The 46,291-nt window shown below is 44.5% G+C and carries 53 protein-coding genes and 1 other annotated feature; of the genes, 37 read left to right on the forward strand and 16 right to left on the reverse strand.

Annotated features, from left to right (window positions below; genetic code table 11):
- The first annotated feature begins 237 nt into the window (after window positions 1-237).
- From V8G47_RS17970 to V8G47_RS17995, 6 genes are all read left to right on the forward strand, one after another.
- Window positions 238-948 carry a DUF2953 domain-containing protein gene (locus V8G47_RS17970; protein WP_336201286.1) on the forward strand — a complete coding sequence of 237 codons (711 nt, stop codon included), beginning with the start codon at window positions 238-240 and terminating at the stop codon, window positions 946-948.
- A 15-nt stretch (window positions 949-963) separates the two neighbouring features.
- A complete protein-coding gene (ytfJ, locus tag V8G47_RS17975) occupies window positions 964-1,440 on the forward strand; it encodes a GerW family sporulation protein (protein ID WP_336201287.1) in 477 nt (158 codons plus the stop codon).
- Between the two features lie 128 nt (window positions 1,441-1,568).
- Window positions 1,569-2,069, forward strand: coding sequence for a thiol peroxidase (gene tpx / locus V8G47_RS17980; protein WP_258265333.1), 501 nt, complete (start codon window positions 1,569-1,571; stop codon window positions 2,067-2,069).
- A gap of 135 nt (window positions 2,070-2,204) precedes the next feature.
- Complete coding sequence (locus V8G47_RS17985; RefSeq protein ID WP_336201333.1) at window positions 2,205-3,188, forward strand: class I SAM-dependent methyltransferase; 984 nt, start codon at window positions 2,205-2,207, stop codon at window positions 3,186-3,188.
- 338 nt (window positions 3,189-3,526) lie between these two features.
- Window positions 3,527-4,720 (forward strand): acetate kinase, encoded by a 1,194-nt coding sequence (locus V8G47_RS17990; protein WP_336201288.1) that lies wholly within the window; start codon window positions 3,527-3,529, stop codon window positions 4,718-4,720.
- A gap of 326 nt (window positions 4,721-5,046) precedes the next feature.
- Window positions 5,047-5,886 (forward strand): EcsC family protein, encoded by an 840-nt coding sequence (locus tag V8G47_RS17995; RefSeq protein WP_336201289.1) that lies wholly within the window; start codon window positions 5,047-5,049, stop codon window positions 5,884-5,886.
- A gap of 27 nt (window positions 5,887-5,913) precedes the next feature.
- On the opposite strand, the gene V8G47_RS18000 is transcribed toward V8G47_RS17995, so the two are convergent.
- On the reverse strand, window positions 5,914-6,225 hold the full coding sequence (locus tag V8G47_RS18000) for a hypothetical protein (protein ID WP_336201290.1): 312 nt from the start codon (window positions 6,223-6,225) through the stop codon (window positions 5,914-5,916).
- A gap of 211 nt (window positions 6,226-6,436) precedes the next feature.
- Here V8G47_RS18000 and V8G47_RS18005 point away from each other — a divergent pair, with 211 nt between their 5' ends.
- Both V8G47_RS18005 and argH read left to right on the forward strand, forming a co-directional pair.
- Window positions 6,437-7,648, forward strand: a complete 1,212-nt coding sequence (locus V8G47_RS18005) for an argininosuccinate synthase (RefSeq protein WP_261749932.1) — start codon at window positions 6,437-6,439, stop codon at window positions 7,646-7,648.
- Entirely contained in the window at window positions 7,645-9,039 is a 1,395-nt protein-coding gene (gene argH, locus V8G47_RS18010) for an argininosuccinate lyase (protein ID WP_336201291.1), read from the forward strand. The genes V8G47_RS18005 and argH overlap by 4 nt, the downstream gene beginning before the upstream one ends.
- A gap of 76 nt (window positions 9,040-9,115) precedes the next feature.
- Here the strand turns inward: argH and V8G47_RS18015 are convergent, their stop codons facing one another.
- Window positions 9,116-9,568: a universal stress protein gene (locus tag V8G47_RS18015; protein WP_336201292.1), complete on the reverse strand. Its 453-nt coding sequence runs from the start codon at window positions 9,566-9,568 to the stop codon at window positions 9,116-9,118.
- A gap of 108 nt (window positions 9,569-9,676) precedes the next feature.
- Between V8G47_RS18015 and V8G47_RS18020 the strand changes: the two genes are divergently transcribed.
- Both V8G47_RS18020 and V8G47_RS18025 read left to right on the forward strand, forming a co-directional pair.
- Window positions 9,677-9,829, forward strand: coding sequence for a hypothetical protein (locus V8G47_RS18020; RefSeq protein WP_179886503.1), 153 nt, complete (start codon window positions 9,677-9,679; stop codon window positions 9,827-9,829).
- 133 nt (window positions 9,830-9,962) lie between these two features.
- Window positions 9,963-11,060 carry a flavin monoamine oxidase family protein gene (locus tag V8G47_RS18025; RefSeq protein ID WP_336201293.1) on the forward strand — a complete coding sequence of 366 codons (1,098 nt, stop codon included), beginning with the start codon at window positions 9,963-9,965 and terminating at the stop codon, window positions 11,058-11,060.
- 42 nt (window positions 11,061-11,102) lie between these two features.
- Here V8G47_RS18025 and V8G47_RS18030 read toward each other — a convergent pair whose 3' ends face one another.
- Window positions 11,103-11,756: an SDR family NAD(P)-dependent oxidoreductase gene (locus tag V8G47_RS18030; RefSeq protein ID WP_336201294.1), complete on the reverse strand. Its 654-nt coding sequence runs from the start codon at window positions 11,754-11,756 to the stop codon at window positions 11,103-11,105.
- A 68-nt stretch (window positions 11,757-11,824) separates the two neighbouring features.
- Window positions 11,825-12,259, reverse strand: coding sequence for a MarR family winged helix-turn-helix transcriptional regulator (locus tag V8G47_RS18035; protein ID WP_336201295.1), 435 nt, complete (start codon window positions 12,257-12,259; stop codon window positions 11,825-11,827).
- Between the two features lie 159 nt (window positions 12,260-12,418).
- On the opposite strand from V8G47_RS18035, the gene V8G47_RS18040 reads away from it, so the two are divergent.
- The 11 genes from V8G47_RS18040 to V8G47_RS18090 all read left to right on the forward strand — a co-directional run bounded on the left by V8G47_RS18040 (window position 12,419) and on the right by V8G47_RS18090 (window position 19,706).
- Window positions 12,419-13,390 (forward strand): quinone oxidoreductase family protein, encoded by a 972-nt coding sequence (locus V8G47_RS18040; RefSeq protein ID WP_336201296.1) that lies wholly within the window; start codon window positions 12,419-12,421, stop codon window positions 13,388-13,390.
- A gap of 473 nt (window positions 13,391-13,863) precedes the next feature.
- Entirely contained in the window at window positions 13,864-14,331 is a 468-nt protein-coding gene (locus V8G47_RS18045) for an NUDIX hydrolase (protein ID WP_336201297.1), read from the forward strand.
- Window positions 14,332-14,516: 185 nt separating this feature from the next.
- Window positions 14,517-15,182 (forward strand): Type 1 glutamine amidotransferase-like domain-containing protein, encoded by a 666-nt coding sequence (locus V8G47_RS18050; RefSeq protein ID WP_336201298.1) that lies wholly within the window; start codon window positions 14,517-14,519, stop codon window positions 15,180-15,182.
- A 43-nt stretch (window positions 15,183-15,225) separates the two neighbouring features.
- On the forward strand, window positions 15,226-15,732 hold the full coding sequence (locus V8G47_RS18055) for a hypothetical protein (RefSeq protein WP_336201299.1): 507 nt from the start codon (window positions 15,226-15,228) through the stop codon (window positions 15,730-15,732).
- A 158-nt stretch (window positions 15,733-15,890) separates the two neighbouring features.
- Window positions 15,891-16,229 (forward strand): PadR family transcriptional regulator, encoded by a 339-nt coding sequence (locus V8G47_RS18060; RefSeq protein ID WP_336201300.1) that lies wholly within the window; start codon window positions 15,891-15,893, stop codon window positions 16,227-16,229.
- Between the two features lies 1 nt (window position 16,230).
- Window positions 16,231-16,575, forward strand: coding sequence for a DUF1048 domain-containing protein (locus V8G47_RS18065; RefSeq protein WP_336201301.1), 345 nt, complete (start codon window positions 16,231-16,233; stop codon window positions 16,573-16,575).
- Window positions 16,576-16,897: 322 nt separating this feature from the next.
- Complete coding sequence (locus tag V8G47_RS18070; RefSeq protein WP_336201302.1) at window positions 16,898-17,359, forward strand: DUF3291 domain-containing protein; 462 nt, start codon at window positions 16,898-16,900, stop codon at window positions 17,357-17,359.
- Between the two features lie 32 nt (window positions 17,360-17,391).
- On the forward strand, window positions 17,392-17,739 hold the full coding sequence (locus tag V8G47_RS18075; RefSeq protein WP_336201303.1) for a YciI family protein: 348 nt from the start codon (window positions 17,392-17,394) through the stop codon (window positions 17,737-17,739).
- A gap of 49 nt (window positions 17,740-17,788) precedes the next feature.
- Complete coding sequence (locus V8G47_RS18080) at window positions 17,789-18,220, forward strand: hypothetical protein (protein ID WP_336201304.1); 432 nt, start codon at window positions 17,789-17,791, stop codon at window positions 18,218-18,220.
- A 25-nt stretch (window positions 18,221-18,245) separates the two neighbouring features.
- Window positions 18,246-18,593: a VOC family protein gene (locus V8G47_RS18085; protein WP_336201305.1), complete on the forward strand. Its 348-nt coding sequence runs from the start codon at window positions 18,246-18,248 to the stop codon at window positions 18,591-18,593.
- 36 nt (window positions 18,594-18,629) lie between these two features.
- A complete protein-coding gene (locus tag V8G47_RS18090; RefSeq protein ID WP_336201306.1) occupies window positions 18,630-19,706 on the forward strand; it encodes a DUF3626 domain-containing protein in 1,077 nt (358 codons plus the stop codon).
- A gap of 226 nt (window positions 19,707-19,932) precedes the next feature.
- Here the strand turns inward: V8G47_RS18090 and V8G47_RS18095 are convergent, their stop codons facing one another.
- From V8G47_RS18095 to V8G47_RS18110, 4 genes are all read right to left on the reverse strand, one after another.
- Window positions 19,933-20,391, reverse strand: coding sequence for a DMT family transporter (locus V8G47_RS18095; RefSeq protein WP_336201307.1), 459 nt, complete (start codon window positions 20,389-20,391; stop codon window positions 19,933-19,935).
- Window positions 20,392-20,404: 13 nt separating this feature from the next.
- A complete protein-coding gene (locus tag V8G47_RS18100; RefSeq protein WP_336201308.1) occupies window positions 20,405-20,836 on the reverse strand; it encodes a DMT family transporter in 432 nt (143 codons plus the stop codon).
- Window positions 20,837-20,954: 118 nt separating this feature from the next.
- Entirely contained in the window at window positions 20,955-21,269 is a 315-nt protein-coding gene (locus V8G47_RS18105; RefSeq protein ID WP_336201309.1) for an ArsR/SmtB family transcription factor, read from the reverse strand.
- Window positions 21,270-21,438: 169 nt separating this feature from the next.
- A complete protein-coding gene (locus V8G47_RS18110; protein ID WP_336201310.1) occupies window positions 21,439-21,591 on the reverse strand; it encodes a hypothetical protein in 153 nt (50 codons plus the stop codon).
- A gap of 318 nt (window positions 21,592-21,909) precedes the next feature.
- Between V8G47_RS18110 and V8G47_RS18115 the strand changes: the two genes are divergently transcribed.
- From V8G47_RS18115 to V8G47_RS18130, 4 genes are all read left to right on the forward strand, one after another.
- On the forward strand, window positions 21,910-21,999 hold the full coding sequence (locus V8G47_RS18115) for a putative holin-like toxin (protein WP_336201311.1): 90 nt from the start codon (window positions 21,910-21,912) through the stop codon (window positions 21,997-21,999).
- Between the two features lie 272 nt (window positions 22,000-22,271).
- Window positions 22,272-22,528 (forward strand) — a binding site (T-box leader).
- A 49-nt stretch (window positions 22,529-22,577) separates the two neighbouring features.
- Window positions 22,578-25,670, forward strand: a complete 3,093-nt coding sequence (ileS, locus tag V8G47_RS18120) for an isoleucine--tRNA ligase (protein ID WP_336201312.1) — start codon at window positions 22,578-22,580, stop codon at window positions 25,668-25,670.
- Between the two features lie 104 nt (window positions 25,671-25,774).
- Entirely contained in the window at window positions 25,775-26,458 is a 684-nt protein-coding gene (locus V8G47_RS18125; protein WP_336201313.1) for an HAD family hydrolase, read from the forward strand.
- A gap of 15 nt (window positions 26,459-26,473) precedes the next feature.
- Window positions 26,474-26,914, forward strand: coding sequence for a GNAT family N-acetyltransferase (locus V8G47_RS18130; RefSeq protein WP_336201314.1), 441 nt, complete (start codon window positions 26,474-26,476; stop codon window positions 26,912-26,914).
- A gap of 76 nt (window positions 26,915-26,990) precedes the next feature.
- Here V8G47_RS18130 and V8G47_RS18135 read toward each other — a convergent pair whose 3' ends face one another.
- Together V8G47_RS18135 and V8G47_RS18140 are read right to left on the reverse strand one after the other, a co-directional pair.
- Window positions 26,991-27,350, reverse strand: coding sequence for a GIY-YIG nuclease family protein (locus V8G47_RS18135; protein WP_336201315.1), 360 nt, complete (start codon window positions 27,348-27,350; stop codon window positions 26,991-26,993).
- 16 nt (window positions 27,351-27,366) lie between these two features.
- Complete coding sequence (locus V8G47_RS18140) at window positions 27,367-28,113, reverse strand: DUF2087 domain-containing protein (RefSeq protein ID WP_336201316.1); 747 nt, start codon at window positions 28,111-28,113, stop codon at window positions 27,367-27,369.
- 187 nt (window positions 28,114-28,300) lie between these two features.
- Between V8G47_RS18140 and V8G47_RS18145 the strand changes: the two genes are divergently transcribed.
- On the forward strand, window positions 28,301-29,128 hold the full coding sequence (locus V8G47_RS18145) for a nucleotidyltransferase domain-containing protein (RefSeq protein WP_336201317.1): 828 nt from the start codon (window positions 28,301-28,303) through the stop codon (window positions 29,126-29,128).
- A 228-nt stretch (window positions 29,129-29,356) separates the two neighbouring features.
- Here the strand turns inward: V8G47_RS18145 and V8G47_RS18150 are convergent, their stop codons facing one another.
- The 4 genes from V8G47_RS18150 to V8G47_RS18165 form a co-directional block, all read right to left on the reverse strand.
- A complete protein-coding gene (locus V8G47_RS18150; RefSeq protein ID WP_336201318.1) occupies window positions 29,357-29,530 on the reverse strand; it encodes a hypothetical protein in 174 nt (57 codons plus the stop codon).
- A gap of 141 nt (window positions 29,531-29,671) precedes the next feature.
- Window positions 29,672-29,860 (reverse strand): capping complex subunit for YIEGIA, encoded by a 189-nt coding sequence (locus V8G47_RS18155; RefSeq protein WP_159362560.1) that lies wholly within the window; start codon window positions 29,858-29,860, stop codon window positions 29,672-29,674.
- 24 nt (window positions 29,861-29,884) lie between these two features.
- On the reverse strand, window positions 29,885-30,802 hold the full coding sequence (locus V8G47_RS18160; RefSeq protein ID WP_336201319.1) for a YIEGIA family protein: 918 nt from the start codon (window positions 30,800-30,802) through the stop codon (window positions 29,885-29,887).
- Between the two features lie 100 nt (window positions 30,803-30,902).
- On the reverse strand, window positions 30,903-31,757 hold the full coding sequence (locus V8G47_RS18165; RefSeq protein WP_336201320.1) for a COX15/CtaA family protein: 855 nt from the start codon (window positions 31,755-31,757) through the stop codon (window positions 30,903-30,905).
- A 272-nt stretch (window positions 31,758-32,029) separates the two neighbouring features.
- On the opposite strand from V8G47_RS18165, the gene V8G47_RS18170 reads away from it, so the two are divergent.
- The 6 genes from V8G47_RS18170 (at window position 32,030) to nhaC (ending at window position 38,744) form a co-directional block, all read left to right on the forward strand.
- Complete coding sequence (locus V8G47_RS18170; protein ID WP_051758163.1) at window positions 32,030-32,389, forward strand: ArsR/SmtB family transcription factor; 360 nt, start codon at window positions 32,030-32,032, stop codon at window positions 32,387-32,389.
- 21 nt (window positions 32,390-32,410) lie between these two features.
- Window positions 32,411-34,510 (forward strand): heavy metal translocating P-type ATPase, encoded by a 2,100-nt coding sequence (locus V8G47_RS18175; protein WP_336201321.1) that lies wholly within the window; start codon window positions 32,411-32,413, stop codon window positions 34,508-34,510.
- 123 nt (window positions 34,511-34,633) lie between these two features.
- A complete protein-coding gene (locus V8G47_RS18180) occupies window positions 34,634-35,446 on the forward strand; it encodes a sugar nucleotide-binding protein (RefSeq protein ID WP_336201322.1) in 813 nt (270 codons plus the stop codon).
- A gap of 29 nt (window positions 35,447-35,475) precedes the next feature.
- On the forward strand, window positions 35,476-36,003 hold the full coding sequence (locus V8G47_RS18185; protein ID WP_336201323.1) for an AAA family ATPase: 528 nt from the start codon (window positions 35,476-35,478) through the stop codon (window positions 36,001-36,003).
- A 98-nt stretch (window positions 36,004-36,101) separates the two neighbouring features.
- The gene (locus V8G47_RS18190) at window positions 36,102-37,202 is read left to right on the forward strand and encodes an amidohydrolase (protein WP_336201324.1); all 1,101 of its coding nucleotides are present in this window, start codon (window positions 36,102-36,104) and stop codon (window positions 37,200-37,202) included.
- Window positions 37,203-37,325: 123 nt separating this feature from the next.
- The gene (gene nhaC, locus V8G47_RS18195) at window positions 37,326-38,744 is read left to right on the forward strand and encodes a Na+/H+ antiporter NhaC (RefSeq protein WP_336201325.1); all 1,419 of its coding nucleotides are present in this window, start codon (window positions 37,326-37,328) and stop codon (window positions 38,742-38,744) included.
- 5 nt (window positions 38,745-38,749) lie between these two features.
- On the opposite strand, the gene V8G47_RS18200 is transcribed toward nhaC, so the two are convergent.
- On the reverse strand, window positions 38,750-40,000 hold the full coding sequence (locus V8G47_RS18200; protein ID WP_336201326.1) for a transcriptional regulator: 1,251 nt from the start codon (window positions 39,998-40,000) through the stop codon (window positions 38,750-38,752).
- A gap of 86 nt (window positions 40,001-40,086) precedes the next feature.
- On the opposite strand from V8G47_RS18200, the gene V8G47_RS18205 reads away from it, so the two are divergent.
- Window positions 40,087-41,196: a mandelate racemase/muconate lactonizing enzyme family protein gene (locus tag V8G47_RS18205; protein ID WP_336201327.1), complete on the forward strand. Its 1,110-nt coding sequence runs from the start codon at window positions 40,087-40,089 to the stop codon at window positions 41,194-41,196.
- A 13-nt stretch (window positions 41,197-41,209) separates the two neighbouring features.
- Window positions 41,210-41,908: a GNAT family N-acetyltransferase gene (locus V8G47_RS18210; protein ID WP_336201328.1), complete on the forward strand. Its 699-nt coding sequence runs from the start codon at window positions 41,210-41,212 to the stop codon at window positions 41,906-41,908.
- Between the two features lie 331 nt (window positions 41,909-42,239).
- Here V8G47_RS18210 and V8G47_RS18215 read toward each other — a convergent pair whose 3' ends face one another.
- Window positions 42,240-43,166, reverse strand: coding sequence for a DMT family transporter (locus V8G47_RS18215; protein WP_336201329.1), 927 nt, complete (start codon window positions 43,164-43,166; stop codon window positions 42,240-42,242).
- Between the two features lie 212 nt (window positions 43,167-43,378).
- On the opposite strand from V8G47_RS18215, the gene V8G47_RS18220 reads away from it, so the two are divergent.
- From V8G47_RS18220 to V8G47_RS18230, 3 genes are all read left to right on the forward strand, one after another.
- The gene (locus tag V8G47_RS18220) at window positions 43,379-43,858 is read left to right on the forward strand and encodes an Lrp/AsnC family transcriptional regulator (RefSeq protein WP_336201330.1); all 480 of its coding nucleotides are present in this window, start codon (window positions 43,379-43,381) and stop codon (window positions 43,856-43,858) included.
- A gap of 628 nt (window positions 43,859-44,486) precedes the next feature.
- Complete coding sequence (locus tag V8G47_RS18225; RefSeq protein WP_336201331.1) at window positions 44,487-45,011, forward strand: RNA polymerase sigma factor; 525 nt, start codon at window positions 44,487-44,489, stop codon at window positions 45,009-45,011.
- On the forward strand, window positions 44,989-46,035 hold the full coding sequence (locus V8G47_RS18230) for a DUF4030 domain-containing protein (protein WP_336201332.1): 1,047 nt from the start codon (window positions 44,989-44,991) through the stop codon (window positions 46,033-46,035). The genes V8G47_RS18225 and V8G47_RS18230 overlap by 23 nt, the downstream gene beginning before the upstream one ends.
- Window positions 46,036-46,291 lie beyond the last annotated feature (256 nt).

The raw sequence follows: 46,291 nt of genomic DNA on the forward strand, positions 1-46,291 counted from the left end.
TAAAGGTTTTTCCTTCTTCATAAAAGCGAAGAAGGAAAAACAAAATGAAAAACTAAGAACAAGTAAGCCCCTTGGAGAAAACGTCAGTAATTAGGGGGTCAAACCGATCACCACCCAAAACGACGGAATCACCCTTCAGGACCCTTCCCCAAGAGCCGATCTCCCCTACATTTTCCACCCACCGGAGTTTATTTTCCCCAACAAAGGCCATAATAAGAGGTTGAAGGGTGTGAATTTATGAGCTGGTGGATCTGGACGTTAATCATTATCGCGGCACTTATTATTTTTCTATTATTCATTCTTATTATCACGAAGCTGACAATCACAATCTCCTTGTACCATGGAAATGACAATGATCATTTCAAGGTGAAGCTGAGGGCGTGGTTCGGTTTGATCAAATATACAATTGACATTCCGCTCGTGAAGCTTGATGACGACGGTCCGAATGTTGTTGTCGAACAGGAAACGAAGAAAGGGAAGGAGAGCGACCCTTCCAAGAAAAAGGCTTCCAAAAAGAAAATCACACCTCACGATTTCATTGCGAGTTTACATGATACGAAGGAAGTCGTCGTCCACGTCCAGTCCATGCACCGGATCATCCGTGGGTTTCTTAAAAAAGTCAAACTGGATCAGGTCGAGTGGAAAACTTTATTCGGAACCGGGGATGCGGCATCGACGGGGACGTTGACTGGGACGATCTGGGGAATGAAAGGGAGCATCATCGGCATCCTAAGCGGGTATATGCGCCTTCAATCCATGCCTGTCATCGAGGTGACCCCGACTTTTCAGCATGCGGTGATTCAAACGCAATTTTCATGTATTATCCAGTTTCGCATAGGGAATGCTATCCTAGTAGGTTTCAAGATACTTCGGTACTGGAGAGGCGGTATGGCTAAGTTCAAGACAAAGCCCCTTTCCACCATTTCTGGAGAAAAACATTCAGTCTAATTAGGAGGTCTTCACATGTCAGAACATCCGATTGAAGGTCTGATGACCACGGCAATGGAAAATTTAAAAGAAATGATCGATGTGAATACGATCATCGGTGATCCCGTTGAAACACCCGATGGAAGTGTCATCCTCACCGTTTCAAAGGTAGGCTTTGGGTTTGCTGCTGGTGGAAGTGAGTTCATCATCGACAGTAAAGGCAAGGACGAAAGCGGCAAAGGTGGAGAAGGCGGCGGTGACAAGTCAACCCCTAAGCAGCAGCCGTTTGGCGGAGGTAGCGGGGGCGGTGTCTCGATTACGCCGATCGCGTTCCTGATCGTCAGCTCAAAGGGTATCAAGATGCTACATTTAGATGAAAGCACTCATCTGATCGATCGCCTGCTGGACCTTGCTCCTGGTGCCATCGAAAAGATTCAGGGCATGATGAAAAAGGACGGCAATAAAGAGGATAACAACGGGCAGCACAATCAAAATCATAAGATGGAACTGTAAATGAATGTGAGCTTACTCGAATGAGTGAGCTCATCTTTTTTTTGAAAAGGACCCCTATGATTTGCTTTCCCCCTTCCTTTTTCTGTACTATGAAAGGGTACATACTATTTATAGAGGAGGAACAAATAATGGCAAATATCACGTTTAAGAACAACCCTGTCACTCTATTAGGTAATGAGGTAAAAGTAGGCGACAAAGCTCCCAACTTCACAGTGTTAGCTAATGATCTATCGGAAGTCACACTGAATGATTCCAAGGGCAAGGTACGTCTGATCAGTGTCGTTCCTTCCATCGATACAGGTGTTTGTGACGCGCAGACACGCAAGTTCAATGAAGAAGCAACGAAATTTGATAACGTTGAAGTATTGACGGTTTCAGTGGACCTTCCTTTCGCACAAAAACGCTGGTGCGGAGCGAACGGAATCGAAAATGTCCAAACGTTATCCGATCACCGCGACCTTTCATTCGGTGAAGCATTCGGTGTTCACATCCAGGAACTTCGTCTTCTGGCACGTGCTGTATTCGTTGTAAACAGCAATGATGAAGTAACGTATGTGGAATATGTAAGCGAAGCGACTGATCACCCGGATTATGACGCTGCGGTTGAAGCAGTGAAAAACGCGAAGTAATCCTGTCCCAACCAGAATATTTCTTAAGACATGCTGACCTGATTCTCGGATGGTCAGCATTGTTTTTTTTTACAAACGTCCCCGACAAAGGTAAAATAGATGAATGAAATTGAGATAAAGGAATGAATGCCGATGATTAATTCGCCAGTCGAATCATTATTTGGAATAATCGACGAAACGGCTACCTTGCTGAAGGATGAACTTGCCTGCAGTTATTTAGAAGCCGTTGCGGAAACGGGGGAGAACCTTTTTCAAGGGGATGTCCTTCAGGAAGAAGTCAGTGAACTGACGAAGAAGCGCCTGAATAAAAAGTACGATGAAGTGAACTTTTCTCAACTTGAGAATGAAAATATCCGTAAAGCGTTTCAATTCGCGATTTTAAAAGGGATGAAAGAAAACGTCCAGCCGAATCACCAAATGACGCCGGACTCACTCGGGCTGTTCATCAGCTATTTGGTGAATAAATTCACGGCGGGCACGAATAAGCTGACCGTCCTTGACCCTGCGATCGGAACGGGGAATCTCTTGACGACGGTGTTGAACCAGATGCCGGGTAAAGAAACCCAGTCCATCGGTGTCGAAATCGATGAAGTGCTCATCAAACTTGCCTACGTGGGAGCTGATCTTCAGAAGCATCCACTGCAGCTCTTTAACCAGGACTCACTGGAGCCGTTGTTCATCGATCCCGTCGATCTAGTCCTTTGCGACCTGCCGATCGGGTATTACCCGAACGACCTGCGCGCCCAGGATTATGAGCTGAAAGCGGATGAGGGCCACTCGTATGCCCACCATCTGTTCATCGAACAAAGCCTGAAGCATACGAAAGACGGCGGATACCTGTTCTTCATCGTGCCGAACGGACTTTTCGAATCGCCGCACAGCGCACAGCTTCAAGGGTATCTGAAAGAGAAAGCTGACATCCAGGGATTCCTGCAGCTGCCGCTTTCCCTGTTTAAAAATAAAAACTCGGCGAAGAGCATCCTGATCCTTCAGAAGAAAAAGACAGGAATCAAGCCTCCTAAAGAGGTATTGCTTGCTCAACTGCCAAGCCTTTCGAATCAGAGAGCCCTTCAGGATATCCTGTCGAAGATCGATCAGTGGCTTGGGCAGAATAAATAAACGTATGAATCGAGACTGCCTTCTGGCGGTCTTTTTTTATTGGTGTTTTATTGGATAGGTGGTGGGGGTATGCAGAGAATGAAGAGTTTTTCGACCGTCATTTAAATTTATCGAACACTCAACATAGAACGACAAATTTTGCATGCATCCAAATACGGCGCGCTGTTTTCAAACTTTTGTGAAAACATTTAATTTAACATGAAAACGATGTCATTTCAAGCTTTTTCTTGAAATAGGGTGGAGTCAGTGATTTAATGGGGAATTGAGAGATAAAAAACGATTCAATGAACAGAATAATGGTAGAGTCGATAGATCGAAAACAAAAGGAGCGATACAACGTGGCAAAAAAAGTGATTGCAATTAATGCTGGAAGCTCTTCGTTAAAGTTTCAGCTTTTTGATATGCCTGAAGAAACAGTCATTACCAAAGGTCTAATTGAACGTATCGGTTTGAACGATGCGGTTTTCAATATAACAGTGAACGATGAGAAACGTGAAGAAGTGACGGATATCCCGAACCATGAAGTAGCGGTTAAAATGTTGCTTGAAAAGCTGACAGGCTTTGGCATCATCAATTCACTTGATGAGATTGATGGAATCGGTCACCGAGTCGTGCACGGCGGAGAGGTATTCAATGATTCCGTTCTGATTACTGATGAAGTGACAAACAAAATCGAAGAACTTTCTGATCTGGCACCACTTCATAACCCTGCAAACTTAACTGGAATCAAGGCATTCCAAAGCGTGCTGCCGAATGTTCCTGCGGTTGCTGTGTTTGATACAGCGTTCCACCAAACGATGCCTGAAAGCTCATTCTTGTACAGCCTTCCATATGAGTACTATGAAGACTTCGGAATCCGTAAATATGGTTTCCACGGAACTTCCCACAAGTATGTATCACAGCGTGCAGCTGAAATGCTCGGCCGTCCGGAAGAGCAAGTGCGCCTGATTTCTTGTCACCTAGGTAATGGTGCAAGTATCGCAGCCATCGAAGGCGGTAAATCCATCGATACGTCCATGGGCTTCACACCACTTGCAGGTGTTGCCATGGGAACTCGTTCTGGTAATATCGACCCGGCCCTTATCCCGTTCATCATGGAGAAAACAGGATCAACGGCTGATGAAGTATTAAATATCCTGAACAAGAAGTCCGGTATGCTTGGTGTATCAGGATTCTCAAGTGACCTTCGTGATATCGAGCTGCAGGCTTCAGAAGGAAACGAGCGTGCGGAACTAGCTCTAGAAGTGTTCGCTAACCGTATCCACAAATACATTGGTTCATATGCATCACGCATGTACGGTGTAGACGCAATTGTCTTCACGGCAGGTATCGGTGAAAACAGTACACTGATCCGTGAAAAAGTCCTTCAAGGCTTGGAATTCATGGGCGTATACTGGGATCCGGCACGCAATCAGGTCCGTGGTAAAGAAGCATTCGTCAACTACCCGCATTCACCTGTTAAAGTCATGATCATTCCGACGAATGAAGAAGTCATGATCGCTCGTGATGTTGTAGAAAAAGGGAATATCTAATATAAATGAAACAGGATCGCTGGCTATGGCGGTCCTGTTTTTTTGTTCAGAAAAAGAGGGACGGACCTCCAAAAATCCCTCGCTGAGGAATCATGCGGAAAGTGACCTGTATCATGCCGGATTTACGATAATCATGCGGGTATTTAAACTTTCATGCGAGATCCACATTTATCATGCGACATTCCAATGAATCATGCCGGGGTGTCGAATTTTCTTTATGAGTAGAATTTACTGACTATTCCCACCATTCTCCCCGTCACAAAGGAATTGTCTATTCCATATATGGTATACTATACGTAATTTAAGGAATGTAAGGAGTGGGAGAAGTGAACTGGTCAGAACGAGATAATCAGGTATGGCAGTCGATCAAGGCTTGGAGAGAAGAGTTGTATGAATATGAAGCGAATGATTTGGAGCATACATATGTGAAGTGGCTGGATTACGCGTTTGAATCGATTCCTGAAGATGTTCAGGATCAGTTTTTTCAAAGGCTGGATGGCTGGTTGTTTCATATGCATTCCCTGATTCAAGGTTCACAGATGCAAAATGACGCTCGGGAGCGGATCCTTGTGACGGCGAGGGCCTTCAATCAGGACATTCAGACGGTCGAGGATCTTCATTATTTAACGGTTGACCAGCTTCATTACATAGCGGAACAGCATGCGGGGCGTCATCGCATCTACTCCCTGTTGCAAGGAGGGGTGACGGGTACCGGGGGACTTGTGGCTCTTGGATCGGATCTGCCTGCCATGCTCGTCATCAATCTACGTTCGGTGCAGCTCATCGCCATCACCTACGGATTCGATGTTCAGACGCCGTTTGAAATGATGACGTCGCTGAAGGTGTTCCATGCGGCGACCCTGCCGGCAAGGCTCCGGGCCCTTGCGTGGGAGGATCTGATGGAGGACTTGAACAAGAAGGATTCCAATTACTTCTATGACGGGTCGGAGCAGCTGACGGATTATACGTGGCTGGAAGGGTCCATGAAGCAGGCACTGAAAGCGATGGCCATCACCATGTTCAAAGGGAAGAAGTGGTCGGGTCTGCCTCTTGTCAGCATTGCCATCGGAGCGGGATCCAATTATCAGCTTTCGAGGAAAATCACTGATTTTGCCGAAAAATATTATCAATACCGCTATTTGCGCGATAAGAAAAATGAACAATAACAGAAAGGGAATGATGTGCTCACCGCATCATTCCCTTTCTGTTTTTTCCGGATTGGTCCGGTACCAGAGCCATAGATCATTGATCTCAGAAGCACGTTCAGAGATTTCATTGTTGATCATGCAGGACCGTTCAAAATCATCTTCCCCAGCCAGTTCATCCTGAAGGCGCTCGATCTCCACATCAATTTCCCCGATCCGGTCTGGAATCGTTCCACGGACACGCTCCCACTCAAGGAGAATCACTTCCTGTTCCTCTGGCGAATACAGCGGCCATTCCTTCAACTGCAATGGAATATGGATTCCCAGTCTTGAATCATATGAAAAAAATTCGTTCCTCATCTATCTGCATGCTCCTTACGTTTCATTCTTCTTTCATCCTACAATAAATTCTGCGTGAAGCCCAGTGCGAAGGGGATGTCACGAATTGTCCATAAAATAATTATACAAATTCATGAATAAGTATTGATGTATTTCTCGTAAACTGCTAATATAAATTCATCTTAAAGAATAAATATTCATTTATATAGAAAATCAACAGGAGGAGATACGGATGAATAAAAAAGTGGTATTAGCCTACTCAGGTGGTTTGGATACATCGGTTGCAGTTCAATGGTTAAAGGAAAAAGGATACGAAGTCATTGCATGCTGCCTGGATGTCGGGGAAGGAAAGGATCTTGATTTTGTACAGGAAAAAGCACTGACGGTTGGAGCGTCGAAAAGCTATGTTATCGATGCAAAAGAAGAGTTTGCAAATGAATACGCGCTTCTTGCCCTTCAAAGTCATGCGCTGTACGAAGGAAAATACCCACTGGTGTCCGCTCTCTCAAGACCGTTGATCGCTAAAAAGCTTGTAGAGATCGCAGAACAGGAAGATGCAACGGCTGTTGCACATGGCTGTACGGGAAAAGGAAATGACCAGGTGAGATTCGAAGTGTCAATCGCCGCATTGAACCCTTCTTTAGAAGTAATCGCGCCGGTTCGTGAATGGAAATGGTCACGTGAAGAAGAAATTGAATATGCGAAGGATAAGGGGATTCCGATTCCCATCAATCTTGATTCACCATACAGCATCGACCAGAATCTATGGGGTAGAAGCAATGAGTGCGGAGTGCTCGAAAATCCTTGGACGGCACCACCGGAAGATGCATATGATCTGACAGCTAGCATCGAAGAATCGCCAAATGAAGCGGATGTGGTTGAAATCACGTTCTCCAAAGGGGTTCCTGTGGAGCTGAATCACGTGGCTTATCCTCTTGATGAAATCATTGCGAAGCTGAATGTGTTGGCCGGAAAGCACGGAGTCGGACGCATCGATCATGTGGAAAACCGTCTTGTCGGGATCAAGTCACGTGAAGTCTACGAATGTCCGGCCGCCATGACCCTTTTAAAAGCACATAAAGAACTGGAAGACCTCACACTGGTGAAAGAAATGGCCCATTTCAAACCGGTGATCGAGAAAAAAATGACGGAACTAATTTATGAGGGACTTTGGTTCTCTCCATTAAATAAAGCGTTAAAGGCTTTCCTTGATCAAACACAGTTGTATGTGAACGGTGTCGTACGCGTGAAATTATTCAAAGGCCATGCCATCGTAGAAGGTAGAAAATCACCGAACTCACTGTATGATGAAAACCTTGCAACGTACACAAAAGCGGATGAATTCGATCATGATGCAGCCATTGGATTCATTCAACTATGGGGTCTGCCAACGAAGGTGTCTTCCATGGTCAACGCTGAGAAGAAAGAGAAAGTCACTCTATGAGTAAGCTGTGGGGAGGACGTTTCACCAAGAAGCCGGAAGAATGGGTGGATGAATTCAATGCATCCATCTCATTCGACCAGGAGCTTGTACTGGAAGACATTGAAGGCAGCATCGCCCATGTGAAAATGTTGAAAAAGTGCGGGATCCTGACAAACAGTGAATCCGATCAGATCCTCGATGGCCTCCACGTGTTGTATGGGAAGGCTGAAAAGAATGAGCTTCAGTTTTCCGTTGAGTATGAGGATATTCATTTGAATCTGGAGAAGCATCTGATCGATTTGATCGGAGAGGTCGGCGGCAAGCTCCATACGGGCAGAAGCCGTAACGACCAGGTGGCGACAGACATGCATCTATTTTTAAAAAGACGCGTGAAGGAAATCGTCAAGCTCGTTGAGGACCTTCAGGAAGCGATCATCGTCCAGGCGGAAGCGAACGTAGAAACAATCATTCCGGGATACACTCATCTTCAGCGTGCACAGCCGATCTCGTTCGCTCATCATCTGATGTGTTATTTCTGGATGCTGAACCGTGATAAGGAGCGACTTGTGGATTCCTTGAAAAGAATCGATATCTCCCCATTGGGAGCAGGTGCACTGGCAGGGACCACATTCCCCATCGACAGGGAATATTCAGCTGAGCTCCTTGGTTTTGATGCTTGCTATGAGAATAGTCTCGATGCCGTGAGCGACCGTGATTTCATCCTGGAATTCCTGAGCAACAGCTCGATCATGATGACCCATCTTTCCCGCCTTGCGGAAGAGATGATCCTGTGGTCCACGGAAGAGTTCCGATTCATCGAGCTCGATGACAGTTTCACTACTGGAAGCAGTATCATGCCTCAAAAGAAGAACCCGGATATGGCGGAGCTTGTCAGAGGGAAGACGGGCAGGGTGAACGGGAATCTCATTTCTCTTCTCACTGTGTTAAAAGGTCTGCCACTTGCCTACAATAAAGACATGCAGGAAGACAAGGAAGGGATGTTCGATACGGTGAAGACCGTTGTGGGATCGCTTAAGATCTTTACGGGCATGATCTCGACGATGAAGGTGAATAGTGAACAGATGAAGGAAGCGGTCGGGAATGATTTTTCCAATGCGACAGAGCTTGCGGATTACCTGGCGACAAAGGGGATTCCGTTCAGACAGGCCCATGAAATCGTCGGGAAGCTTGTGCTGTATTGCATTGAGAAGGGCTGCTATCTGAAGGATGTATCGCTTGAGGAGTATGGTGAGTTTTCTTCGTTGATCGAGGAGGATATTTATTCGGTTTTGAATCCTTATTCGGCTGTTGAGAGACGTAAGTCGTATGGTGGTACTGGATTTGAGCAGGTGAAGGTGCAGATTGGGAAGGGGAAGGCTGAGTTAGGGGCTTTTGTTGAACAATCTGTGTAGAAGAAAAAGAAGCGATTGGGGTGAACGACTCTCCCTCAACCGCTTCTTTCTTTTTTGATGGATTAAAGATAATAAATCAATCTTCCACTTCTTCCGTTCTGACAACCAGTACGTCGCAGTGGGCAGCCCGGGTGATGTGTTCGGAGACGCTGCCGATGAGGAAGCGTTCGACGGCGTTGAGGCCGGTGGCTCCGCATATGATGAGGTCTGCTTTGACGTTTTTGTTTGCTTCTCTTGGGATGATCACTTTCGGGGAGCCGTATTCGACATAGGTTTTGACTTTGGTCAATCCGGCTTTGCCCGCTTCGTCTTTGTACTCGTTTAATAATTCTTCAGCATACTTGATGGCTCTTTCTCCTACTGTGCGGTCGTAGGATTCGATGGCCGCGAAAGAGCGGGTGTCGATGACGTGGATCAGGGAAAGAACGGCGTCGTTCCGTTTGGCGATGGCAATCGCTTTTTTGAAGGCCCATTCTGCTTCCCTTGATCCATCTACAGCTACTAATATGTTGTGATATTTTAAACTCATTGTGATCCCCTCCTTACATTCATCATACTATATTTTCCCACTTATATCTGTAGCCAATTTTCGAACAATAAAGGAGAATCGACTACTTATTTTTAAGGGGGAATCACCATGAAGAAGAAGGATCCGAAAGAGCAGTTCACATATGATGAAAATGCGAACCAACAGGTAAGCCAGCAGATCATGGATTCGTATACGAGCGGTGTCATCGATACGGAGAATGGTCAGTATGGTACGTATGAAAACGAGCAATATGAAGAGTAGGTAAAGGAAAAGCTTGTAGAGACAGTTAATGTTTCTACAAGCTCTTTTTTTATGGCTTAAGCTCCCCTGAATGAAAAGGTCCGTCCCTTCTGCTACAATACTCTATATTATAAAGAGAATAGGAGGTCACGGCATGAAGAAACCTGTGATCATTGTCGGTGCTGGCCTGAGCGGTCTCAGAGCCGCTTCCCTCCTCCACTCGAAAGGCGTTGAGTGTGTGGTCCTTGAAGCCCGGGGAAGAATCGGAGGAAGAGTCATAAGCGAGACCATCGGAGGGACGGACCTTGCGAAAGTGGACCTCGGACCGACGTGGTTCTGGCCTGACTATGAGCCTCTCATCACACGTCTTGTAAAGGAGCTCGGTTTACAGACGTTCCTGCAGCATACGGAAGGAGCCCTTCTCTATGAGAAGTCAGAAAATGTTGTCCCGCAACAGCATGTGTTACCGGAAGGAGCTGTGCAAAGATCTTTCAGGCTGCACGGCGGTGTGAAGTCACTCATTGATGCCGTCTATGATACTCTTCCGCCCGGTACTGTTCAGTTGAATACAACCGTAAAAACAATCCGGATGGATAACGGTGGGGGCATCACGGTCGAAGCTGATGAGCTAGGCGGGAAGAAGGAATGGAAGGCAGAAGCTGTGATCCTTGCCATGCCACCACGACTTGTGGCACGACATCTTTCATTCTCACCTTCTCTTCCGGAAGCCCTTATCCAAAGCATGCTTGAAATGCCGACTTGGATGGCGGGACAGGCAAAGGCAATAGCCATTTATGAACGGCCTTTCTGGCGGAAGGATGGTCTTTCGGGTCAGGTAACGAGCTGGGCAGGTCCTCTTCAGGAAATACATGACGCTTCACCAGATAAAGGGGCAGGTGCTTTGTTTGGATTCTTCGGGATGCCGGCTGCAACGCGCAGGGAGCTGGGTGAGGATAAAATAGTGGAGCTTGTCTTGGAACAGCTGAAACGCTTATTCGGTGAGCAGGCGGGTTCGCCAATCTCCCTTCTGTACAAGGACTGGTCAGATGACCCATATACTGCCGTAAAAGAAGATGCTGAACCGCTGATGAATTTTCCTGAATATGGTTCACTTGGGCATGCAGGTGTGTGGGAAAGGAAAATCCTATTTGCCGGAACCGAAACAGCAGCCGAAAGTGGCGGTCATCTCGAAGGTGCTCTCCGGTCGGCTGAACGTGCGGTTTCCAGATTACTGGAGAACCCATATAAATAAAGAGAGAGCCATCACATCAACCCTGTGATGGCTCTTGATCTGTCACGCCTCTTCGTACACAACCTCAACGTCTCCTTTATTCTCATGCATCTTGAATAAAGCTCCGGCAATCTTATCCCCCGAGAAATAAGTGTCTTCCTGAACGAATCCGTTAATGGTCAGAGTCCCTACAAAGATTCCTTTCGGCGTCAGTTCCTGATTCAAGCTGTAAGCGAGGTTTCTTAAGCCCGCTTTTCCAACGGATAATGAAGCAACGTCTGCACTTGGATAGAGCGCAAGACCTCCACCTGTCAAAAGAATGGATCCGGAGTCTCTTTTCATGAAAGGAAGGATTTCCTGAACGGCGACCAGTGCACCTGCCACGTTCACTTTAAAGTCATAAATGAAATCTTCCACATTGATCGCAGTCGGTTGTCCAGGTCGGATGGACGCTGCATTATACAACAAGACCTCGATTTCATCACCAAATGCAGCTCTTACTTCAGAAAGAGCCTTTTTCATGGACGATCCGGATGAAACATCACCTTGAAATCCTTTTGCCGTGATACCGTGCGCCGCTAAATCACTTTCAAGCTCCTGAAGTGAAGAGAGTGTACGAGAAATGAGTGCCACCTTGTAACCTTTCAATCCAAAAATCTTCGCCGTCTCATAGCTGATCCCTTTACCAGCTCCAATAATGACAATCGTTTTATTCATAATGTATTCCTCCGATTTTTATATTTGTATATGCAAATGATAAGGTGAAAAAAAGAGCGCAACAATTCTCACTCTTTTTCAAGCTTTAGACTTGCTTCATGTAGCATCTTACTTAAATCCAGGCTGAAATCCTTCCCGAGTGTCTCGGAATAATCCTGGAACATTTCTTTGATTGACACGCGGAATTCACGGTACAATTCTTCGCCTTCATCCGTTAATGAAATGAAGGTTTGCTTACCGGACATTTTGCGAACGACGATGTTTCGCTTTTCCAGTTTATCAATGAAACGTGTACTGGTGGAAGGAGCAATGGCCAGCTTCTGGCACAGCTCTTTCTGTGTGATTCCAGGCTTAAAGTGGATGACCATGATCATATAAAAGTAAGATGGAGCAAGTCCTCCGGCATCCAGGTGTTTTTCAGCAAGCTTGGTGATGCTTCTGGAAAAACGGCTTGCCGTGAAGTATAAGCAGTGAATCAGAACGTCGTCTTGTTCTTCGTTCATTAGATCAACACCCTTTCATTTGCACATACAAATTAACACAAGCGATAATGCTATGTCAACATAAGCTCAGATTATGACTGTTCTTTCAGTTTTTCTATTATCCCACGCTTACTCTGTTACAGTAAAATGAAAAGGAGATGTTGGAAAAGGGGTGTTGTGATGAAAGCGGTGATTCAAAACGAATTTGGAGATTCCAGTGTGCTTCAATTAGCAGATGTAGAGACTCCGAAAATAAGTAAAGAAGAAGTGTTGATCAAAACGGCTTTTACCAGTGTGAACTATGCCGATATCAAATCTCGGAAAGGCAGCAAAGGAAAGGGGAGTTTCCCCCTTACTCTTGGGCTCGATGCAGCGGGGACCGTTGTGGAAGCAGGGGAATCCTCCGGTTATGCAGCCGGGGACCGCGTCATCGCTTTTCCTATAGGCGGGTCTTACGCAGAATATGTGAAAGCCCATAAACAACTGACGTTCAAGATTCCTGACAGTCTTTCCTTTGAGCAGGCGGCAGCCATGCCTACTGTGTCGATCTTGTCTTATATCCTGCTACACCAAATAGGGCAGGTGAAGAAAAGCGATACGATCGTTGTCCATAGCGGGGCCGGGGGAGTCGGTTCCATGCTCGTTCAATTAGCGAAGGTTGCTGGGGTGAAGACAGTCATTGCAACGGTCGGCAACTTGAGCAAAGAGAATTATGTAAAGAGGTTGGGAGCAGATATTGTTTGTACATACGACACGTTTTCGGAAGAAGTGCTTCAATTGACGAATGGAAGAGGGGCGCAAGTCATTTTCGATTCCGTGGCTGGAGAAGTCACGACGGCAAGTCTGGCCTGCCTGGGTCTATACGGAACCCTCGTTCAATTCGGCAACAGCAGCGGCAGTGCCGGACACTTCAAAACGAGCGATGTTCATTCTTCCTGCCGAAATGTAAAAGGGTTCAGTCTTGGGACGACGAGGAAGCATCGTCCGGACATGTTGGCTCCTGCTGCTGAAAGAGTGATTGAGCTATTTGCAACAGGCAAAGTAACGCTCCCCATTGCCAAGGTATTCGATTTAAGTGAAGCTAAACAGGCTCATGATTTGATCGAGAGTCGGGAGTATGAGGGGAAGGTATTGATAAAAGCAAGTAAGTAAAGCTTTTTACAAGGGGAGAGACGCGGGGACCTGTCCCCGTAGTTCTTTTGAAAATAAAGAAAATCCGACACTTCGGCATGATTATCGAATTTCCCGCATGATTTCATTTACAACTCGCACGATTATTAGATAAGCCGCATGATAATCCTGAATTCCGCACGTTAATGGTAAATCTCGCATGATTCTGCTCTATCCTTCTTTCTAGGGGATGAGAAGGAAAGTTAGTACGGTTGAAGAGAGAGAAAAGCTTTCAAAAACCCCCCTATGAAATGAAAGAGGACGTTTTTTGGTGAGCAATGGGAGCATTTCCCGCTATTAATTTTAAGCAGGGAGATCTATTTAGTTTGGTGGTTTACTCCTTTATTTGAACATTGCTCAAATCCCGGTCATTTGAAATAATTGGTATAGTGTTGAAGGGCAAGAATGTAGAAGAGCAATATCAACGTAAAATAGCATGAAAAGGAGTTAAGATGATGGGTTACATAGAAGAACTGAGGGAAATCGTGGGTCACAGGCCATTACTATTTGTAGGGGCCGTGACGGTTATTGTGGATGAAAAGGGAAGGTTACTGCTTCAACAACGAACGTTTCCGAAGGGTGTATGGGGTATTCCGGGCGGACTGATGGAGCTTGGAGAATCAACTGAAGAGGTTGCGAGAAGAGAAGTATATGAGGAAACGGGATTGAGAGTGAATGAACTGCATTTAATCAATGTTTATTCAGGACCGGAACATTATGTAAAGGCTGAAAATGGTGATGAGTTTTACGTTGTAACGGTTGCTTATTATTCGGAAGGATATGAAGGGGAAATGAACATAGATAAATCTGAATCCATTACGTGTGAGTTTTTTTATCCTGATGAATTGCCGAGCAATATTGTTAAAAGCCATAAAGCGATATTGGATGAATTTTTATCTAAACATTATAGAAAAGATGTATAATCTTCAGTTTATGTTCTACTTACAGCTGATGGTAAATAAACATGGTCGTTCATCCAAAAAGGATAAACGGCTATTTTTGTTGAATTCCTTATGTAACAAGTTGCTCTGGGTTGAGTGTGTAAATTTTATAAAAAAACAAAAGGATTCAGAGTGTGACTACACTACTACACTAAGGAGATGAAATCATGAAATTACTGCTCACATCAGCAGGAGTCTATAATAAAATCATACACGAAGCCCTGGTTGCCATGCTCGACAAACCGATTGAGGATTCCACTGCCCTGTGCATCCCCACCGCCATGTACGGACACCCCTGGGTCGGTCCCGGCGTGAGAACGTGGGAGTTCATCAGCGGGAATTCCGAGAATCCCATGGTGGAACTGGGATGGAAGTCTGTCGGAGTCCTGGAGCTCACAGCGCTGCCAAGCATCAATAGAGATCGATGGGTGCCGCTGGTAAAGGAAACTGATGTCTTCCTCGTGTCGGGCGGAGACGCTCTCTACTTGGCTCACTGGATGCGGCAATCCGGACTTGCTGATCTATTGCCGTCGCTGAATGCAGTCTATGTTGGAATGAGTGCAGGGAGTATGGTGATGGCGCCAAATATCGGGGAAGACTTCGTGGGCTGGAATCCTCCGAACGGCGGGGATGAAGCGCTCGGAATGGTTGATTTTTCAATTTTCCCTCATCTGGATCATGAGATGCTCCCGGAAAACACGATGGCTGATGCAGAGAAATGGGCCGCCAGCATGAAGGGGCCGGCATATGCGATTGATGATCAGACCGCCATCAAGGTGATTGATAGAGAAGTGGAAGTGATTTCGGAGGGGAATTGGAGGCGGTTTTCATAAGGATTAATACCTCTTTAAAAAAATAATCATTAAGGGTGAGTCAATGATTAACCGGGTAGGATTAATGAACGTAACAAGACGGAAAATAGTATTCTCTGTAATACTGTTAGCCGCGATAGGAGCCATACTATTGGTCTGGTCAGAGCTCCGTGAAAGAATGTACGATCTACATTACACCCCAAAGGCAAGCCAAATGACATTTGAATTCAAGACACCAACACAGGTTCCATTTGCGGAAATGAAAGTGACCGATTTTACTGTCGGAGAAGATCAGCGTGAAGCAGAAATGTCGTTATTAAACGCTGATATAAATATGATGGATATCCGAATTTCTTCATCCAAACCAGAGTATGAAGCAGATAAGATCGAAAGAGTGGAAATCGGACAAGATATGTATGGAGATTTCATCCCGAATGACGCCGGTAGAAGAATCCTTACCTGGAAGGATGACTTGTATTATGAAATGATTTATTATCCTAAACTTACTCCGAGAGAAGTGAGTAAAACACAGTTGATTCAAATGGCGGAGTCTTTTAAAAAAATGGATTAGTTTCAGGTTGTATGAATCTATAAGGGGAAGGTGAAAGCTGAAGAGCGAAATCGGTCTTCAGTTTTTATTCGTAATATTGACATTCGCCACTACTTTGTCATACTATATAGTGGTAGTTAGTATTACTTAGTACGAAATGTAATATAGGAGGTGAATGTTTGGAAAACTTCACAGAAATGCTGAAAGGGGTTCTTGAGGGGTGTGTGCTTGAGATCATCAGCCGTGGTGAAACGTATGGCTATGAGATCACGCAACAGCTGAGAGAACTGGGTTTCACGGATGTGGTGGAAGGCACCGTGTATACTATTACCATGAGACTTGAGAAAAACAATCTGGTGAATATTGAAAAGAAGAAAAGCTCTGTAGGACCGCCGAGAAAATTCTATACCCTGAATGAAGCGGGGCAGGAGAAGCTCGAGGTCTTCTGGGGGAAATGGGAATTCCTTTCAAGCAAGATGAACGAACTTAAAATGAAAGAAATCATAAGGAGAGGATAAGATGAAATTTATTGAAAAGATTACGGGAAGTATGGCCGACAAGCGTGAATGGAGAGCGATGGAAGCCCGTGCGAAGACATTGCCAAGTGAGTACCTCAATGCCTACAAAGCGATCCAGAAATATATGTGGACTGCCGGTGGTCTCACCGACTGGAGGGATACAAGCCGTATCTTTAATGGAATTCTCGATTTGTTCGAGGAAGGCGCTGCAGACGGGAAGAAAGTCGCTGACCTCACAGGTGAGAACGTAGCCGCTTTCTGTGATGACTTAGTGAAGGGATCGGAAACATGGAACGACAAGCATCGAGCTAAGTTGAACGATACGATTAGCCGAAAGCATAGGTGATAATCGATCAATCGATAGCTTTCTTTTTAAGTATTCCTTTTTTTTTACGTCAGTAGTAAGTAGTACTTATTACTGATTTGAATGGAAAGCAGAACCGTGGAAGGGATAAGGGATTTTTGACGGAAAATTTATGTAAGTGCTGTAATACAAATAGACGCAAAAGAGCCTGGTATTACTCTTTAGTAGCCAATCGGACTTTTGTGTCTTTTTTTCGTTAGAAAATTAGAAGGAAGAATTGGAAGGGGAATGGAATACATTTAGTAGGTATTTGAATCAGATCCCGGTCCTGTTTCTTAAAAAGACTGTAATGGGAGGAAGGTCTATGGCATTCGTTTCAATTTATACCGTTGGCCGGTTACATCACCCTTATGAACACCCGGCATCACATGAGTTTTACGAAATGGGATATAAAGTGATGCGCCAGGCTCATTTATCAGGATATCTTATAGAAGAGTTTTCATCAGATGGTGTCTCTTTACCTGGAGGAGATGGAGGTGGCTACCCCGTCCTGACATTAACGGTATGGAAAAGCCTGCAATCCTTATACCGCTTTACATATGCGGGGAAGCACAGTCAGGCACTGCGGAGCAGGAACAAGTGGATGGAGCCTAATGATGGGAATCATTCTTCGTATGTTGTCTGGTGGACAGAGAAGGTCAAGGATGTTTCATGGGAGGAAGCTTTTACGAGATACCAATATTATCTTGAACATCAAGCTACTCCTTTTGCGTTTGATTTAAAGCAAGCATTTGATGAGAGTGGACAACCGTGTAATCTGAAGTGAAGATAACAAGATTTGAGAAGGAGACTGTTTCTATGCTGTTTATGATGATCGTCAAAGCCTCAAGAAATTCAGAAGCCGGAAATCCTCCGAGCCCCGAGCTCATGGAAGCCATGACAAAGTACAATGAGGATTTAGTGGAGGCAGGTGTGCGGGTGATGGCGAAAGGACTTCATCCGAGCTCTGACGGTATCCGCGTATCGTACCCGAAACCAGGTGGTGAACCGGTAGTAACCGAGGGTCCATTTGAAGTCTACGGGTTAGTGGCGGGGTTCTTCCTGATAGATGTGAAATCGAGGGAAGAAGCCATCGAGTGGGCCATAAGGGTGCCTGATCCTCAGGGATATGGGGAAGGACAGGTGGAATTGCGTCAAGTCTTCTAAGGAACGGAACAGAAGGGGAAAGAGGATCTAGTGAACTTTTGACTTATAAGTGAAAAACAGAAAGAAGGTTTTTTACATTTTTGACTTGCAAACTCGCTTAAATGACTTTACCAAAATGCACGATGAATTTATCAAGGATTGGAGTCATGCGATGAGGTCGGGTGACACCTCTTCCGTTGAAAGAATGACAGAGGATTACTATGTCGCATTTTTTAATAGTGGAAATGATAAACCCATTTTTTTCAACAAATTAGAAGCTATGGATGGTATGAAACAATCGGTCAGCCATTTTTCAGGGTCAGAAAAAAGGTTTGAAAACAGAGTCATTCGATTAAGTAATAGCGAGAATGCAGTCGTTTTCTATGAACAATTAATTGTAAAAGAAGAGGAAGTATTGGCACGATTATTTACAATTGAAAATTGGAGATTAATGAATGGTAAATGGATGGTTATAAGAGAAATAGAAGAACCGATAAAATAATGAAAACAAAAGGGAGAGATTTTAGATGATAAAAGGTTTCGGTGGAATCTTCTGGAGAACGAAAAACATGGATGCTTTAAAGAAATGGTACGGTGAAGTGTTGAAGATTGAAATGGGAGATTGGAACGGAACCATGATTAAACCCGACCCGGAAAATGAAACGATCTTTTCTTTCTTTAAAGAAGATGACTCCTATTTCCCGACAGAACAGCAGGTGATGTTGAATTTCCAGGTACATGATCTTAACGAAACGATGGAACATCTTGAACGGGTGGGTGTACCCCTTGCAAAGGAAAAAGAAGTGAGTGAATTCGGTCAGTTTATTTGGATTAAAGATCCTGAAGGCCGACTGATTGAGCTTTGGGAGAAATAATGATTGAAGTTATATGGTTAGGAGAGTCGGAGCTTTATGGGATTAACATTGTCACAGCGTCAGGCAATTGATTATTTTACGGCCTATGCCCTAAAGCATAAAGGGGATGCGAAGGCTACCATTCATCATGTCCTGAACATGTCCAATATTTCAGGTGAGGTGTTTGAACAGGCAGTTCATCATATGAAAACTCACGCACAGATCGGTTTGCACTTCCATCCGGATCGACCGACTTCCACGATGAAGACCGTTGCCCAGTCCCTGCTCGAACAGGGGGAATATAAGAGCCAGTTTGAAACATTCATATCGAATGGGAAGGTGTCACCCCACTCAGGTGGTGACCGGGATAGATGGGAAGAGAGTATGTTTGGAGGCGCCTACCAATCCGGAGGTGCATTGATGAGCGAACGGCCAAAGTACGGGGCATTGAATCTGATGTTACATCCGGATGGCCCTTCTCCACGGTTTGGCTCATGCTATTTTTTGCTGAGCCCTAACGTATCATCCCGTTCAACCTTTACATATCTGGACTCTCATCAAAACCCGTTTGAAAAGGGGACGTATCAAGCATTTGATATGATTATGGCTGCTCTTTTGGAAGAACTATTTTTAAGAGATTTTGCACTGGGAGAGAAGGATTTGACTCCGACAAAGTTCATTCATTTTGTATTGAATCATCTGGAACATGGCAGAGTAGGACACGTGGCCAATCGAAACCTGAATCATTACATAGAATCACAGATTCATGGTCCCATTTCTCTGAAAGAAGATGTGGAAGTGCTGGTTGCCGACCCTTCCTTTAAGGACACGACTGTTGGTGAAACCCTGGAGCAAATGTGCTCCAAGTATTCCATCGATCTTAAATGGCATATGGGCTTTACCCTTGATGTGAACGTGGTTCCTGCTGACTTCAGGGGACCATCCATGCCCTCATTGGCAAAGCGGATCGGGTTAAAAAATGAAATTGATGCTTACACAATCGGGCTGGCGGTCATGGACTTGAAACAGAACCCAGATGCATGGAGTAAGAGGGGAACATATGAAGGCGTGCTGCAGGAATTGAAGCTATTGTGGCATGTCCTTGTGAAATACGGAAGACCGATGGAGAAGTGATTGAGGTGGTTTTAAGGTGAAAAAAATATCCGTGACTGCAGTAGCTTTAAGTATGATATTGATATGTGTACTATCAAACGAATACTCTTTTCGACATGCCGAGCAGGCTTGTATCAAAAGTGATAAAACTCTCATCGTAGAAAAGGCCTTTCTATCTTTTCATTGGAGTGTATCCTGTAAATAAAAACAGATCTGGCCCTTTTCTGGGGACAGATCTGTTTTCATGTTACTTTACATGTCTCTCCGATGTGTTTCCTTTATACACGAAATAAAGGGCCAGCAACATGCTCAACAAAGCCAGCCAACGCTTTGGATCCATTGAAATTTCCACACCTCCGAACCAGCCAAAATGATCGATGACCATACCGGCAATTAGTTGTCCGATCACGGTTGAGATATTGGCTGCCGTCACTCCGATGATTGGTACAGTAAGAACGGTCAGAAACAGATACCCAACCCCGAAAAGAACGGCACTCAATTGCCATTTAGGAGCATCCAGTAAAGCAAGGACATCTCCTCTTCCAAAAAATAAGACAATAATGATAAGAAAAAGGGTTCCGCTTGCAAACGTAAGGAACGCACTCTCCAACGTCCCGGCTTTCTTACTGAAGGTCCCGTTGATGGAGGATTGTGCACTTAACATGATCCCTGCAAGCAGAGTGAATAGAATGATAAATATACTCATGGTGTTTTCCTCCTTAAAAGATTAATAATAACGCCACGGACATAAATCCAACGGCTAATAGTTGATAGGCGTTAACGGGATTCTTCCGGCTTCCAAGCCACCCAAAGTGTTCGATCAGAATACTCATGGCCATTTGTCCGAGTATGACAGAAACCATTGAAAGACCCACCCCCACAATGGGAATACTGATGACGAGGATCGTTAAATAAATGACCCCAAGAATCCCTCCGAGCAGATTCCATTTCGGTGCTTTAAACGTGTATGAAAGTTTTCCCTTCCCGAAAAAGAGAAGGGCGAGACCTAAAATGATTGAGCCTGTAAAGAAATTATAAAAGCTGCTTTCAAGTTTACCGACACTTTTACCAAGCTCACCGTAAATGGCACCCTCGATACTGAGTGCCATCCCAGCGACCAGAGCAATGATGTAAATGATGAATTTTTTCATGATGGACTGTTTCTCCTTTAACATTATATTTTTAGATATCGGGAATTAACGATATGTTGTGCGAAAAATAAATCTATATATCGAGAAATATAGATGTGATAAACGAAGAAAAAACCTGTTACAGGTCTTTTCCGATATATTCAGCTAATGTCGAGATGGTCTCTTCATTTCTTCGATAGTACGTCCACTTTCCATGCCGCTCGGATTCAAGAAGGTTTGCTTTTTGCATTATCGACAAGTACTGTGAAATCGTCGACTGCGACAGATTCGCTTTCTCTTGAATGTCCCCGACACAGACACCACCTTTTTCGTTCATATTTTTTGATAAGTGAGCGGTCGGCTTATCAAAATGTTTATGCGGTTCTTTCAGCCACTGCAAAATATTCAAACGGGTTTCATTGGACAATGCTTTGAATATATCGATTGTATTCATGGCGTATATACTAATCGGTTTTTTTCGATATGTCAATATGGGTGACTGAGTAGTTGTCTGCATTTTTAGAAAAACCGTCCGGGCTCATTTCTTTGCCGGACGGTAATAAGTACACTGAGATGGATCATCTTCTTAAATATTGCTTACCTATCCCATGAAAATTGAAATTTTACTTTGACTTTACTAATCGAAGTTCTTCCGCCTTCGCTAATACACATTTCTTCTCATCCGAATTCAATTCCACATATTCAGAATCATAGATCCAAAATATGGTGTACAACTCATCTTCGTATTCTACAATATCGCCAAGATTATATTTCATTTTCTCTCCTTGAAGAAGACGATCCATTCTCAGTGGACCATGTATATTTTACCATTACTATAGAACTATAAACGTTTCAAAAATATCATTGAGAGACCATTCAGGTTGGGTTTTATATCGATACCTCAGGCGCACGCTAAAATTTACCTTTCAATATTCTTCTAAGAATGAATGAAGCCTACCCCCACCAAATTTCCACACCGGTCCTTTCGGAAGGGAGCAAACGGACGTTCGTCTGTGATATAATGGAAGGACACAACATAATACGGAAGATGGGGTAGCGGCTCACACTCCCGAGTGAAGGGAGGTGATACGCTAATGATTGCTGTAGGAGATGCATTGCAAATTATGATTGCCTTTGGAACATTGATTGTAGCAATTGTCGCGGTTACACAAAAAAAGAAGTAACCATCGTCCCCACCGCTCATGAGGATCATTGATGATTACTTCTGTTTCGATTGACTCTGAGTGAGCCGCTGCACTTTCCATGCAGTTTATGTTGTGGAGGAGTCCTGATTGCCGTCAGGGCTCCTTTTTTAGTGTACTTAACTACTTTTATTATATACATAATGTGATTCGTTAGTAAAGAATAGTGAATAAATGGATTATTTTCCGTCAAAAATAAAATAAAGTATTGACAAATTTAACCTGTTTCGTATAGATTAATTGTAATATAACACTTACATTCCATGACGAGAACGAGTAGGTATGGAGTCTGTTCTACAGAGAGTTGACGATTTGGTGGAAGTCAACGTTCAGATCGTATTGAATATCCTCTCCGAGAAGCAAAGCTGAAGGTACTTTAAGCTTTGACGGGTTTCCGCCGTTACAAGGAACGCGTATGATTGTACGTTGAATGAGCGCTGTCACGTAAACTTGAAGTCGGGTTTATGGACAGAATCAGGGTGGTATCGCGGGTTACAAACTCGTCCCTAACTTAGGTTAGGGGCGGGTTTTTTTATTTATATAAAAGAAGGTGTGATGACATGGAGAAGGTCAATGTAAACGAAAAGTCGGTCGAAAGAGAGCAGCGAATCCAGGATTTCTGGAATTCGAATCATATTTTTGAAAAGTCAGTGGCAAACCGTGAAGGTGAAAAGACATTCGTGTTCTACGAAGGTCCCCCGACGGCCAACGGTCTTCCGCATGCCGGGCATGTCCTCGGTCGTGTGATCAAAGATTTCGTCGCAAGATATCAGACAATGCGGGGGTATCAAGTGAAACGTAAGGCAGGATGGGATACCCACGGACTGCCGGTGGAACTCGGTGTCGAAAAGAAAATCGGAGTATCCGGTAAACAGGAAATCGAGGAATACGGCGTAGAGAAATTCATTGAGGAATGTAAGAAAAGTGTGTTCGATTATGAAAGGCAGTGGCGTACGTTCACCGAAGCCATCGGATACTGGGTGGATATGGATGATCCTTATGTGACCCTTGAAAATGACTATATCGAAAGCGTCTGGCACATCCTTTCAAAAATCCATGAGAAAGGATTGCTCTATCAAGGGCACCGGGTCGTCCCATACTGCCCGAGCTGCCAAACATCCCTCAGTTCTCATGAGGTAGCTCAAGGGTACAAGGATGTTAAAGATCTTTCCGCGACGGCTAAATTCAAGGTGGAAGGAAAAGAGGATGAGTACTTTCTCGGTTGGACGACGACACCGTGGACGCTACCGTCAAATGTGGCACTTGCCGTTCATGAAGATGTAGATTACGTGAAAGCGAAGCGTGGAGAAGAGACGTATATCCTTGCGAAAAACCTTGTGAACGAGGTGTTGGGAGAAGAATTCGAAGTGGTCAGTGAGCATAAAGGACGCGAATTTGTTGGCGTTTCGTATCAACCGCCTTTCGACAATCTTACGCTTGAGCGCGGCCATGAAGTCATTTCGGCAGGGTTTGTGACCGACGACAGCGGAACCGGGATCGTTCATCTGGCGCCGGCTCACGGGGAAGATGATTACAATGCCATCAAAGAAAGCGGATTGGATTTCGTGAATATCGTGGATGAGAAGGGCTGTTACACCAGTGATTTCAAGCCTCTCCAAGGGGAATTCACCAAGGACAGCGATGTGAAAATCATCAAGATGCTTGCAGACAGCAACCTTCTTTTTGCCAAAGAAAAATATGAACACAGCTATCCGCACTGCTGGCGCTGTGACTCACCGCTCATCTACTACGCCATGGAAGGCTGGTTCATCAAGACCACGGCCGTGAAAGATACGATCATCAAGAACAACCAATCCGTCGAGTGGTACCCGGATCATATGAAAGAGGGCCGCTTCGGGAAATTCCTTGAAAATATGGTCGATTGGAACCTTGGCAGGAACCGTTACTGGGGAACACCTCTTAACGTATGGGTTTGCGGGGATTGTGACCACCAGTTCGTCCCGGGAAGTGTTGCCGAGCTGAAAGCACATGCGAAAAGCGGTTTGAGTGACAATTTGGAGCTTCATAAACCATATGTCGACGACGTGACCGTGGAATGTCCGTCCTGCTCTCATGAGATGAAGAGAACGAAAGAAGTCATCGATGTCTGGTTCGACAGCGGTTCGATGCCGTTTGCCCAGTATCATTATCCATTCGAGAATGAAGAGTTATTTCAACAACAATTCCCGGCGGATGTGATCGCAGAGGGAGTGGACCAGACGAGGGGATGGTTCTACAGTTTGTTGACGGTATCGTCCCTCTTTACGGGAAAAGCTCCTTATAAACGTGTCTTATCTCTAGGGCATATCCTCGACGAAGACGGACGTAAGATGTCCAAGAGTAAAGGGAATGTCATGAATCCAATGGAACTCGTGGAGAAGTTCGGTGCCGATGCTCTCAGATGGGCATTGCTCGCAGACAGCGCTCCGTGGAACAATAAACGCTTCTCGGAAAACGTCGTCAGTCAGGCAAAATCCAAGCTTGTGGATACACTGAATAACGTTCACTCCTTTTATACGCTGTATGCCGTGATCGATGGGTTTGACCCTGAAAAGCATGAAGCCGGAACACCTTCTCTCCTTGATCAGTGGATGTTATCACGATTGAATACGGTGATCACAAATGTAACGGAGCATTTAGATGGGTATGACTTTACTGCAGGCGCGAGAGAATTATCGATCCTGGTTGATCAGGTGAGTAACTGGTATATCCGCCGGTCACGTGAACGCTTCTGGAGTGAAGGGCTGAAGGAGGATAAATTGGCGGCGTACCACACATTAAATAAGGTTTTGGTGAATGTAAGTCGATTGCTGGCACCGTTCACGCCGTTCATCGCAGAAGATATCCATATGAACCTGACAGGTGAAAGCGTGCATCTGGCTGATTTCCCTAAAGCGGATGGAGATCAAATCAATCCAGTGCTTGAAATGGAAATGGACCATGTGCTGCAAGTCGTCGAGCTTGCCCGGTCCGCCCGAAATATGACAAGCATCAAAACGAAGCAGCCCCTATCCGAGCTTACGGTTGTCGGGTCCCAACAAGATACAGAACCTCTTCAGAAATATGAATACATCATCAAAGATGAAATCAATGTGAAGAACGTTCAATTACAGGACAACGCAGGAGATTCGGTACAGTATGAACTGAAGCTGAATTTCCCGACTGCCGGTCCGAAACTCGGGAAGCTGGTGGGATTGGTGCAAAAGCAATTACAAACCTTATCTTCCGAAGAAGCGAAGAAGGCTGTGGAACAAGGGTTTGTTGAAATTGAGTCTCCTAACGGGGAGAAGGTTTCCGTGGAGAAGGATGACCTGATCGTTCATCAAAAAACCCATCAAGGACTGGAAATGGCTTCAAATTCTCAGTTCAGCGTATTCCTGGATACAACCATCACAGAAGACCTGCGGAAAGAAGGGAAGGCCCGGGAACTGGTTCGCGCCGTTCAGCAATACCGGAAAGAATTGAATCTGCCGGTGGAACAGCGAGTGGATCTTGTGTTGGATGTGGACGATGTTATGAAAGAGGTAGTGAAGCAATTTGAAGATTTACTGCAGGGGAGTCTCTTGATCAAGAGCATGGCGTTTGAGAAACGAGAAGGCATGAAGGCTGTTGATTTGGATGGAGATCGGTTAGGAATCTTTGTAGGAGTGTAATGCAATGAAGGGCTTACCCAAACCAGGGTGAGCCCTTCTCTAGTTAGATTTATCTTGAGTTAGTAGAAATAATTTGAAATAATTGGTAAGAAGGAGTGATGGATATGAGGGAATACAAAGCTATGCTATTTGACTTAGACGATACTTTACTGGATCGAAATCAGGCAGTGGATAACATATTTCATATCATGTTGGAAAAATGTTATGGAAATGTAGAGGATACGTTGAAAGCGGAAATGCTGCGTAAGTTTAAGGAGTATGACAATAGAGGCTATGGCGTCAGTGATAAAACAGCTGTATTCCAATCTTTTTTTGATGAATTCCCCCCGTTATACCGGTTGCCGGAGCCTCAAGAATTCTGGAATCAACAATTTCCTCAATGTTTTTCAATCAGTGAGCATACCGCCAATCTTCTGAAGGCAATTCAAGAAAATATGAAAATAGCAATCATTACAAACGGCACGATACACAGACAAAAAGCGAAAATCCTGAATACCGGTTTACATAAGTATTTTGATGTCATCTTGATTTCCGAGGAAGTTGGATTGGAGAAACCGGATCCACGAATATTCCAATTGGCTCTGAATAAGCTTCAAGTCCAGCCTGAAGACGCATTATTCGTCGGGGATAATCTCGAGAAGGATGTTAAAGGGCCTCAAGGTGTGGGCCTCAAGGGTATATGGTTCAATCCGGGTGGGATGGAAAACGATTCTGATATAAAGCCAGATGAAGAGATTCAATCCTTGGATGAACTGTTACATTATCTTTCTCCTAAACAATTCACTTGATGAGGAGGCAACGCCTTGCGTATTCATTATCATCAGTTTCGCTCGTTACCCGAAGACCATATCATGAATGGAATGGTGACATTACACGGATCTATATTTGAAACATCGGACGATTTGATCACTAAAATGGCCAATAAGCCTGAGATATTAATAGATATAGCGATGGACGATTCCAGAGTCATTGGATACAAAATAGGCTACCAACTGGACCCCGATACCTTTTATAGTTGGTTGGGAGGCGTGGATCCGGTCTACCGAAAACAGGGAATTGCGGCAGAGCTCATGAAACGGCAGCATCAAACCCTGAAGGAACGTGGGTATACGGTGGTGCAAACGAAAACCATGAATAAATGGCGCAGTATGCTGATTCTCAATATCAAGAATGGTTTTGATGTCATCGATACGTATACAGATGTGAAAGGCTTGCATAAGATCATTCTGGAAAAGAAGTTATAGCAGAGGAGAGGGGATTCCATGCTATAAAAATCTAGTAAAAAACGCTCAGAAAAAATGACTCTGAGCGTTCTTGTGATCATCTTGCCTGCTTCTGATTATATCCCTGCTCCCCATAAGGCTGCACTTTCTCCAACCACTTTTCCTCCAGCTCAGCAAGAGCTTCTTTCTCCGTAACAAATGGATCATCATTCTTTTTCAATTTCTCCAGCACCTCGAAGGTAAAAGCGTCTTTACCAAGCTGGTTCCATTCGGTTTGTAACGCTTTACTGGTCGTGAATCCATTGTTATCGAGCATAAACTTAATCCCGTTCAAGGTCTTCAAGTTCTTCGTGCTTCCGATATACATTTTATTGTTTTGCTTGTTTGTAATTTGAAAGACACCCGCTTCAACCGGTGTTTCTTTGTATTGTTGTTTTAACTCCCGTTTTCGATCCATGGTACAGACCTCCCGTTTATTTTTTTGCCCAATACTGGCTTCCGTCGGATTTCCGGTCGAGTAAGCCGTATTCAATCATGTATCTTCTGATCAGAACGTAATCTTCATATATGCCTTTTAGTACCCCGTTTAATTCTTTTTCATCGTACACATGGTCTTTCTTCAACTGTTTCGAAATCTCACGAAGGACAACGAGCCTTTGTTTTTCCTTTGGCGGAAATTTCATCAATTTCCCGTCGGAGAAGTATTTCTTCAGTATGTGATCCTGTTCGTCCTGAGTGACGTTGTATCGTTCGTCTACCATGGTGGCGGTTTGATGAACGGGTACAAACGTCGGGGCGTTCTCATCTTTTTCTTTGAGTAACTCCATCATGGTCAGGAAGGTCTTGGCCTGACGCTCCTTTTCTTTTAACGCAAACCGGTGATGACGGATGGTGGAGGCACTGCCGATCTCCAGTTCTTCCTGAATGTCCTTATCGTTTTTCCCTTGGTAAAAAAGGGTCAGTAAACGTTTCTGATGATCTGTAAGCCCCGTTAGCTTTTTATCCATCCCGATTAAATAATCGAACACAGAAATATGCGTACGGTCAATATGAACACCCATATATTTTTCTGCCAGGTAAAATCGATCTTCGTGTGGATAGACCATTCCTTTTTCAATACTCTCTCCGCACAAAAGACAAACAAATGCATCCTCTTCCTCAATATAACCTCTTTTCATTTCTTCTAAAGAGGCACTCCAAAACAGGTTGGAAAGTTCCATTTCTTCACACGTCCTAATCTTTTGTTGGTTATTGTATAAACTATAATTAAATTCGTTGGTTAATTTATAAATATATTAAATTTTTGTTTGGTTTTTGTCAACTGTGAGCTTTTAGTGAAAATAAAGGAGATTGATCATTTGAAGTAGAATCTAAACTTACAAGATCCATCGACTGGAGGTCAAAAACATGAAAGAACATATCGTCGACGTCATCCATCAAATCGAAATCGATCACGATGTAAAAATTTTATTTGCCTGTGAATCCGGAAGCAGGGCGTGGGGGTTTCCTTCTAAAGACAGCGACTATGATGTCCGCTTCATTTATATCCATAAGCCAGACTGGTATTTATCCATCGATCAGAAGCGGGATGTAATCGAAGTTGGGTCCGGGCATTCCGTCTCGATTCCGGTTGACCCGTTGTTGGATATGAGCGGATGGGAGCTGACGAAGGCACTGAGGTTATTCCGGAAATCGAATCCGCCTCTTCTCGAGTGGCTCCAATCAACGATTGTCTACTACCAGTCTTATTCCACGGTTGATCAAATGAAGGAACTGGAGCAGAAGATCTTTTCCCCCGTTTCCTGTATGCATCATTATCTGAGCATGGCGAAGGGCAATTTCCGGGATTATGTTCAGGGAGAGGAAGTAGGGGTCAAAAAGTATTTGAATGTGCTCCGTCCCCTGCTGGCTGCCAAATGGATCGAGAAATATGAAACGATCCCACCGATTGAATTTCAAGAACTGGTTGAAGAACTGGTGCCAGGGGGTGAATGGAAAGATTGGATGGGGAATTTGTTAAAACGGAAGAGAGCGGGAGAAGAGGCCTATCTCGAACCGAGGCTCGATGCCATCAATGAAAATCTTCAAAAAGAAATCGAACACTTAGAAGCGTATGCGAAGTCGATTAAAAAAAACATTCCTGATCCAACGCCTGAATTGGATATGCTGTTCAGGGGTGCATTGAGGGAAGTTTGGGATGAAGAGTGGATGGAGTTGGGACAACGGGGATGGTGAGGTAAAGGGAATAACTGATCATGGACTATAGCAGGTCGGAAGGGTTCAAGATTACGTTCAGACGAAAGAGTTCCAACCCTGCTTATGGGGTTGGAGCTCCTTTTTGGTCTTAATTATCTTGAAGAGAGGGGGGGAGAGGGATTAATTGCGTCATTTCCGGCGATGATTGCGTCATTTTCAAATTAATTGCGTAATTTTCCAAATAATACCTTTAGTCCCCACCTCTAACTAACGCCGACCTTCCCCCTTATGACTACCCCTATTAAACCAATACATAAGAAAAAAACCGAGTGTAAATCCACCACTCAATGTCAGGATCAATGTCATCTCATAATCACCGACTAGGAATAAGAACATAAATATGATGATTCCGACAACAAATGGAAAGTACCAGCGATTCATCAGCATGCCTCCTTGTCATTTTTTGTAATTTTGATTTATAGTTTTTTACCCAACTATAGGGACTTTAATCTTTTAAAAAAATTTGGTACAAGACAGTGAGTCGAGAGCCAACAAAAAAAGCCATGTTCCCCCATGGCTTTTTCAAATCCTGATGACCAAGTAGTCCCCGTTCGTCATCTGGACAACGTCGGCCTTTAGTCCTTTTGCGATATCAACGGTCATCTCTTTTAATTCCTCAAGATCGTCACTGTAGAGTAGAAGCGGTCCCCCGTTGATCACTCTGTCCCGGTTTGACGTTAAGTAGGCTAGTATTTGATAAGGTGGTTTCATTGAATTTTCCCTGCCCAAGAAGCTTCACCCTTTCAAGTTTGTTTTCATGACAGCATGAGATTTTTTCGTGCTTTCGAGTAATGGACATTTCTTGACGGCTTCGATGAAAGCATCGATGTCGCGTTTGATCGGCACAAGGGTGATCATGACCTTTCCATCCTCATAATCTTTTCTTGTAAACTGATACCGTTTGACCCCCAATGCCCTGCATGCTTCGAATAAGGCGGCCTGCCGCTGACCGAAGTTATCAAGATTGATCCTGAAGTGATTTTCTTTCGGGTAGATGACAACGGCCATTCCTTCTTCAGAAAACAGCTTCTCAGCATTGTCCGTACCAAGCAGGTTGCTGACATACATATCATCCACATACAAGGAGGAGTGTTTGACGACCACTTTGCCTTCTTTGACTTCTGCAATGTCGCCAATCGTTTTACCCTTGGTGAATCTCTGCAAATAGTAAAGAAGAGCAAAACCTATCAAGGCACCACCGGCAATACAGATCCATAGATTATCCAGATTGAGAGCATTTTGGAGAATGGATATCGTAAGCGACGTGACGAGTGCCACGATAAAGGCAAGATAATTTCTGGCTTCGAATGTTTTGGCGATCCCGTCTATGTAGGCTTTCCCCCTGTAGGTGAATTCCGTTTCCTCCAAGTCGCTCAGGCTTTCTTTCTCCATCTTCCGGACATCCCTGAATTGTTGGAGGGCCAAGGTGAGGAACGTCACAGCCACGAAGTTTTTACTTAATAATGCGGGAATGGCCACGGCTCCCAGTGCCGCTGCGACAAAACCCGTAATGATTTGAATGAAATAGCCATTCGGGTAGCTTGGGTACTGCCTGAAGTCTTCTTTGATCGTCAGGATCCTTGCTAAAGTTCCAATAATGATCGCGCTTGTTATGGTATAGAGTTCATTTGCAGTCAATCCAGTTGATTCCATAGATCTCACCTCGATTCAATGGGTCTATCTGGATTAGTATGGGAAACGTGAATGTGAATTATGCGATGTGGTGGTGCGAAGACACAAGAAAGCCAGGCACTCAAATCTGCCTGGCTTTCTTCTTCTGATTAAAATAACTGACGGCCGTCATCCGGCTCAATAGAGCGACGGTCAGAATGGACAGGATCATGTGTACGGACGATGTCACAGGGCTCAGTTCCTCTGTTTTTACAACAAATCCGCCAAAGGTTGTCAGGATGGATAGTAGGATCAAGAGTAAGGCGGATTTCCTCATCACGTTAAATCTTAATGCAAGGAAAACGGCATATCCGATGAAGAATAACGCAATCATGCCGAGCAATCCGTGAATCACATAAGTGAAATTTGCAAGTTCCACATTCGTGTTTCTTACTTCAAACAGTAATTTGCTGAGTTGGAAATGTTTAAAGAGTGCTCCGATTAATACCTCGAGCATGAGTGCTGAAAACCCGATCACTAATGGCTTTTTCACTTCATTCAACTTCACGTTTCCAGTTCCTCTCTGTAATCCTTCATGAAGGAAAATAAGAGAGATTAATAGAAAGAGGCTGAACATGACATCGAGTGTCGTGAAACCGGTTGGTGTTCCGAGCAGAACATTCATCCCGCCGATCATCGCCTGAGTAAATAAGAGAACCAGGGATAATAACGAAATGACTTTGACTGCTTTATCGGTTGTCTTTCTCCAGGCAAGGATGGCGTTGATCAGAATGACCAGTCCGAGCAGTGTCGTGAATAACCGGTGAGAGTATTCAATCACGACACGATAATTGGTGATATCCGGGATGACTTTTCCGTTACAGATCGGCCAATCACTCCCGCATGCATCACCGGAATGTGTCGCTACGACCAGGTTGCCGAGCACTAATGCCGCGATAGTGACGATGATCGTAAAGAATGAGAATCTATTTTTCATATCATTGAAGTCCTTTCGTGTTAGAATCAACATATATTGATATCTGTTCATATACTAACAGGATTGTGAGATGGAACACAATCGTTAAACGTCGATGTCACATAACGTTCATCTATCGTTAGTAAAGAATGGAAGGCTGGTTTACAAAAAACTCTTAGACCATTTGAAAAGAACAACAACTTCTGTTTGACAGTGGCATGTTCTTTTTTTATCATATAAATAAGAATACATGAACACATTGTCATATATTGAAATAGAATAGGAGTGTCGACATGCGAAAGAATAATAATCATGAAGAGCTGAATGGGCATAAACAGGATGAAAAAATAGATGAACCTTGTGTGGAGATTGATGAAGAAACGTTGTTTATCGTCACTCAGACGTTTAAAGCATTGTCCGAGCCGACTCGTGTAAAGATTCTTCATCTATTGGCGCAAAAGGAACACTCTGTTAATGATATCGCTGAAAAGCTGTCGCTGCTTCAAACGACCGTATCTCATCAATTGCGCTTCTTGAAAAATTTACGATTGGTCAAGTACAGACGCGAAGGCACGACATTGTACTATTCTGCCGATGATGATCATGTCATGAACATGCTTCAGCAAACGATGCACCATGCGAGACACCACTAGGAAACAATGGGGGAGTTCAAGATGGACGAATATAAGCTTCAAGGGCTCTCGTGCAGCAATTGTGCGAGGGAAATGGAAGAGGAAATCAATAAACTGGAAAATGGAGAAGGCTCGAGAATTCTTTATAACAGCAGCAAATTAGTCCTGAATAAGGGTGTTGATATGCAAAAAGTCGAGAAGATCCTTTCCGCTGATGGAGCGGCCCTCGTGAAGGAACACGGGGATGAACATGGTCATGACCATTCCCATGAGCATACCAACAGCAGCACAATGAAGATCCTGCTTGGGATGTCGGCCATCATCTTTTTCTCAGCGATCTATGTTGATTCGCAGTTGGATAATCTGGTCCCGATCATCATGTATTTGACCGCTGCTGCGACAAGCGGATATCCTACCTTCATCAAGGGAGCAAAGAATCTGCTGAAATTCAAGTTCAACATCGATACGCTGATGACGATTGCCTTGATAGGGGCCTTTTCCATTGGGGAATGGAAAGAAGGGACGCTAGTAGCGATTCTGTTCGGCGTCAACGAACTGCTTGAAGGAATGGGCATGGAGAAGGCAAGGAAGTCCATGGAGGAATTAATGAAGGTCGCTCCGAAAGAAGCGATTCTGATTGAAGGGGACAAGGAAAGAGTCGTACCGATCAGTTCATTGAGCGCAGGGGACCTCGTCCTTGTGAAATCAGGACAGAAAATCCCGTCAGATGGGATCGTCGAATCCGGTAAGAGTTCCGTAAATGAAGCGGCCATCACCGGTGAAGCCATGCCGGTCGAAAAGGAAAAAGGTGAAAAAGTCTTCGGCGGAAGCATCAATAACGAAGGGGTCCTCAAGGTAAGGATTTCGAAAGAATACAAAGATTCGTCCCTTGCGAAAATCCTGCACTTAGTCGAAGAAGCTCAGGAAACCAAGACCCCGACAGAACAATTCATCAATCGATTTGCCCGGTATTATACACCGATCATCATGATCGTGTCCGCATTGGTGATACTCGTTCCTCCGCTTCTGTTCAATGGGGATTGGGGAGAATGGTTTTATCAAGGGCTCGCGGTACTCATTGTCGGTTGTCCGTGTGCATTGATCCTGTCGTCTCCGATAGCCATCGTGTCCGGGATTGCCCGCAATGCAAAAAACGGAATCCTTGTAAAAGGCGGCGTCTTCCTAGAGCAACTTGGAAAAATTGATACCGTTGCATTTGATAAAACAGGTACGCTCACCAAAGGCCATCCGTATGTAGAAGAAATGGCTGTCTACGATCAAGAAAACTTTTTCCGGATTGCCGGTTCAATTGAAAAATCATCTTCACATCCGATTGCCAAAGCCGTCATGAAAAAGATCAGCGAAGACTCTGAAAACCAGGCATTCTCGGAACCTGAAGAGATCAACACCATCTCAGGTCAAGGTGTAGCTGCCATGATTGAAGGAAAAAGTTACAGAGTCGGAAACGAGAAAAGCCTCGAATGTTCCGTTCCGTCTGAAGTCGAGCAAAAGATCCAAACGATGAAAGCGAATGGGTATACGCTGGTGATCGTCTCAAGCGATACAGATGTTCTTGGATTGTTCGGCATCACGGATGAAATCAGGGAAGAAAGTAAGGAAATCATACAGGACCTATATTCTGCCGGTATCAAACAAGCCGTGATGCTGACAGGAGACCACGACAAGACCGCAGAAAAAGTGGCACAACAAGTAGGATTGACCGATTACTATGCAGGTCTCCTGCCGGATGAAAAAGTCGCGAAAGTAAAAGAACTTACAAGCAAAGGAAAAGTGGCCATGGTGGGTGACGGAATCAACGATGCCCCGGCACTGGCAACGGCCGACCTTGGAATCGCCATGGGGAAAGGAACCGACAGCGCCATTGAAACCGCCGATATCGTGCTGATGCAGGATCACCTCGGAAAACTTCCTTCTGCCATCAAGATTGCGAAAAGGGTTAATAACATCATCAAAATCAATATTTCCCTTGCATTGGGGTTAAAATTGATTGCTTTACTCCTGACCATTCCAGGGTTACTGACATTATGGATCGCCATCCTGTCTGATATGGGTGCAACCATTTTGGTTACGTTGATTAGTTTGACGGTGATGATAGGGGAAAAGTCAAAAGTGTCAAATTAAATGAAAGGAGCGGGGAGCGATCCCTGCTCCTTTCATTTTTTTTATTGGGCATTAAAGGGTTTTCACAGCTGTTTAGTAGAATAAACAAGAGAGCACACAATTCCGAGATGGGAGGCATTTATGATGAAAAAACTGCTTATCTTCGGAGCAAGCGGATTAGTGGGAAAAGCACTGGTAAAAGAATGCAAAGACTCCTTCGACGTATATGGGACCTATGCAACCAGACCCGTAGATCTTCCTCAAGAAAATCAATTTCAATTAGAAATCAGCGATACGGATCAGATGAAAGATATGGTCAAAACCTTAAGACCCGATGCCATCATTTCTTGCCTAAGAGGAGAGTTCGATCAACAGCTTGAATTTCATCAGGAGCTCGTATTGGAAGTTCAGAACACGGAAGGTACACTTTATTATTTTTCCACGGCCAACGTATTTGACGGGGATTTCACGAAGCATCATACAGAAGAAGACGCTCCTAACGCCGCATCCCCTTATGGGCAGTTTAAAATAGAGTGTGAAAACTTGTTGGATGAATTATTACAGGAACGGGCCGTTACAATACGCATTCCGCAAATATGGGGGAAGAACTCTCCTAGGCTGGACCAGATCAAAAGTGGGATTGAAGAAGGCTCCATTGATGTGTACAGCAATCTGGAGTGTAATCATCTCACAGATGAATTATTGGCCAAACAGTTAAAATACATCATTCTTCATCACCTTAAAGGAGTTTTTCATCTCGGTGCGGTCGATATGATGGCTCAGTCTCAATTCGTTGAGGAACTAGTGGGCAACCTTACGAATAAGGATGTTAAGTTTCATGATTGCCTGCTTGAAGATAAACCGGAGACATTTCATTTCGGGCTGAAGAGCATTCGAAAGGATATTCCGGGTCGTTTGGTGAAGACGAATAGAGCATTGATAAGGGATTTAGTTTAGGCAGATTCTGTTGAAATGGGGGCTTACACATGTTTGATACGTTTAATTTTGACCTGATCTACCGTGAACGAAATGATGTAACCCCATTAGTGGTCATGATGTGTGGGGTGGCGGGTTCCGGTAATACGACTTTTTCACAAATATTGGAGCAATCTGGGTTTGTCCGCCTTTCAATCGATGAAGAAATATGGGCAACAAATGGTCGTTGGGGGATTGATTTCCCAATGGAAAAGTTTGAGGAATATAGAAAAGAGGCAGAAGAAAAATTACGCAACCGTTTAATAAAGTTAATCCGCGATAAACAGCAGGTGGTGATTGACTTTAGTTTTTGGGACCGGGGGAGAAGGAATCGATATAAAAAACTGATCGAAGATTCCGGCGGTATATGGATACTGATTTATTTGAAGGTTCAAGAACATGATTTGCGTGAACGACTTAAGGTACGTAACCAGCGTTTTGATGCAAATTCCTTCCCTATTTCAGAAGAGCTTCTAGCGTCATATCTTAATGGTTTTGAAATACCTCAAGGAGAAGGGGAAATAGTGATAGACAATTAAAAGGTGGTAAGTAACAGTGCAGATCTATGCTACAAAAGCAGGACTTCCCCTCCCCATCTCAGAATACATAAGTGAAATGGATTGAAAGGAGAAAAAGTATGAACGTTGAAAAACAGATACTAGAATGGTTCACCCATTTCCACGCTCATCCCGAAGTGAGCTGGAAGGAAGTTGAAACGACGAATAAGATTGCAGCAATTTTGGATGAACTGAATGTGGGCTACAGGAGATTTTCTGATGTGACAGGGTTGATTGCTGAAATAGGCGAAGGGGAGGAAGTGACGGCAGTTCGAGCGGACATCGATGCCCTGTGGCAAGAGGTGGACGGGGTGATGCAGGCGAATCATTCCTGTGGTCATGATGCCAATATGTCAATGGTTCTCGGAGCACTTCTTTATTGCCTGCAGGATTCTCCGAAAAATAAGCGGATCCGTTTCATTTTTCAGCCTGCAGAGGAGAAGGGGAATGGATCGCTGACCATGATTGAGAAAGGGGCCCTTGAGGATGTCCGTTATTTATTCGGGGTCCATCTGCGACCGAAGGAAGAATTGGAGCATGGTTCCTTTTCGCCTTCCGTTCATCACGGGGCAGGCATTTACATGGAAGGGAAAATAAAAGGAATTGATGCCCATGGGGCGAGACCCCATCAGGGAAAGAATAGCATCGATGTGTTGATGGCCATCCATTCCTTTTTGAAAACGATCTATTTGTCTCCATTTGAATCGTATTCTGCGAAACTGACAAAGCTCGCTGCAGGTGGGGAGAATCTCAACATCATCCCGGGGAATGCGGAGTTTGCCATCGATGTTCGTGCCCAGAAGAATGAGGTGATGGAAGAGATACAGCGTCGTCTTAACGAAGGGGTCGAAGGGATTGCCAAACTTTACGGAGTCACGATTGAGTATGAATGGACAGACTATACTCCTGGAGCGGAAGTGTCGGATGAAGCTGAGAGCATCACGAGGGAAGCGATTGTATCCATCGCGGGTGAAGAAGCATTGGCTCCGCCGGTCATTACATCGGGCAGTGATGATTTTCATTTTTACACGATCAAGCATCCTGAAGTGAAGGCGGCGATGATTGGGGTCGGGGCGGATTTGACTCCCGGCTTGCATCATCCGGACATGACGTTTAACGTTTCAGCGCTGAATCAAGCGGCAAAAATACTAGCGGAGACGCTGAAAAAGGCATCAATCTGATTGTAAACGGTACCAAAATCGGATTGACGTCTCCAGCTTCTCCCCTTATGATACTCATATAGCGACTATTTAACGACAATTAGGAATAGTCAAAAAACAAAGGGGTATCAAGGGGGAATTTGGATGAAGAAAGAAATGTCGTTTTGGCTGGCCATCATACCATTGCTAGTCATGATCACTGTAATGGCCATCACAATCGTCGTATTGGAGCAGGGGCCACACATTCCTCTGATCATCGGTACGGTCACGGCTGCACTAGTCGCATGGTTTACTGGATTCAAATGGAAGGATATAGAGGAAGCGATGTATAAGGGGATCCGTCTTGCTTTACCTGCCGTCGTCATCATCATGCTTGTGGGATTGACGATCGGTGCGTGGATCGGCGGCGGAATCGTGGCAACGATGATCTATTATGGTCTGAAGATGATCACACCATCGCTTTTCCTTTTATCGATTAGCGTCATCTGTGCCGTAGTGTCGCTTGCGATCGGGAGTTCCTGGTCAACAATGGGGACCATCGGTGTTGCGGGCATGGGGATCGGCATCAGTATGGGGATTCCGGCTCCGATGATTGCAGGTGCCATTATCTCCGGGGCTTATTTCGGTGATAAGATGTCGCCGCTGTCAGATACAACGAACCTGGCTTCGGGTCTGACCAACACAGATCTTTTTGTACATATCCGACATATGCTTTACACAACGATACCAGGCTTTGTGATTGCCCTGGCTGTATATGCTTATTTAGGAAGGAACTTTGGAAAAAGCGGGGTCAATACTGAGGACATCGAAAAAACAATCGGGGTTCTGCAGGACAGCTTTGTCGTTTCACCATTTTTATTGATTGTACCGCTGCTTGTCATTGTACTCGTTGCGAAGAAAGTGCCTGCCATCCCGGCCCTGATCGTGGGGATCATTCTTGGATTCGGAGCACAGGTATTCATTCAGCATGATTCGTTTGCGGATGCTGTTTCGGCTCTTCAAAGCGGATACGTGATCGAGACGGGCAATACAATGGTCGATGATCTGTTTTCCCGCGGAGGTCTCGATTCCATGATGTACACGGTCTCCATGACGATCGTCGCCATGACCTTCGGGGGGATCCTTGAGCACACAGGTATGCTTCAAGCCATCGTCAACCAGATCCTTAAGGTGACAAAAACAGCGAAAGGATTGGTTGCTTCCACTGTAGTGTCTTGTTTTGCCACAAATGCATCATGCTCTGAACAGTATATTTCGGTGGTGGTGCCTTCAAGGATGTATGCAAATGCCTACAGGGAAAAAGGGCTGCATTCAAAGAATCTGTCCCGCGCCCTTGAGGACGGGGGGACGTTGACATCGGTCTTCATCCCATGGAATACATGCGGGGTCTTTATTTTAGGAACGCTTGGGGTCCATGCATTTGAATATGCGCCATATGCGGTGCTGAATTTTATCGTGCCGATCATTTCCATCATTTATGCCTTCACGGGCTTCAGCATTACCAAACTGACCGAAACCGAAATGAAGGCAATGGAGCAGGAGGATGCCACACTTTCCTCCTGACCGGGTCAATAAATGGGGAAGGTCAATTCATAAATGGCCCGCGGCCGGCCTTGTGCGTAGGTCATTTCTTCTCCAATGATCTTGGCCGAACCGTTGTCGACCAGTTTCTTTAAGATACGTTCCGTGGAGCGCCGTGTGATTTGCATATAGTCAGAAAGCTCTGCCGCAGTGAAATCACGGGCCGAACGGGATTTGTAGAATTGAACGAGTTTGGATAAGTTCGCCGGACTTAATTTTAATTGTTTAGCAAGAGACAGCATGTCGGGAGTATCATTCTTCAGATGCTGTTTCTTGCTTTTATCAGGGTAAGGTCCTGACAACTCTTTTTCCTCATTTAAAATAAAGGCGCAGCCATCAGAATCAACCTTTTCGGCAAATGACAACGCGGTCTGTGCGTTTTCCTCTGCCTCGGCTGCCGTATGACCGTAACCGAACCCTGCAAGCACGGGGCGTTCATGGAAGTCGGTGCTGTCCAGGAAATGTTCGACACTGCCCCTATTGCTGTAGATCGTGTAAGAAGCATCGTCCTCATTTTTTTTGAGAGTTCCCTTCATCAGGCGGGCGAGTTCATGAAGACGTTCATGTTCAGCTTCCCAATCTTGAACGGAAAGTCGGACAGCAGCGATCGTGGCTGCTTTTCGTTTCGAAAGAAGGGATTGGGAATGAGCTTCATCAATGGCACGAATGAGCGACTTGGCAGGGTCGATCATTCTCATGCAAGGGATGTGCAACTCGACAAGCCGGTCATAAACCGCATGGATGCTCGTTAAAGCCATCTCTGTTTGACCGTCCTGAAATAACTGCTGGTGGAATTCTGTATAGTCGTTGATGTGAAAATTGTGGGGCAGGCTCTCTTTATAATCCATCACATAGCGGGGCGGGTTCTTGAGGTGTAGGTCTGACTGGGCGTGATCGATGAGAGAACGATCCATCAAATCGATGGACACACGGTCTGGTTCAATCCCATGATGGTGCAGGATATAAAGCAGTGATGTCACAAGGGCCGTTTCATCCTGTTCCAGGTAAAGGACCGGGATGGATAGTGTGCGGCATTCTTCTTTTGAAAAAAAGTAAGGCAGTGCTCCGGAAAACAATACGGCATCACAGGGTGTCAGGTTTTTAATATGTAAGCTTGCTTCCTGGGGCTCACCGTAAATATAGGGGATCAGTTCGATAGTGTTCAAATCCAGTGCAATGGACGTCTGGACGTGTTCGATGAATTCTCTCGACCCGATCAGGGCGATTTTCGTTTTCATGACAATCTCCTTTCTGAATTAACGACTATATAACGACATTATACCAAGACGAAAGAAAATTTGTTAGTGTAAGGAGCGTTTAACATATGATCATAAAAAAAATCAATCTGTATGCCATTCGATTACCACTGAAACAGCCTTTTATCATCAGTTACCATACCTATGAGGATATGCCTTCAATCATTTTGGAAATGGAGACGGACGAAGGCATCATTGGATACGGTGAAGCGGTGGCGGATGAACATGTGACAGGGGAAACGTGGGAAAGCACATTTAAGGTGCTTCAGCACACCCTCGCCCCGAAACTGATCGGGGAGAATCCGTTTCATATCGAACGAATCCATGAGCTGATGGATCAAGCCATTTACAATGCCCCGACAGCCAAGGCGGCCATCGATATCGCCTGCTATGATGCCATGGGGAAAAAACTGAAGCAGCCTGTCTATCAGCTGCTCGGCGGCCGGTATCATGACGAATTCCAGATCACCCATGTCCTCAGCATAACAGAGCCGGATACAATGGCAGAAGAAGCAGCCAGTATGGTCGAGAAAGGCTTTCAATCCTTTAAAATGAAGGTTGGAACCGATGTCGACCAGGACATTGAACGAATACGAAAGGTCAGGGAACGTGTCGGGTGGGACGTGCCGATCCGGGTCGATGTGAATCAGGGCTGGAAGAACAGCAGTCAGACACTGAAGGCCCTGCGCCATCTTCAAGACCTGAACATTGATTGGCTGGAGCAACCCGTTTTGGCAGATGATGTGGATGGGATGGTCAGGATCAAATCCAAGACGGATATCCCCCTCATGATCGATGAAGGGCTGAAAGGCGTTCGTGACATGCGTGAGATCATCGGGAAGCAGGCAGCGGATAAAGTGAATATCAAATTGATGAAAAGCGGCGGGATCTACCCGGCAGTGAAACTTGCCCACATGGCTGAGATGGCAGGGATGGAATGCCAGGTCGGTTCGATGGTCGAATCATCCATCGCGTCCGCAGCCGGATTCCATGTGGCTTTTTCCAAAAGGGTCATCACTAGTGTAGAATTGACGGGACCGATTAAGTTTTCAAAGGACATCGGAGACCTGCATTATGACGTCCCGTTTATCAGACTTTCGGATAAAGCGGGCCTCGGTGTTACAGTAGACAAAGCTATTCTGGAAGAGTTGACTGAGTTTAAGAGTATCGTAGAGTAAGGAGCATGGGATCATGGATCATCTATTCGAAGGATTTCTTGAAAATAAAAATGAATCATACATCGTCCGTTTGTTAAGTAAAGAGGATATGAGTCAAATACAGCAGCTGCAGGAACTTGTGGTGGATACGTTGACGGAAAAAAAGAACCTGCAACCCTTGACGTATGAGGAATTGGATTATATTCTAACCGGAAACGGGCTGATGATCGGAGCCTTTACAGAGACGGGATTAATCGCATTCAGAGCATTATTGGTCCCGCCTATTGATGAAGAGCACCTGGGGCTGGATGTAGGATTGGATGCAGAAGAACTGCCACGGGTCATCTACCAGGAAATTTCGAACGTCCACCCGGATTACAGAGGCAACCGCCTCCAGCAAACACTGGCTCATTTGATCATGCAGGAGCTGGGGGAGCTGGAACAAAAGTTCACCTATGTGGCTTGCACCGTCGCTCCCTTTAATATTCCCAGTTTAAAAGATAAATTCAAGCAGGGAATGGAGATAGCTGCCCTTAAGATCAAGTACGTTGATCAATTGCGCTATGTTTTCATCAAGCGCCTTGAGGGAGATGGCGGAGGAGAAGAAATTTCCGAGATTGCCAGAGTTCCGATGGGGGATGTCGAGGGCCAGCAGGCGTTATTGGATGAAGGCTGGCGAGGGATTTCGATGGAGGAAGATGATGGTGGGTATAGGGTGTTGTATGTGAGATAGGATAAAGCACCCTCTATTAAAATAGCGGAATTGCAGTAAAAAGCAGATGAATTCATCCTTCATTTTGAGTGTCACCTGATTAATAAGCGGAGTTTTTCCGGTTAACATGCAAAATAGGGGTAGGCTTGGGGGAAATAAGCGGAATTTCTCCGTTTAAGGCAAGTATAAATGGCCAATCTTAAAGCTTTTTGAGTATATAGGCGGAATATTTCCGTCTATTACTCGATATTTCGTGCAGAATTCCTCAATAAGCGGAATATGTCCGCTTATGGGTATTTAGAAATTGCTGAAAAATGCTTGGAGCATCTGTCTCCAAGCATTTTTATTTTCTTTATGAAGTTTTCACAGGCTCATTGGACAGCATACCTGATGGAACTTCCTTGAACAATTTAGGCTTTGTCTTCAATACCGAAAACAACACACACCCTGCCAAAACAATCGCACTTCCTACAGCTTGAAGCCCATTCATCTTCTCACCCAAAAAGACAAACGCCAACAAAGCCGTGAAGACAGGGTTAAAGTTCAAGAACAACCCCGACGTACTTGGCCCTAGCTTATTCACCCCGACATTCCAAAGCACCATGCAGACAACCGTGGAAATCACGCCGGTATACAGGATCGACTGCACGAATGATGCATCGACATTGGTCACACGGAAATCATGAAGATTGAAAGGCAGCAGGATAAGAAGTCCGAAAATCCCGGAATAAAGAATCGACATCATGGGCGTGACACTCTTCATCGCCCACTTGCTGCAAACGGAGTAGAATCCCCACATCACTACGGCAGCGAGCATATACAGGTCCCCTTCATTGAACTCTAAGGAAAAGGCCATTTCCAGGTTTCCTTTGGACAGGACAAGCAACACACCAAAAAGTGACAAGAACATGGAAGACAGTTGAAAGGCGTTCATCTTTTCTTTCAGAAAAATAAAAGAAATTCCGGCAATGGAAAACATATTTAACGTAGAAATCAGGCCAACGTTGGTGGCAGAGGTCTTCTCAAGCGCCATGAATTGAAGTGCCTGAAAGAGGGCGACCCCTGTCACCCCCATGAGGCATAATGGCAGAATCGATCGTACGGGTGGAACGAGATTTTTTTCTTTCCACCAGACCATCGGAAACAGGCAGACGATGGCGATGGCCCATCTTAATATCGTCAACGTTCCCGGGGATGCATGCTCCACGAGCGTTTTCCCCACGATGAAATTGCCTCCCCAGAGAAGGCTGGTCAGTAACAATAGATAATGATATTTCACGTCATTTTAGCCCCTTTTCACAGAGCCACTGTGCACAATGACATTTACTATAAGAATAATTTTAACATTTAATCAGATTTACAGAAGAACATATTGTATAATGAGGATTAATCGAAATAATTGAAAGTATGATAGAATATAAGTTTATAAAAATTCATTTTTATATCGTTTTATCAGGGGTTTTTGGAACAATTGAAAAGGGTGGTTGAATCATGGAATCAGTGGTAAGCAGGGTATTGGACCAAATGGATCTCAAGCTTTTGGATTTGCTGCAGAAGGACGGGCAGCTGAGCAATCTTGAATTATCGAAGCGGGTCAATTTATCGGCACCGGCCGTTCACGCACGAATCAAGCGTTTGGAAACAGAAGGGTATATCAAGAAACAGGTAGCGATTCTGAACCATGAAAAACTGGGATTTGATCTACTATGCTTCGTGTTTATGAGTACGAATGAACACCGCATCGAAAAATTGGAAGCAGTGGAAGGGACATTGGAATCAATGGAGGAAGTCCTGGAATGTCATTGCTTGACCGGGGAATATGATTATCTTCTAAAAGTCGCCTGCAAGGATCGAAAGGGGCTGGAGCTCTTTATTAGAAGGTTGAATGAGATGGGGATCACGAAGATTCAGACGAGTTTGGCGTTGAGGGAGATCAAGGATTCGACAGTGCTGCCGATATTGGAGGATTAAGTGGGGATTAGCCCCCAACATTCAGAAACTTAAATATAAGTAGAGTTGCAATAATACATATAGGAATCCGAGCAACAGCAAAATCAGCAGACCAATGATGGACGGAATCAGATAAAGGGCACGAGCCCCTTTTTCCAGGTTTATCATAGAAAAAATGAAAGCCGAAATACCAATTAAATAAGGGATAAGGTATCCAATGCCTAGATAATGTAAAATACCTTCACTTGGGCCAACGGAGTATTCAACAGCTGTGTCTACTAAAATCAGTAGAATGGTAGAAAATCCGGTTATTAGTAAAAAAATTCGTATGTAATGGTGAATGGTTAACATCCTTTCTTTTACCCAACTGCCTTATGTTTGATCATTTTTACGCTATGATTTTTCTGGTCTTTGAAGTTAAGAATCTTACTTTATGATTTATCATTTGGAGACTGATGTCAATGTGTGCTGTGAATATTATTAAGGCACTGGCGATGCACGACTTTGCCAATCCACAGGGCTTAATTTAGTGATGTCATCAGCATTATCCCAGCCAGGGATCAATGCTTTTTTTTTGAAAAATTCACTTCAAACGTGACCAATCTATTTCCATTTGCGTCTAAGTGTAGGAGAGAAAGGGGGAACAGTTTTGGACCAACAAGAATTAAATGAATGGTTTACACAATACGGAGAATCGATCCTCACATACATACTTTTGATGGTACGTGATTATCAACAGGCAGAGGATTTAACACAGGAGACCTTTCTGAAAGCCTATAGAAGCAAACAGCAATTCAAACATAATTCATCTGTGAAAACATGGCTGTTTTCCATTGCGCATAATGTGACGATCGATCACTTTCGGAAGAAGCATCCGCTGAAACACTATCTTGGTTTGACGATGGAGGAGAAAGACGGCATGCCGTTGCCTGAACAAATCGTCGAGATGAATGAAGAATCGGAAGAATTATACAGAGCGATTCAACAATTAAAACCAACGTACAAACATGTCATTATCCTAAGAAAGTTGAAAGAATTTTCAACAGCAGAAACAGCCCATGTGTTGAACTGGTCAGAAAGTAAAGTGAAAATGACGCTAAGCAGAGCACTGGTTGAACTGGAAAAGGTATTGACGAAAGGAGGGGTCATCAATGAAATCAACAGATCCATTTAAAGAGTTGGAAGAACAGCTGAAGGTAACAGACGGATCAAAAGAGCAGCTTCGAAGTAAAATCATGCAGAGCACAAATGAAAAGAAGAAGAGACATTTTAAGAAGTATGTCTGGATTGCAGCAGCATGTATACTCTTTCTTGTCACATCCCCGTTCTACTCAACCACGATGGCAAGTATTGTGGCGAAAGTGTTACCGATCACGATCACTCCACAGATTTCAGACGGAGAACCCAACCCCAATTTGACTTCTGACCTTTTTAAACTAGTCGAAAAGGAAGGATACAAAGTTAGTTCAGTTGGTACAACGCCTTCTCCCTTCACAATTGAAGTGTCACTTCATTTGGGGGATTCCACATTAAAGCAAGCCAAGGAAGATCTTGAATCCAAGATCACCAGTTATCTTTATGAAAACGGGTACGACGATTACGAATTAAAGATTATCAAGGCTCCTGAAGTTCCCACTCATGAGGGAAGCGATGACTTAAACAAGGAATATGATCAAGTACGAGAGATTGTGAAGGAAATATTCGCTTCCTATGGATATGCCGAAGAAGCTGAGTATGAGTTAGCAGGTATGAAGGGGACCGGCGCTTCAGCGATCGTCACCATTGATATGCCGGACCATATTGATGAATCAAAGGAAATCATTGCAGACATTGAAAAAGAAATAGAACGACAGGATCTAGATGTGAAAGATGTAGAGATGGATTCTTTCAACTTGAAGCATCGCCAGCAGGATAATCGTTGGTCCATGATCTCTTCTGATATCTATGATGCCATGGCAGGGAAATCGACGTATAAATTGGCCGGACTTTCGTACCAAGTGAAGGATGGACACTCTTATGTGTGGATAAAAACAGATCTGGATAAACCACTTCCCCAAGAGCAGATTGAAGAAATTGAAAAAGCGATCCAAGACTATTTGGCTTTACCTGAAGCGAAAGAGCAAATTCGTGATGATGAGTTTACGATTGAATTTTTATTGAGGAATGGGAAGTCGTTTGTGGAAATAACAAATCAATAGTTGTTTCAAATTATTGACGTGTGATGGGCATATGTTCTTTATATATTAAGGTTTCTATTAACTTTGATATATCAATTGTCGATTTAGAGGTCAGGCTAAGCACCAGAGAAAAATAGACGGAATAATTCCGCTTAATTAGTTATTACGGTCCGACCCCCTAAGTTTGGACACGTTCTCCATATTTCTTAAGGTTCCTTAGTTTTTCAATTTACTACCGCGCTTTCGCTTGCTTGCCTCCATTTCTTCAAACTGGAAG

Source organism: Rossellomorea sp. LJF3, from assembly GCF_037046045.1.
GTDB lineage: Bacteria > Bacillota > Bacilli > Bacillales > Bacillaceae_B > Rossellomorea.

Excerpts from the sequence above, each read along its gene's own strand:
- V8G47_RS18035 (WP_336201295.1), bottom strand. The coding sequence starts at position 12,259 with ATGAACGAAGAACAAGACGACGTTCTGATTCACTGCTTATACTTCACG.
- V8G47_RS18105 (WP_336201309.1), bottom strand. The coding sequence starts at position 21,269 with ATGAATACAATCGATATATTCAAAGCATTGTCCAATGAAACCCGTTTG.
- V8G47_RS18200 (WP_336201326.1), bottom strand. The coding sequence starts at position 40,000 with ATGAAAACGAAAATCGCCCTGATCGGGTCGAGAGAATTCATCGAACAC.
- tpx (WP_258265333.1), top strand. The coding sequence starts at position 1,569 with ATGGCAAATATCACGTTTAAGAACAACCCTGTCACTCTATTAGGTAAT.
- V8G47_RS18040 (WP_336201296.1), top strand. The coding sequence starts at position 12,419 with ATGAAAGCGGTGATTCAAAACGAATTTGGAGATTCCAGTGTGCTTCAA.
- V8G47_RS18015 (WP_336201292.1), bottom strand. The coding sequence starts at position 9,568 with ATGAGTTTAAAATATCACAACATATTAGTAGCTGTAGATGGATCAAGG.
- V8G47_RS18095 (WP_336201307.1), bottom strand. The coding sequence starts at position 20,391 with ATGAGTATATTTATCATTCTATTCACTCTGCTTGCAGGGATCATGTTA.
- V8G47_RS18210 (WP_336201328.1), top strand. The coding sequence starts at position 41,210 with ATGGATCATCTATTCGAAGGATTTCTTGAAAATAAAAATGAATCATAC.
- ytfJ (WP_336201287.1), top strand. The coding sequence starts at position 964 with ATGTCAGAACATCCGATTGAAGGTCTGATGACCACGGCAATGGAAAAT.
- argH (WP_336201291.1), top strand. The coding sequence starts at position 7,645 with ATGAGTAAGCTGTGGGGAGGACGTTTCACCAAGAAGCCGGAAGAATGG.
- V8G47_RS18110 (WP_336201310.1), bottom strand. The coding sequence starts at position 21,591 with ATGAAATATAATCTTGGCGATATTGTAGAATACGAAGATGAGTTGTAC.
- V8G47_RS18030 (WP_336201294.1), bottom strand. The coding sequence starts at position 11,756 with ATGAATAAAACGATTGTCATTATTGGAGCTGGTAAAGGGATCAGCTAT.
- V8G47_RS18055 (WP_336201299.1), top strand. The coding sequence starts at position 15,226 with ATGATTAACCGGGTAGGATTAATGAACGTAACAAGACGGAAAATAGTA.
- ileS (WP_336201312.1), top strand. The coding sequence starts at position 22,578 with ATGGAGAAGGTCAATGTAAACGAAAAGTCGGTCGAAAGAGAGCAGCGA.
- V8G47_RS18020 (WP_179886503.1), top strand. The coding sequence starts at position 9,677 with ATGAAGAAGAAGGATCCGAAAGAGCAGTTCACATATGATGAAAATGCG.
- nhaC (WP_336201325.1), top strand. The coding sequence starts at position 37,326 with ATGAAGAAAGAAATGTCGTTTTGGCTGGCCATCATACCATTGCTAGTC.
- V8G47_RS18070 (WP_336201302.1), top strand. The coding sequence starts at position 16,898 with ATGGCATTCGTTTCAATTTATACCGTTGGCCGGTTACATCACCCTTAT.
- V8G47_RS18115 (WP_336201311.1), top strand. The coding sequence starts at position 21,910 with ATGATTGCTGTAGGAGATGCATTGCAAATTATGATTGCCTTTGGAACA.
- V8G47_RS18180 (WP_336201322.1), top strand. The coding sequence starts at position 34,634 with ATGAAAAAACTGCTTATCTTCGGAGCAAGCGGATTAGTGGGAAAAGCA.
- V8G47_RS18135 (WP_336201315.1), bottom strand. The coding sequence starts at position 27,350 with ATGGATCGAAAACGGGAGTTAAAACAACAATACAAAGAAACACCGGTT.
- V8G47_RS18205 (WP_336201327.1), top strand. The coding sequence starts at position 40,087 with ATGATCATAAAAAAAATCAATCTGTATGCCATTCGATTACCACTGAAA.
- V8G47_RS18165 (WP_336201320.1), bottom strand. The coding sequence starts at position 31,757 with ATGAAAAATAGATTCTCATTCTTTACGATCATCGTCACTATCGCGGCA.
- V8G47_RS18075 (WP_336201303.1), top strand. The coding sequence starts at position 17,392 with ATGCTGTTTATGATGATCGTCAAAGCCTCAAGAAATTCAGAAGCCGGA.
- V8G47_RS18005 (WP_261749932.1), top strand. The coding sequence starts at position 6,437 with ATGAATAAAAAAGTGGTATTAGCCTACTCAGGTGGTTTGGATACATCG.
- V8G47_RS18150 (WP_336201318.1), bottom strand. The coding sequence starts at position 29,530 with ATGAATCGCTGGTACTTTCCATTTGTTGTCGGAATCATCATATTTATG.
- V8G47_RS18190 (WP_336201324.1), top strand. The coding sequence starts at position 36,102 with ATGAACGTTGAAAAACAGATACTAGAATGGTTCACCCATTTCCACGCT.
- V8G47_RS18050 (WP_336201298.1), top strand. The coding sequence starts at position 14,517 with ATGAAATTACTGCTCACATCAGCAGGAGTCTATAATAAAATCATACAC.
- V8G47_RS18085 (WP_336201305.1), top strand. The coding sequence starts at position 18,246 with ATGATAAAAGGTTTCGGTGGAATCTTCTGGAGAACGAAAAACATGGAT.
- V8G47_RS18220 (WP_336201330.1), top strand. The coding sequence starts at position 43,379 with ATGGAATCAGTGGTAAGCAGGGTATTGGACCAAATGGATCTCAAGCTT.
- V8G47_RS18125 (WP_336201313.1), top strand. The coding sequence starts at position 25,775 with ATGAGGGAATACAAAGCTATGCTATTTGACTTAGACGATACTTTACTG.
- V8G47_RS18175 (WP_336201321.1), top strand. The coding sequence starts at position 32,411 with ATGGACGAATATAAGCTTCAAGGGCTCTCGTGCAGCAATTGTGCGAGG.
- V8G47_RS18155 (WP_159362560.1), bottom strand. The coding sequence starts at position 29,860 with ATGAAACCACCTTATCAAATACTAGCCTACTTAACGTCAAACCGGGAC.
- V8G47_RS18145 (WP_336201317.1), top strand. The coding sequence starts at position 28,301 with ATGAAAGAACATATCGTCGACGTCATCCATCAAATCGAAATCGATCAC.
- V8G47_RS18100 (WP_336201308.1), bottom strand. The coding sequence starts at position 20,836 with ATGAAAAAATTCATCATTTACATCATTGCTCTGGTCGCTGGGATGGCA.
- V8G47_RS18185 (WP_336201323.1), top strand. The coding sequence starts at position 35,476 with ATGTTTGATACGTTTAATTTTGACCTGATCTACCGTGAACGAAATGAT.
- V8G47_RS18065 (WP_336201301.1), top strand. The coding sequence starts at position 16,231 with ATGAAATTTATTGAAAAGATTACGGGAAGTATGGCCGACAAGCGTGAA.
- V8G47_RS18170 (WP_051758163.1), top strand. The coding sequence starts at position 32,030 with ATGCGAAAGAATAATAATCATGAAGAGCTGAATGGGCATAAACAGGAT.
- V8G47_RS18230 (WP_336201332.1), top strand. The coding sequence starts at position 44,989 with ATGAAATCAACAGATCCATTTAAAGAGTTGGAAGAACAGCTGAAGGTA.
- V8G47_RS18090 (WP_336201306.1), top strand. The coding sequence starts at position 18,630 with ATGGGATTAACATTGTCACAGCGTCAGGCAATTGATTATTTTACGGCC.
- V8G47_RS18045 (WP_336201297.1), top strand. The coding sequence starts at position 13,864 with ATGGGTTACATAGAAGAACTGAGGGAAATCGTGGGTCACAGGCCATTA.
- V8G47_RS18140 (WP_336201316.1), bottom strand. The coding sequence starts at position 28,113 with ATGGAACTTTCCAACCTGTTTTGGAGTGCCTCTTTAGAAGAAATGAAA.
- V8G47_RS18160 (WP_336201319.1), bottom strand. The coding sequence starts at position 30,802 with ATGGAATCAACTGGATTGACTGCAAATGAACTCTATACCATAACAAGC.
- V8G47_RS17970 (WP_336201286.1), top strand. The coding sequence starts at position 238 with ATGAGCTGGTGGATCTGGACGTTAATCATTATCGCGGCACTTATTATT.
- V8G47_RS18000 (WP_336201290.1), bottom strand. The coding sequence starts at position 6,225 with ATGAGGAACGAATTTTTTTCATATGATTCAAGACTGGGAATCCATATT.
- V8G47_RS18025 (WP_336201293.1), top strand. The coding sequence starts at position 9,963 with ATGAAGAAACCTGTGATCATTGTCGGTGCTGGCCTGAGCGGTCTCAGA.